Raw genomic sequence first — 56,846 nt, forward strand, 5'->3', positions numbered from 1 at the left:
TGCATGTGTTAAGCACGCCGCCAGCGTTCGTCCTGAGCCAGGATCAAACTCTCCATCAAAAAACCAACCACACGGCTCACACCGCATAGAAAGAGAAACCCCAACAAGACAACACTAACAAAACAACATCAGAATCATCAGTCAAAAAACCCATCAACCAACCCCCACAAACAAAGAGGCCAGCCAACAGAACAAAACAAACCAATTCATCGACTATTGACACACTGTTGAGTTCTCAAAAATCAGACGCGTTCCGTCCCGGTCCCATGCGGGCCCGGCGGCGGGGCAACCTGCAAAAACTTACCGGCTCGGTCCGGCGCCGTCAACTTCGCGTCGATCGGGGCCGATCCTGCTGGTGCCGGGCGTGCGAAGACTCCCTGGTTTCGGCCTTGCGGCCCGAGGAGGGAGTCGCTCACCGCGACGAGTCGAACGTTAGCAGCGCTCCGGTCAGGAGCCCAAATCGGGTCGGTCGCGGACCCTCGACGAGGCGGCCGGGCGGTACGCGGAGACGGTCTGCTCGCCCGTCGCCCAGAACCGCCAGGGCCGCTCGGCCGCGGCCCGGAGCCCGACGCGCGGACCCGTGGAGACGTGCGCCGGCGGCGTACCAGCGGTGAGCGTGACCGGACCGCGGGCGAGGTCGGTGCCGTCGTGGTCGAGGCGGATGCCGAGCGCGTTGCAGAGCCGGGCCGGGCCGCGGGCCAGGTCGCGGTCGGAGGCGCCGAGTCGCCGCTCGCGGGCGGTCTCGATCCCCTCGACCACCTCGCCGGCGCGGATCAGGACGGCGCTCGCGGTGCCCTCCTCGCCGCAGACGACGTTGCAGCAGACGTGCATGCCGTAGGTGAAGTAGCAGTACAGGTGGCCGGGCGGTCCGAACATCGTGGCGTTCCGCCTGGTCTGCCCCCGGAAGGCGTGGGAGCCCGGGTCGTTCGCGCCGTCGTACGCCTCGACCTCGGTGAGGCGGACGGCGACGTCGCCGTGCCGGAGGACCGCCCCGAGCAGGCGGGGCGCGACGTCCAGGACGGGACCTGCCAGGAGCCGGTGCAGGTCAGGCGAGCCGGGCACGGTGTCCGTCGACGGCTGCGGTGAGCTCGGCCAGCTGCTCCCGCACGCGTGCGGGAGCGGTGCCGCCGCGGCCGTCGCGGGAGGCGACCGAGCCCTCGACGGTGAGCACCGCACGGACGCCGGGCGTGAGCGCCGGGGAGATCTCCGCGAACTGCTCGTCGGTGAGCTGGTCGAGCTCGATGCCGAGCTCCTCGCAGCGGCGCACGCAGGCGCCGGCGACCTCGTGGGCGATGCGGAACGGGACGCCCTCGCGGACCAGCCACTCGGCGACGTCCGTGGCGAGCGAGAAGCCCTGCGGGGCGAGCTCGGCCATCCGGGCGGTGTCGAAGGTGAGGGTGGCGACCATGCCGGTGAAGGCCGGGAGCAGCACCTCGAGGGTCTCGACGGAGTCGAAGACCGGCTCCTTGTCCTCCTGGAGGTCGCGGTTGTAGGCGAGCGGGAGCGCCTTGAGCGTGGCGAGCAGGCCGGACAGGTTGCCGATCAGGCGGCCGGCCTTGCCGCGGGCGAGCTCGGCGATGTCGGGGTTCTTCTTCTGCGGCATGATGCTCGACCCGGTCGACCAGGAGTCGTGCAGCGCCACGAACCCGAACTCGCGCGTGGACCAGAGGATGACCTCCTCCGCGATCCGGCTGACGTCGACGCCGATCTGCGCGGCGACGTAGGCGAACTCGGCGACGAAGTCGCGCGAGGCCGTGCCGTCGATGGAGTTGGCGCTGGAGCCGGTGAAGCCGAGCTCCGCTGCCACGCCTTCGGGGTCGAGGCCGAGGCTGGAGCCGGCCAGCGCGCCGGAGCCGTACGGCGAGTCGGCGGCCACCCGGGCGTCCCAGTCCCGCAGCCGGTCGACGTCGCGCAGCAGCGCCCAGCAGTGCGCCTGGAGGTGGTGCGCGAGCAGCACCGGCTGGGCGTGCTGGAGGTGCGTGCGGCCCGGCATGACGGCATCGCCCGCCTCCCGTGCCTGGCCGGCGAGCGCGTCGACCAGGTCGAGGACCAGCTCGGCGACGATCGCGGCGTGGTCGCGGAGGAAGACCTTGAAGAGCGTGGCGATCTGGTCGTTGCGGCTGCGCCCGGCGCGGATCCGCCCGCCGACCTCGGCGCCGACCTCCTCGACCAGCAACCGCTCGAGCGCGCCGTGCACGTCCTCGTCGCCCGGGTCGGGGACCAGGTCGCCGGCGGCGTACCGCTCCCCCAGCGCGTCCAGGCCGCGCAGGAGCTCGGCGTGGTCGGCGTCGGTGAGGAGGCCGGCGCGGTGCAGGGCGTTGGCGTGCGCCCGGGAGCCGGCCAGGTCGTAGGGCGTGAGCCGCCAGTCGAAGTGGGTCGACCGCGAGAGCGCGTCGAGCTCGGGCGAGGGGCCGCCCGCGAAGCGGCCGCCCCAGAGCTTGCCGGCGTTCGTGGTGGGCTCAGGCGTGCTCATCAGTCGGTCCCGAACTCCATGGCGGCATTGTCCAGGGCGAGCTCGTCCGCGACCTGCGCGGCCGGGTTGGCGGCGATCCGGTCGGCGCCGCCCGCCTCCAGCTCGCCGTAGAGCGTGCCGTGCTCGACGAGCACCTGGCCCTGGTCGAGGGGCTGGGCGGCGTACTGCTCGAGCTTGGCGCGGGAGTCGGCGATGTCGAGGTTGCGCAGGGTGAGCTGGCCGATCCGGTCGAGCGGCCCGAAGGCGGCGTTCTCGGTGCGCTCCATCGAGAGCTTGTCGGGGTGGTAGGAGAACGCCGGTCCGTCCGTGCGCAGGATCGTGTAGTCCTCGCCGCGGCGCAGCCGCAGGGTGACCTCGCCGGTGACCAGCGAGGCGATCCAGCGCTGGATGGACTCGCGCAGCATCAGCGCCTGCGGGTCCAGCCAGCGGCCCTCGTAGAGCAGCCGGCCGAGGCGGCGGCCCTCGCCGTGGTAGCCGGCGACGGTGTCCTCGTTGTGGATCGCGTTGAGCAGCCGCTCGTAGGCGATCCAGAGCAGCGCCATGCCCGGTGCCTCGTAGATGCCGCGGGACTTCGCCTCGATGATCCGGTTCTCGATCTGGTCGGACATGCCCAGGCCGTGGCGGCCGCCGACGGCGTTGGCCTGGTGGACGAGCGCGACCGGGTCGTCGTACGTCGTGCCGTCGATCGCCACGGGGCGGCCCTCGCGGAAGGCGACGGTGACGTCCTCGGCCGCGATCTCCACCGACGGGTCCCAGAACCTCACGCCCATGATCGGCTCGACGGTCTCCAGCGAGACGTCGAGGTGCTCGAGGGTCTTGGCCTCGTGGGTGGCGCCCCAGATGTTGGCGTCGGTGGAGTACGCCTTCTCCTGGGAGTCGCGGTAGGGCAGGTCGTGCTCGGTGAGCCACTGGCTCATCTCGGCGCGGCCGCCGAGCTCGGTGACGAAGTCGTGGTCGAGCCACGGCTTGTAGATGCGCAGGTCGGGGTTGGCGAGCAGCCCGTAGCGGTAGAACCGCTCGATGTCGTTGCCCTTGAACGTCGAACCGTCGCCCCAGATGTCGACGCCGTCCTCGTGCATCGCGCGGACCAGCATGGTGCCGGTGACCGCGCGGCCCAGCGGCGTGGTGTTGAAGTAGGCGCGGCCGCCGGAGCGGATGTGGAAGGCGCCGCACGCCATCGCGGCCAGGCCCTCCTCGACCAGCTGGCGGCGGCAGTCGACGGCGCGGGCGATCTCGGCGCCGTACTGCCGGGCACGGTCGGGTACGCCGGTGATGTCGGGCTCGTCGTACTGGCCGATGTCGGCGGTGTAGGTGCACGGGATCGCGCCCCTGGCGCGCATCCAGGCGACGGCCACCGAGGTGTCCAGCCCTCCCGAGAACGCGATGCCGACGCGCTCGCCGGCGGGGAGGGACGTCAGGACCTTGCTCACTGCTGGTCTTCCTTCTGGTCGGGCTGGGTCGGCTGAGTGGAGTGGTTCGAGTCGGCGAGGGCGAGGAACCGCCGGGCGAGGTCGTCGCCGCCCGCGGGCTCGCGGCCGATCACGAGGACGGTGTCGTCCCCGGCGATGGTGCCGAGGATCTCGGGGAACTCGGCCTTGTCGAAGGCCGAGGCGAGGAACTGGGCGGCGCCCGGCGGGGTGCGCAGCACGACCAGGTTGGCGCTGGCGTCGGCGCTCACGAGGAGCTCGCCGCACAGCCGGGCCAGCCGGGACCGGGCCGCGGCCGTCTCGACGGGCGCCGCGGGTCGTCGGTCGCCACCCTCGGCGGGGACCGCGTAGACGAGGGCGCCCGACGGCGCGCGCACCTTGATCGCGTCGAGCTCGACCAGGTCGCGCGAGAGCGTGGCCTGGGTGACCCGCAGGCCGTTCTCGGCGAGCAGCATGGCGAGCTCGGACTGGGACCGCACCTCGCGGTGCGTGACCAGCTCGACGATCCGCTGGTGGCGCGCGCTCTTGGTGCCGGGGCGCAGGACCGTGTTCACGTCGCCTCCTCCTTCTCGTGCTCGAGCAGGAACGTCAGGATCGCCTTCTGGGCGTGCCGGCGGTTCTCGGCCTCGTCCCACACCACGCTCTGCGGGCCGTCGATCACCTCGGCGTCGATCTCCTTGCCGCGGTAGGCCGGCAGGCAGTGCATCGCGATCGCGTCGGGCGACGCCCGCTCGAACAGCGCGGTGGTGAGGGAGTACGGCGCGAACACCTCCGCGCGGGCGGCCGCCTCGTCCTCCTTGCCCATCGAGATCCAGGTGTCGGTGACGACGACGTCGGCGCCGGTCACGGCCGCGACCGGGTCGGGCTCGAGGGCGGCGGAGCCGCCGGTGGTGGCGGCGATCGCGGCAGCCCGGTCGACCATGGCCTGCTGCGGTGCGTAGCCCTCGGGCGAGCTGATCCGGACGTGCAGGCCGGCGGTGGCGCCGGCGAGCAGCCAGGAGTTGCCCATGTTGCAGGCGCCGTCGCCGACGAACGCGACGGTCAGGCCGGCGAGCCGCTGCTTGTGCTCGCGCACGGTGAGCAGGTCGGCGAGCAGCTGGCAGGGGTGGAAGTCGTCGGTGAGGGCGTTCACGACGGGTACGCCGGCGTGCTCGGCCATCTCCTCCAGGTTGGCCTGCGCGTAGGTGCGCCACACGATCATCGACGCCTGCCGGCCGAGGACCCGGGCCACGTCGTGCACGGACTCGCGGACGCCGATCCCGGCGAGCGCGCCGTCGACCAGCATCGGGAAGCCGCCGAGCTCGGCGATGCCGGCGGCGAACGACGCCTGCGTGCGCAGGGTCTGCTTGTCGAAGACCATCGCGACCGTGCGCGGCCCGGCGAGGGGCTTGGCGTCGTACGGCCCCTGCTTGAGCCGGAACGCGAGGTCGAGCACCCGCGCCTGCTCGTCGGGCGTGAGGTCGTCGTCAGCGAGGAAGTGCCTCATCGGAGCCCTGCCTCGTCCAGGATGCCCGGCCAAGCGGCGAGGAACGCGTTGGCGTCGTCCGCCGTGAGGACGAGCGGCGGCGCGAGCCGGATCCGCCTCGGGGTCGCGCTGTTGACGATGAAGCCGGCCCGCTGCGCGGCGGCGACCACCTCGGCGGCCCTCTCCTCGGAGAGGTCGAGGCCGATCAGCAGACCCTCTCCCCTGACTTCGGTGACCCGCGGGTCGGCGGCGAGGCCGTCGCGGAGCTTCTGGCCCAGGACGGTGACGTGCTCGAGCAGGTCCTCGGCCTCGATGGTGCGGATGACCGCGAGCGCGGCGGCGCAGGCGACCGGGTTGCCGCCGAACGTCGTGCCGTGGTTGCCGGGCTGGAGCAGCTCGCCCGCGGCGCCGATGCCGATGCAGGCGCCGATCGGGAAGCCGCCGCCGAGGCCCTTGGCGAGCGTGACGACGTCGGGGCGGATCTCGACGGGCTCGATCACCGGGGACTGGTGGGCGAACCAGCGGCCGGTGCGGCCCATGCCGCACTGCACCTCGTCGAGCCACAGCAGCGCGCCGTGCTCGTCGGCGATTGCCCGGGCGGCGGCGAGGTAGCCCTCGGGCGCGACGTTGACCCCCGCCTCGCCCTGGATCGGCTCGAGCAGGATCGCCGCGGTCTCGTCGGTCACCGCGGCGGCGAGCGCGCCGGCGTCGCCGAACGGGACGAACGCGACGTCGCCGGGCAGCGGCTCGAACGGCGCCCGGTAGGCCTCCTTCGAGGTGAGCGCGAGGGCGCCCATGGTGCGGCCGTGGAAGGAGCCCTCGGCGACGACGATCTGCGTGCGGCCGGTACGCCGGGTGAGCTTGAACGCCGCCTCGTTGGCCTCGGTCCCGGAGTTGGTGAGGAACACCCTGCCGCCGCCCGGGCCGACCCCCAGGAGGTCGAGCAGCCTCTCGGCGAGCTCGACCTGGGGCGCGGTGGTGAAGAAGTTCGAGACGTGGCCGAGGGTCTGCAGCTGCGTGGTCACGGCCTCGACGAGCGCGGGGTGGCCGTGGCCGAGCGCGTTGACCGCGATGCCGCCGAGCAGGTCGACGTACTCCCTGCCGCCGGCGTCCCAGACGTGCGCGCCCTCGCCGCGGGTCAGCACGAGCTGGGGCGGCCCGAAGGTGTTCATCAGGCTGGCGGCGTACCGCTCCTGGTAGGTGCTCACTGCGTCGGTCACTGGGTGTCCCTCGCCTTCCGGGTCTTGGTCTCGACGCCGGGCAGCACCTGGGTGCCGACGCCCTCGCTGGTGAACAGCTCGAGCAGCACGGCGTGCGGCTCGCGGCCGTCGACGACGGTGGCGCGCGGGACGCCGTTCTGCACCGCCTGGAGGCAGGCGCCCATCTTCGGGATCATCCCGGCGGCGAGCGTCGGGAGGATCTGCTCGAGCGCCTCGGGGCTGATCTCGCCGATGACGTCGTCGGAGTCCGGCCAGTCGAGGTAGAGGCCCTCGACGTCGGTGAGCACGAGCAGCTTCTCGGCGCCGAGCGCCACCGCGAGGGCGGCGGCGGCGGAGTCGGCGTTGACGTTGTGCACGCGGCCGTGGACGTCGGGCGCGACGCTGGAGACGACCGGGATCCGGCCGGCCTCGATCAGGTCGAGCACGGACTCCGGGCGGACGGCGGTGACCTCGCCGACCAGGCCGAGGTCCACCTCCTCGCCGTCGACGACCGTGCCGGTCGTGGTCGCGGTGAACAGGCCGGCGTCCTCGCCGGAGCAGCCGACCGCGAGCGGGCCGTGCTCGTTGATCAGGCCGACCAGCTCGCGCTGGACCTGGCCGACGAGCACCATCCGGACCACGTCCATCGCCTCGGGGGTGGTGACGCGCAGGCCGCCGCGGAACTCGGACTCGATGCCGAGCCGGTCGAGCATCGTGGAGATCTGCGGGCCGCCGCCGTGCACGACGACCGGCTTGAAGCCCGCGAACCGCAGGAACGCGACGTCCTCGGCGAAGGCGCGCTTCAGGGTGTCGTCGGTCATCGCGTTGCCGCCGTACTTCACCACGACGATCTTGCCGTGGTAGCGCTTCAGCCAGGGCAGCGCGGCCGCGAGCGTGCGGGCCTTGGCCGGGTCCGGCTTGCCGGGGTCGTGGGAGATGTGGTCGATGCTCACGAGCTGTACGCGCTGTTCTCGTGGACGTAGGCGTGGGTGAGGTCGTTGGTCCAGACGGTCGCCCGCTCGGAGCCGGCCTTGAGGTCGATGGTGACGCTCACCTCGCGCGGCCTCAGGTCGACGGTGGCCGGGTCGGCGTGCGGGGTGGACTGCCGGCAGACCCACACGCCGTTCATCGCGACGTCGAGGTCGGCGGGGTCGAACCGCGCGCTGGTGGTGCCGATGCTGGCCAGGACGCGGCCCCAGTTGGCGTCGTTGCCGAAGACCGCGGCCTTGAACAGGTTCGACCGAGCGACGCTGCGGCCGACCTCGACCGCCTCGTCCTCGGACGCGGCGTTGACGACGGTGATCGCGATCTCGTGGTCGGCGCCCTCGGCGTCCTTCAGGAGCTGCATGGCGAGGTCGGTGCACGCGTGGGTGAGCGCGACGGTGAAGTCGTCGGGCGTCGGGGTGATGCCGCTGGCGCCGCTGGCCATCACGGTGACGGTGTCGTTGGTCGACATGCAGCCGTCGGAGTCGAGCCGGTCGAAGCTGACCCGGGTCGCGGCGCGGAGCGCCGTGTCCAGGTCGGCGGCCGGTACGACGGCGTCCGTGGTCAGCACGACCAGCATGGTCGCGAGCTGCGGCGCGAGCATGCCGGCGCCCTTGGCCATGCCGCCGATGCTCCAGCCGGCGCCCTCGACGACCACCTGCTTGCTGACCGAGTCCGTGGTCATGATCGCGTGCGCCGCGTCGTCTCCCCCCTCGGCGTTGAGGGCGTCGTACGCCGCCCGGGCGCCGGCGAGGAGCCGGTCGCGGTCGTTGGCGAGGCCGATCAGGCCGGTGGAGCAGACGACGACGTCGATCGCGCCGATGCCGAGCTGGTCGGCGACGGACTCGGCGACGGCGTGGGTGGTCTGGAAGCCCTCGGGGCCGGTGTAGCAGTTGGCGCCGCCGGAGTTGAGGAAGACCGCCTTGACGGTGCCGTCCTTGACGGCCTCCTGGCTCCAGACGACGGGGTTGGCCTTGCAGCGGTTGGCGGTGAAGACGCTGGCGGAGTCGAAGGTGGGCCCGTCGTTGACGACGAGCGCGACGTCCAAGGCCTCGGTGGACTTCAGGCCGGCGGCGACGCCGGCGGCCCGGAAGCCCTGCGGGGAGGTAGTGGTCATTACGGAGCTACTCCTACGGTCGAGAGGCCCAGCCCTTCGTCGAGGCCGAGCGCGAGGTTCATGCACTGGACGGCAGCGCCGGCGGTGCCCTTGGACAGGTTGTCCACCGCACCGACGGCGACCAGTCGTCGGGCGTCCTCGTCGACCGTCACCTGGAGGTGGACCGCGTTGGAGCCGGTGACCGACTTCGTCTGCGGCCACTGGCCCTGCGGGAGCAGGTGGACGAACGGCTCGTCGGCGTACGCCTTCGCGTAGACCTCGTAGGCGTCGGCGGCGCTCGCGTCGCCGGTGAGCCTGGCGCTGCAGGTGGCCAGGATGCCGCGGGGCATCGGGACCAGGAGCGGGGTGAAGCTGACCCTCACGGTGCCGTCCGTCAGCTTCGAGAGGTTCTGGGTGATCTCGGGCGTGTGCCGGTGCACGCCGCCCACCCCGTACGCGCCGGCGTTGCCCATCACCTCGCTGCCGAGCAGGTGCGGCCTGGCGGCCCTGCCGGCGCCGGAGGTGCCGGACGCGGCCACGACGGTGACGTCGGGCTCGACGATGCCGGCGGCGACCGCCGGGGCGAGCGAGAGCGTGGCGACCGTCGGGTAGCAGCCGGGTACGGCGATGCGGGTGGCCGTGCGGAGCAGGTCGCGCTGGCCGGGCAGCTCGGGGAGGCCGTAGGGCCAGGTGCCGGCGTGGTCGCCGCCGTAGAACCTCTCCCACGCGGCGCTGTCGGCGAGCCGGAAGTCGGCGCCGCAGTCGACGACGACCGTGTCGTCGCCGAGCTGGGCCGCGATCGCGCCGGACTCGCCGTGCGGCAGCGCGAGGAAGACCACGTCGTGCCCGCGGAGGGTCTCCAGGGAGGTCTCGTCGAGCACCCGGTCGGCGAGGGGCACGAGGTGCGGCTGCAGCGCCCCGAGCGGCTGGCCGGCGTTCGAGGCCGCGGTGAGCGCCCCGATCTCCGCCTCGGGGTGGCCGAGGAGCAGGCGCAGCAGTTCGCCTCCGGCGTACCCGCTGGCTCCGGCGACGGCGATCCTGGTCGACATGTGCATGACTATACTGCTTCTTGCATGTCTATATAAGTCCGGGTGCGCTCTCGGTCCGGGACCTGAAACCGGGGTGAAGGCGGGGTGAAACCGCGCACCCGCACCGTGGCTCGCATGACACGAGTTCCTGACACCGACCTGGCCGTCGCGGCCGCCGGGCTCGTCAAGACCTTCGGTGCACAGCGCGCGGTCGACCGGGTCGATCTCGAGGTGCGCCGCGGCGAGGTCTTCGGCGTGCTCGGCCCGAACGGCGCGGGCAAGACCACCACCCTCAAGATGCTCGCCACCCTGCTGCCGATGGACGGCGGCGAGGCCAGCATCTTCGGCGTCGACGTCCGTCGAGAGCCGCACATGATCCGCCAGCTCGTCGGCGTGACCGGCCAGTACGCCTCCGTCGACGAGAACCTCACCGGCTACGAGAACCTCTGGCTCTTCGGCCGGCTCCAGGGCCTGACCTCCGCGACGGCGAGGTCCACCGCGACCGACCTGCTCGAGCGGTTCGGCCTCACCGAGGCCCGGGACAAGCAGATCAAGGCGTTCTCCGGCGGCATGCGCCGCCGCCTCGACCTGGCCGCCAGCCTGATCTCGCAGCCGCCGCTGATCTTCCTCGACGAGCCGACCACCGGCCTCGACCCGCGCACCCGCGGGCAGATGTGGGAGACAATCCGCGACCTGGTCCGCGAGGGCAGCACCGTGCTGCTCACCACGCAGTACCTCGACGAGGCCGACCAGCTCGCCGACCGGATAGCGGTCATCGACCGCGGCGTCAAGGTCGCCGAGGGCACCCCGGACGAGCTCAAGACCTCCGTCGGCAGCTCCACGCTGCAATTGCGGATGTCCGAGCCGGCCGAGACGGACGACGCCGTCGCCGTCGTACGCCGCGTGCTCGGCGAGGAGCCGCTGCTCACCCCGGAGGCGGGCGGCATGAACGCCGCGCTCCTCGACGCGAACCAGGCCGCCGACGTACTCATCGCGCTGCGCCAGTCCGGCCTGTCGATCGCGTCCGCGACCGTGCAGAAGCCCACCCTCGACGAGGTGTTCCTGGCCATCACCGGCCATGGCGCCGAGGAAGCGACCGACTCCCCGGTCCCGACCGAGCCCACCCTGGAGGTGGCCCGATGACGACCCTGGGCCTCGACCGCGACCTCGCGGCACGCCCGACCGTCCGCGACACGATCGACCAGACCCGGTCGATGGCGTGGCGGGCGCTGAAGAAGATGCGCCGCAACCCCGAGCAGTTCATCGACGTGACGGTGCAGCCGCTGCTGTTCACGGCGATGTTCGCCTACATCTTCGGGGGCGCGATCTCCGGCAGCGTGCGGGACTACCTGCCGATCGTGATCACCGGCATCCTCGCCCAGACCGCGCTGACCGCCTGCATGGCCACCGGCATCCAGCTGCGCGAGGACATGGACAAGGGGGTCTTCGACCGGTTCAAGTCGCTCCCGATCGCCCGGATCGCGCCGCTCGCCGGGCCGGCCGTGGCCGACCTGGTGCGGTACTCGACCGCCGCGACGCTGACCATCCTCACCGGCCTGGCGATGGGCTACCGGCCCGGCGGCGGCGTGCCCGGCGTCCTCGCCGGCTGGCTGATGACGGTCGTCGCGGGCTGGGCGCTGGCGTGGATCTTCACCTATCTCGGCACGGTCGCCCGCAGCGCGCAGGCGGTGCAGGGCATCTCGATGATGGTGATGTTCCCGCTGACGTTCCTCTCGAACGCGTTCGTGCCCGAGAGCACGCTCCCCGACTGGCTCGCCGCGTTCGTGCGGGTCAACCCGGTCTCGCTGGTCGTGGACGCGGTGCGCGACCTGATGAACGACGGCGCGCTCACGGCCAACGTGGGCTGGGCGCTGGTCGGCTGCCTGGTCGTCGTGGCGGTCTTCCTGCCGCTGTCGGTGCGGTCCTACGCGCGCAAGATGTGAGTGCCCGTCGTACCTGACGGAGATGTCGTGTTCTCGGCGGAAACACGACATCTCCGTCAGGTGCGTGGTCAAACAGGCAGCTCCGTGACGAGGCGCAGCGCCTCCTCGCGGAGCTCGGGCGCGGGGTGGACGCCGATGGTGGCGCGGATCCGGTCGAGGCCGCCGGGGAGCACCGACTCGGCCAGCGCGGCGGCGGGCGCCCAGCCGAGGCTGGGCAGCTGGCGGTTGTAGCCGAAGAGGTCGGCCACGACGAGCAGGCGTACGGCGCGCTCGGCGGTCGCCGGGGCCGGGGAGCCGGCGAGCTCCCACTCGGCGAGCGCGACCAGCACCGAGCCCACGGCCGGGTAGTCGAGGAACAGCCCGCTGTCGCCGGCGAGCATCGCGGGCAGCTTCGCCCGGAGGTCGTCGCGCATCCCCCGCACGGGCTCGCGCCGGTCGTGGTGGACGTGGGCGCAGACGGCCGCCGACTGCGGGTAGAAGACCCACGGCTCGAAGTCCGCGCTCTCGGCGAGCCCGGGGACGGGCCGGGACCGGAGGATGCGCACCGCGTCGCGATAGGAGCGCAGCCCCTCCTCGATCCGGCCGGCGACCAGGTCGAGCTCGGGGCGGCCGCAGAGCAGGATGATCGCAGCGCCGAAGACGCCGGAGCCGGCGTCGTCGCGCTCGATGTCGTCGAAGATGCGGGCGGCGTCGTCGTACCGGCCCTCCTCCATCGCCGCGAGGGCGAGGACCGCCTTCAGCTGGGCGACGTCCTCGGAGGCGCCGAGCGACTCCATGACCGGCAGCGCCTCGGCCGCGTGGCGCAGCGCCTGGTCCATCTCGCCCAGCTGGATCGTGATGCCGGCGAGCTGGGCGCTGACCAGCGTGCGGGTCCACGGGCCGTCGCGGCCGTCGGCGATCTCCCAGGAGAGCTCCGCGAGGCGCCGCGCCTCGACCAGGTCGCCGAGGTTCTCGCGCAGGTTGCTCGCCCACTGGAGCGCGAGCTGGCGCACCCGCGGCTCGGCGTCGTCGCAGAGCGCCTCGAGCGCGCTCGGGTCGGCGCGCTCCAAGCCCTTCCGGGCGGCGAGCAGCACCAGCGCCTGGGCCTCCGACCGATCGCGGCCGGTGCCGGCGTCGATCGACTCGAGCCGACTCATCGCGCGGGAGGCGAAGGTGTCGGAGAAGATCAGCGTGTTGAACGCGATCGCGACCAGCGTGCTGCGCAGGGCGGGCACCCGGTGCTCCGGGACGGGCGCGTCGGCCACCACGTCCTCGACGTCGCGGGCGAGGCCGACCACCTTGAGGTGGCTGCCCTCGACGGTCCAGAAGTCCGAGAGGCAGGCCATCAGCACGGTCGTGCCCTCGACGTCGCGGTCGCGCAGGCAGCGGCGCAGCAGGTCGACGAGGTTGCCCTCCTCGCTGCGGATCTCCGTCATCGTCTCGACCTGGCCGGGCCCGAAGAGGCGCGCGGAGGCCCGGTCGGCGAACGCGACGCCCCAGTCCCGCACCCGGCCGGCGGTCTCGATGTCGTCGCCGGCGTCGACGAGCTGCATCTGCCCGAACTCGCGGACCGTCTCCAGCAGCCGGTAGCGCAGTCCTCCGGCGCCCTCGACGACCGTCACGAGCGACTGGTCGACCAGGCTGGACAGCGGGGCGAGCGCGTCGCCGCCGATCACCGCCTCCGCACCGGTCAGCGAGAACCCGTCGCGGAAGACCGCGAGCCGGCGCAGCGCGGTGCGCTCGGCCTCGCCGAGGAGGTTCCAGCTCCAGTCGATGACGGCGAGCAGGGTCTGATGGCGCTCGGGTACGTCGCGCGAGCCGCCGGACAGCAGCGCGAACCGGTTCTCCAGCCGGCGGCCGATCTCGGCGACCGACATCACCCGGATCTTCGCGGCGGCGAGCTCGACCGCGAGCGGGAGGCCGTCGAGGCGGGCGACCACCGCCTCGACCTCGGCGCGGTCGAGGCGGGCGCCCGGACGCGCGGCCGAGGCACGCTCGACGAACAGCTCGACGGCGTCGTCGAGGCCGAGCTGCGGGAGCTGGTAGACCCGCTCGGCGGCGATCCCGAGCGGCGCGCGGGTGGTGGTGAGCACCCGGAGCGCCGGGGTGCGGGCGACGAGCGCCGAGACCAGGTCGGCGGCCGCGTCGACCAGGTGCTCGCAGTTGTCGAGGATCAGCAGCGCGGGCGCGGTGCCGACCTGGTCGACGATCCGCCCGATCAGGTCGGTACGGCGGGCAGCGGCGGTCGTGAGCCGCCCGGCGACGGACTCGCGGACCCCCAGCACGTCGCCGACCTCGACGGCCACGCCCTCGGGCGAGGTGACGCCGGCGAGCTCGACGAAGTGCACGACCGGCTGCTCGGCGAGCCGGCCCATCAGGTGCGCGAGCCGGGTCTTGCCCAGGCCGCCGGCGCCGACGATCGAGGTGACCCGCGAGCCGCGGATCATCCCCTCCAGTGCGGCGACGTCGCCCTCGCGGCCGATCAGCCGGGACGCCTCGTAGAGCAGCCCCTCGCGGACCGGCCGGTCGCGCGCGAGCAGCTCGGCGTGCAGCGCCCGGAGCGCCGGGCTCGGGTCGACGCCGAGCCGGTCGGCGAGGTCCTCGCGGTAGGCCGCGTAGCGCTCCAGCGCGGCCGGCACGCCGTGCACGCCGGCGATCGCGCGCAGCAGCGCGGCGGTCACCTCGTCGTCGGGCGAGGCCCTCTCCAGGAGGGGCAGCGCGGCGGCGTACTCCCCCGCCGCGGCGAGCCGCAGGCCCTCGGGCCGCAGCGCCCAGGCGTCGACGTCGGCGGCGGCCAGCGCGAGCCGATAGCCGCGGGCGGTGCGCTCGATGACGTCGGCGGCGGTCGCGGAGCGGGCGCGGGAGACGACGACCTGGAGCGCCTTGGTCGGGTTCGCCGGGACGTCGTCGCCCCAGACCTCCACGACCAGGCTCTGCTCGGAGAGCCCGCGCGGTCCCGCGTCGGCGAGGGCCCGCAGCAGCGCGTGCGTGCGCTCGCCCGGGACCGCGACGCCGTCCCAGGCGACGTCGTCGAGGACCGCGAGCCGGGGCCTCGACCCGTCAGCTGCGCTGGACGGCACCGGTCCGCTCGGCGGCGAGCGCCACGGCCGCGTCGCGCGCGGCCGCGGTCTCCTCCTCGGTCAGGGTCCGGTCGGTCGCCCGGAACCGCAGCGCGAACGCCAGCGACTTGTGGCCGGCGGGCACCTGGTCGCCGGTGTAGACGTCGAAGAGCCGGATCGACTCCAGCAGCGGCCCGGCGCCCTCGCGGAGCGCGGCCTCGACCTCGGCGGCGGTCACGGTGTCGGCGACGACGAGCGCGACGTCCTCCTTGGCGAGGGGGTAGGTCGAGAGGGCCAGTCCGGGCGCGACGTCGCGGGCGTGCCGCAGCAGCAGGTCGAGGTCGATCTCGACGGCCGCGCTGCGGGCCGGGAGCCCGAACGCCTGGCAGACCTTCGGGTGCAGCTCGCCGGCGTGGCCCAGCTCTCGACTCGGCTCGGCGCCGCCGACCAGCAGCCGCGCGCAGCGGCCCGGGTGCCAGGGCGCGTACGCCGCCGCGGCCACCTCGACCTCGACGCCGAGCTCGGCGGCGAGGCGGCGGACCAGCCCGATCGCGTCGGACCAGCCGGCCTCGCGGCCGCCGCCCCACCAGCCGGCGCGCTCGCGCTCGCCCGCGAGGACGATCGCCAGGTGCAGCGGCTGCTCGGGGATCGCGGCGAGCAGCTTGGCGAGCTCGTCGTCGCTCGGACGCCAGTCGACGCCGTAGACCGGCGCCGGGCCGCGGTCGGCCGGGAACGCCACGGTGCCGGTCTCGAACAGCGACACCGCGGTCGCGCCGCGGGCCACGTTGCGGGCGCCGGCCCTGAGCAGGCCGGGGAGCAGCGTGGTGGTGTACGACGGCTCCTCGCTCGAGAGCGGGTTCGCGAGGCGGACCGTGGTGCGGCGGGAGTCGCCGGCCGGCAGGCCGAGCGCGTCGAACGCGGCGTCGCCGACGAACGGGAAGCTCACGACCTCCACGCAGCCGGCGCCGGCGAGGGTGCGGCCGACCCGGCGGCGCAGCCGCTGCTCGCGGGTCAGGCCGCGGCCGGCAGCCTCGCGCGGGAGGACGGAGGGCACCCGGTCGTAGCCGACGATCCGCGCGACCTCCTCGACCAGGTCGAACGGGTCGATGAGGTCGGGCCGCCAGGTCGGGGGCACGAAGCCCGCGTCGGTGACCGTGCAGCCCACCGCGCGCAGGTGGGCCTCGGCGGTCTCCGCGGGGATGTCGATGCCGGTGATCCGAGCGGGCAGGTCCAGCGGCATCGCGATCGCCGCCGGCACCGGCGCCGTGCCGACCACGGTGACGCCGGGGTCGGCCGTGCCGCCGCCGTACGTCGTCAGCAGCTCGACCACGCGGTCGGCCGCGGCCGGGGTGATGGCCGGGTCGACGCCGCGCTCGTTGCGCTTGCCGGCCTCGGAGCCGATCCGGTGGCGCTTGCCGGTGCGGAACATCGAGGTGGCGTCCCAGTGGGCCGCCTCGACCAGGATGTTCGTCGTGGTCTCCGACATCTCGGTGGTCGCGCCGCCCATGACGCCGCCGAGGCCGATGATCCCGGAGTCGTCGGTGACGACCAGGTCCTCGGTGGAGAGGGTGCGCTCGGCGCCGTCGAGCGTGGTGAGCCGCTCGCCCTCGCGGGCCCGGCGGATCCGGATGGTGCCCCGGAGCCGGTCGGCGTCGTAGCCGTGGATCGGGCGGCCGGTCTCGAGCATCACGTAGTTGGTGACGTCGACGGCCAGCGAGATCGGCCGCATGCCGGCCTGGGTCAGCCGCCGGGCCATCCAGTCCGGGGTCGGCGCGGCCGGGTCGAAGCCGGTGACCCGGCGGGCCACGAAGACCGGGCAGCCGGCCGGGTCGTCGATCTCGACCGGGTAGCCGGCGTCGTTCGGCTCCGGCACGGTGCGCTCGGCGGGGTCGCGGTACGGCGCGTCGTACGCGAGCGCCGCCTCCCGGGCGATGCCGCGCAGCGAGAGCGCATAGGCGCGGTCGGGGTTGATCTCGAACTCGATGACCTCCTCGCGCAGGCCGAGCACGTCGAAGGCGTCGTCGCCGGGCTGCCCCGCGTCGGCCGGGAGCACGATGATCCCCTCGTGGTCCTCGCCGAGGCCGAGCTCACGGGCCGAGCAGATCATGCCCGCGGAGACGTGGCCGTAGGTCTTGCGCGCCTCGATGCGGAAGTCGCCGGGCAGGACGCCGCCCGGGAGGATCACCACGACCAGGTCGCCGGGCGCGAAGTTGTGGGCGCCGCAGACGATGCCCTGCGGCTCACCGATGCCGTTGGCGGCACCCACATCGACGGTGCACCAGTTGATGGTCTTGCCGTTCCTCTGCGGCTCGGACTCCATCGTGAGCACCCGGCCGACGACGAGCGGGCCGGTGATGTCGGCGCCGGCGCTCTCGATCGCCTCGAGCTTGAGCCCGAGCGCGGTCAGCCGGCGGGTGAGCTCGCCGGTGGTGACGCCGGCCGGCAGGTCGACGTACTCGCGGATCCAGGAGACGGGTGCTTTCACAACTCACTTCCGAAGGCCGTGGTGAAGCGGACGTCGCCCTCGAAGAGGTCGCGCAGGTCCTCGATGCCCTGGCGGAACATCAGGGTGCGGTCGATGCCCATGCCGAACGCGAAGCCGGTGTGGCGCTCGGCGTCGACGCCGCACGCGGTGAGCACGCGCGGGTTCACGACGCCGCAGCCGCCCCACTCGATCCAGCCCTCGCCGCGGCAGGTGCGGCAGGCCGAGCCGTCGAGGGCGCCGGCGCCCCGGCAGACGAAGCAGACCAGGTCGACCTCGGCACTGGGCTCGGTGAAGGGGAAGTACGACGGGCGGAAGCGGGTGCCGATGCCCTCGCCGAACATCTGCGCGGCGAAGTGGTCGAGGGTGCCCTTGAGGTGCGCCATCGTGATGCCCTCATCGATCGCCAGGCCCTCGACCTGGTGGAACATCGGGCTGTGCGTGGCGTCGTACTCGTCGGTGCGGAAGACCCGACCCGGACAGACGACGTAGATCGGTGGCGTCCGAGTCAGCATGGTGCGCGCCTGGACGGGCGACGTGTGGGTCCGGAGCACGAGGTGGTCCTCGGCCGGGTGGGTCCAGAAGGTGTCCTGCATGGTGCGGGCCGGGTGGTCGGGGCCGAGGTTGAGCGCGTCGAAGTTGAGCCACTCGGCCTCGATGACCGGGCCCTCGGCGACCTCCCAGCCCATCGCCACGAAGATGTCGGCGATCAGCTCCGACCCGGTGGTGAGCGGGTGGCGGGCGCCGGTCGGCACCCGGTCGGTCGGGAGCGTCACGTCGACGGTCTCCTCGACCAGCATCCGCTCCTCGTGCTCGGCCTCCAGCACCTCCTGCCGGGCCGCGAGCGCCTGGTTGACCGCGCCGCGGGCCTGGCCGATGCGCTGGCCGGCCTCCTTGCGCGCCTGCGGCGGCAGCGCGCCGATCTCGCGGTTGGCGAGCGCGAGCGGCGAGCGGTCGCCGGCGTGCTCGATGCGGACCTGCTTCAGCTCGTCGAGGTCGGCGGCGCCGGCGATCGCGGCGAGCGCGGCGTCGCGGGCGGCGTCGACCTGCGCGGCATCGAGCGGGGTGACCTGCACGGGGTCGTAGTCGGTGTTGGGGCCTGACACGGGGACGAGTCTAGGAAGGACGGCCGATCCCGCGCGAACCGGTTCCGTCCGCGGCCGGCAGCGTGACGGTGATCCGCGCGCCGCCGGACGCTGCGTCGCCGATCGCGATCGTGCCGCCGTGGGCCTCGACCAGGCCGTGCACGAGGTAGAGCCCGAGGCCGGAGCCGCCGCTGCTGCCGGACGTCCAGAACTTGGTGAACACCCGCCGCCGCAGCTCGGGGGCGATGCCCTCGCCCTCGTCCTCGACCACCAGCCGGAGGCCGGGCGAGACCGGCGCGAGGGCGACCGTGACCGTGCCGGAGCCGTGGCGGACCGCGTTCTCGACCAGGTTGGTGACCACCTGGACGAGCTTGTCGGGGTCGACCGTGACCCGGGGCAGTACGCCGGTCGCCTCGACCACGATCGGACGGCTGGTGCTCGCGCCGACCGAGTCGACCACCCGGCGTACCAAGACCTCGGCGTCGACCGGGCGCGGGTGCAGCTGGAGGCGGCCGGTGTCGATCCGCGCGACGTCGAGCAGTTCGGCGATCAGCCGGCTGAGCCGGTCGGCGTCGGCGCTGACCGTGGCGAGCATGAGCCTCTTCTGCTCGTCGTTGAGCCGGTCCCACCGGTTGAGCAGCGCCTGCACGAAGCCCTTCACGCCGGTCAGCGGCGAGCGCAGCTCGTGGGCGACGGTCGCGACCAGGTCGGAGCGCTCGCGGTCCAGGCGCGCCCGGCCGCGGCCGGAGCGGATGCTGACCGCGACCCGCTGGACCGGCCGGTCGAGCGCGGGCCGGTGCAGCCGGGCGACGACCAGCACCTCGGTGCCGTCGGGCAGCAGCCAGGACTGCTCGGGCACGGCCGTGCGGGTGGCCAGGCCGTCGTAGGGGCGGTTGGTCGAGCACCAGTCCCGGCCGTCGGTGTCCTGGAGCGCGAGCACGTCCGCGAGCGGCCTCCCGACGGCGTCCTCGGCGCCGAGCAGCCGGGCGGCGACGGCGTTGATCGCGGTCACGGTCCCGTCGGGGCCGGCGAGGACGGCGCCGTCCGCGAGCGCGTCGAGGCCGTCCACGCTCGGCAGCCTAGCGGCGGTGGACCCGCGCGGAGGCGTAGAGGCAGAGGGCGGCGGCGGTGGCGAGGTTGAGGCTCTCGGCGCGGCCGTGGATCGGGATGCGCACCCGGTGGTCGGCGAGGTCGGCCAGCTCGGCGGGCAGGCCCCACGCCTCGTTGCCGAGCAGCCACGCGGTCGGCGCGGCGAGCAGGTCGTCGGCCTCGTCCAGGTCGACCTCGCCGGCACCGTCGGCGGCCAGCACCTGCAGCCCCGCGGCCTGCAGGGAGCGTACGGCGGCCGCCGGGTCGGGCTCGACGGCGATCGGGAGGTGGAACAGGCTGCCGACGCTCGCCCGGACGGCCTTGGGGTGGTAGGCGTCGACCGAGTGGCCGGCCAGCACGACCGCGTCGGCGCCGGCGGCGTCCGCACAGCGGATCACGGTGCCGGCGTTGCCGGGGTCGCGGACGTCGGCGCAGAGGGCGACCAGGCGCGGACGGGTCTCGACGAGCTCGACCAACGGGCGGTCCAGGAAGCGGCAGACGGCGACCACGCCGGCGGGGGTGACGCTGTCGCTGAGGGCGGCCAGCGCACGGTCGTCGACGAGCGTCCAGCGCGGGGCGGCATCCGCCAGGGCGGCGTACTGCTCGGTCGCGGCGCGGGTCGCGAGGACCTCGACCACGCACCCAGGCACCTCGAGGGCGCCCTCGACGGCCTTCGGGCCGTCGGCGAGGAAGAGCCGCCGCTCGGTGCGGACCGAGCGGCGGCTGAGCTTCCGGATGTCCTTGAGCCGGGCGTTGCCCGGGCTCAGCGGGGTGCCCGGGCTCAGCGGGTTGCGAGACAGGCGCGGCGCGCCTTCCTCGACCACCGGCTACGCGGAGACCTTGGGGGCGTTGACGTCCGCGGGCAGGGCGGCCTTGGCGGTCTCGACCAGCGCGTTGAACGCCGCGACGTCGTTGACGGCCAGGTCGGCGAGGATCTTGCGGTCGACCTCGACGCCGGCGAGGCTCAGGCCCTGGATGAACCGGTTGTAGGTCAGGCCCTGCGCCCGCGCGGCGGCGTTGATGCGCTGGATCCACAGGCGACGGAAGTTGCCCTTGTTCTTGCGGCGGTCGTTGTAGCTGTAGACCAGCGAGTGGGTGACCTGCTCCTTGGCCTTGCGGTAGAGCCGCGAGCGCTGGCCGCGGTAGCCGCTGGCGCGCTCCAGGACGACCCGGCGCTTCTTCTGGGCGTTCACTGCCCGCTTGACGCGTGCCACTGTCTTACTCCTTGCTGCTTGGTACAGATCGGGGGCGGGGCGAGGGTCAGCGACCCAGCATCTTCTTCGCGCGCGGGACGTCGGCCTTGGCGACCTCGGTGGTGCCGCTCATGCGCCGGGTGACCTTGGAGGGCTTCTTCTCCAGGTTGTGGCGCTTGCCGGCCTTCTCGCGCAGGATCTTGCCCGAGCCGGTCACCCGGAAGCGCTTGCTCGCACCGGAGTGCGTCTTGTTCTTCGGCATCTGTCGTTTCTCTCTGTCTCGTCCTGCGTCTCGTCCTGCTGTGGCCGCCGGCCTCGACGGGCTCGGCCACCGCGGTGGCCGGCCGGTCCCCCGGGTCGGTGTGGTCTCAGGCCTCGATCTCGGGATCGAGGTTCTCGGAGCGTCCCCGCTCCTTCTTCTGGGCGACGGGCCCGGCGGCGTGGGCGGCGTCGCGCTCGGCGCGCTCCTCGGCCTGCTGCGCGGCCCGCTCGGCGGCCCGCGACTCCTTCTCCGCCAGCATGTCGACCTTGGCGTCGGCCTTCTTCTTGTGGGGGCCGAGCACCATGATCATGTTGCGCCCGTCCTGCTTGGGAGCGGACTCGACGAAGCCGAGCTCGGTCACGTCCTCGGCGAGGCGCTGGAGCAGCCGGAAGCCCAGCTCGGGGCGGTGCTGCTCGCGGCCGCGGAACATGATCGTGATCTTCACCTTGTCGCCGGCGCGCAGGAACCGGACCACGTGGCCCTTCTTGGTCTCGTAGTCGTGCGCGTCGATCTTCGGACGAAGCTTCATCTCCTTGATGACGACGTTCGTCTGGTTGCGGCGCGCCTCCCGGGCCTTCTGCGCGTTCTCGTACTTGAACTTGCCGTAGTCCATGAGCTTGCAGACCGGGGGCTTGCCCTGCGGCGCGATCTCGACCAGGTCGAGGTCGGCCTCCTGGGCGAGCTTGAGGGCCTGCTCCGTGGGGACGATGCCCACGGTCTCCCCGTTGGGTCCAACCAGCCGGACCTCGGGAACCCGGATCCGCTCGTTGATACGCAGCTCGGTGCTGATGTGTCCTCCTGGTGGCAATGTGGCCGGAGGCCCGTGCCCTCCTGGCGCCCCGAGGGCCCCTGGAACGGCGAAAGGCTTCCGCTAGCTGCAAGCGGAAGCCAGTCCGACGTCTCCCCGCACGGGGCACGCCACCTATCGAGGCTCCACGTGTGTGAGCCTCTCAGGACCGGACCCGACGACCTGTGGAGCAGACCCATTGCTGGGGCGGTCGATGCGGGTGGGAGGCGATCGAGCCTTGCCTCCGCTTGCGGATCTGCCCCGGCACGGGTGCCGGAACGGATCGGTCAACGTCAGAGACTAGCCGACGACTCCCCGTCGGGCCGAATCCAGGCGGCCCGCTCCCCCACCCGGACCAGCGTCCAGCCGGCCGCCAGCCGCTCGAGGTCCTCGCCCTCGACGACGAACCGCACCGGACCGGCCACGTCGATCACCAGGGCGGCCGCGCCGTCCTGGAGCGCCGATCGGGCCGCGGCCGCGGCCGCGACCGGTACCGGCCGGCCCTCGGGGCTCCACGCCGCCAGGGTCGCGGTGCCGGTGAACGCCAGCAGCGCGAGGCGGCCGTCGGCCCCTTGGAGGAGGACGGTCGCCATCTCGCTGGTCTTGTCGCGGGCGAGCCCCTGCTCGTCGTACTCCACCTCGCCGAGGAGGGCCACGACCGGGACCAGCAGGCGGCTCCGCGCGAGCACGGCCAGGGCCTCGGGGTACGTCGCCCGCCCGGCCACCCAGCCGGCCAGCACGTCCGCCAGCGCGGCAGGCGCGGCGCCGTCGTCGCCGGCGAACCCCGGGTCGGGGATGACGCGGGGCTCGCCGGGCCGGATCACCCGGCCATTCTCGCGAGGCGGTGCCGTGGGGGCCAATCGGCCATGTGGGACAGTTGAATCGTGGACGACGCATCATGGGCGGCGCTGACGCTGAGCCTCACCGTGCTCGGCGGGATCTGGACCTGGTTCTCGTTCCGCCGGCGGGGGCTCGCCTCGGGCCTGCGGGCGCTCGGGTTCACGCTGCTGCCGCCGGCGGCGTACCTGACCAGGACGCTGAGGCTGTTCACCGAGGTCGTGGACGCCGTCGCAGACTGGGCGGCCCGCCTGGTGTTCAGCCCGGTCGTGTGGCTCGGGTTCCTGGTCGGCGGGGTCGGGGTCGCGCTGATCGTCGGGTCCGGCATGGTGCGCTCGCGCCAGGCGGGGAGGGTGCGCTCGCGCCAGTCCGGGAGGGAGCTGCCCTCGCGCCGCCAGCCGGCCATCGACACCGACTCCGAGATGGCCGAGATCGAGGCCATCCTGCGCAACCGAGGCATCAGTTGAGCCCGAGCACCCCCGTGGACCGCAACCGGCTGTGGTCCCGCCTGAACGACGCGGTCGCCAAGCAGGGCGTGCCGCTCCCGACCCCGGTGTTCGTGGTCGACCTGGACGCGTTCGACGCCAACGCCGCCGACCTGGAGCGCCGCGCCGCCGGCAAGCCGATCCGGGTCGCGTCGAAGTCGCTGCGGGTGCCGGCGCTGATCGAGCGCGCGCTCGCCCGGGAGGGCATGCGGGGCGTGCTCGGCTACTCGCTGCGCGAGGCGCTGTGGCTGCACGAACGGCGCATTTGCGACGACATCGTGGTCGCCTACCCGACCGTCGACCGGGGCGCGCTGGCCGACCTGGTGGTCTCGCCCGGGGCCGCCGCGGCCATCACGCTCATGGTCGACTCGATCGCCCACCTCGACGTGGTCGACTCGGTGCGCTTCGCGCCGGGCGTCGAGGTCCGGATCGCGATCGACGTCGACGCCGGCCTCCAGATCGGCGGCAGGCACGTCGGGCCCAAGCGCTCTCCCCTGCTCGACACCGCCGACGTGCTCGCGCTCGCGCGGGAGATCGACCGGCGACCCGGCTTCCGGCTGGTCGGCGCGATGACCTACGAGGGCCAGGTCGCCGGCCTGCAGGACGTCGTCCCGACGGCGCGCGCGAGGTCCACGGTGCTGCGCGGGATCAAGGCGCTGTCGGTGACCCAGCTGGCGGTACGCCGCCGGCAGATCGCCGCCGCGCTCGCGACCGTGGCCGACCTGGAGTTCTGGAACGGCGGCGGCTCCGGCTCGGTCGAGTCGACCGCCTCCGACCCGGTCGTCACCGAGGTCGCCGCCGGCTCGGGGCTGCTCGTGCCGGCGCTGTTCGACCACTATCGGTCCTTCGCGCCGCGACCGGCGTCGTACTTCGGCCTGCCGGTCACCCGCAGGCCGTCGCCGGAGCTGGCGACCGTGCACGGCGGCGGCCTGATCGCGTCCGGCCCGGCCGGGGCGGACCGGCTGCCGACGCCGTGGGCGCCCGCCGGGCTGCACCTGACCGGGCTCGAGGGCGCCGGCGAGGTGCAGACGCCGCTCACCGGGCCGGCCGCCGCGAAGCTCGAGATCGGCGACCTGGTGTGGTTCCGGCACGGCAAGTCCGGCGAGGTCTTCGAGCACGCGACGACCGTGCACCTGCTCGCGGGCGACGCGTTCGAGGCGTCGGTGCCGAGCTACCGCGGCTGTGGCCAGTCCTTCTGAGGCCGTCCTCGAGCTCGCGCGGTCGCGGCCGCCAACGCTCGGCGCCGGGCGGCTGATCTGCATCGACGGCCCGTCCGGGTCCGGCAAGACGACCCTGGCCGCCGCGATCGGCGCTCCCGTCGTCCACATGGACGAGCTGATCGAGGGCTGGTCCGGGCTGCGCGCCGTCGACGCCCAGCTCGACGGGCTGCTGCGGCCCCAGGTCGCCGGATCCGCCGGGAGCTACCGCCGCTACGACTGGATCGCCGGGCAGTACGCCGACACGGTGACCGTCCCGCCGAAGCCGCTGCTCGTGCTCGAGGGTGTGGGCGCCGGATCGCTCGTCGTCGCCGATCTCGTGACCGTGCTGGTCTGGATCGAGGCGCCGCACGACGTGCGGATGGAGCGGGGCATCGAGCGCGACGGCGAGTCGTTCGCGCCGTACTGGGACGCCTGGGCGGTCGAGGAGGCCGCCCACTTCGAGCGACACCGGACGCGGGAGCGGGCCGACCTCCGGCTGCGGACCTAGGGATGCGCTGGAAGCCGGGGCCCTGCGCGCGTCGTCAGCGCCTGCTCTCGCCAGGCGTAGCGTTGCCGGCGCCGCGGGCAGCTTCATCACGGTATGTAGGTGAACATCCACTTCCCACGGCGAGCTCGCCCAGGGAAGTGACGGCTCGCCTGCATACCGTGGTGAACCAGCGGCCAGGCGCCTAGCCCGACCGAGACTCGACCACGGCCCGCAGCTCCCGCACGGCCCGTCTGGCGCGACTGCCGTCGGAGCCCTGGATGCCCATGGCGGAGGCGGTCGAGCCGTCGGCCAGGTCGAGGGTGACCCAGGGGGCGCCCGGGGGGAGGTGGATGCCGACCACCTCGGCGTAGTCGTACTCGCGGCGGCGGTAGCCGTTCACGACGACCAGCCGGGACGCCTCGGCGACCACCCGGGAGCGGACCAGCGCGAACCAGCACGAGAAGCCGAGCAGCAGCAGGAAGATCACCGTCCCCCGCTGGAACCAGGTGAACTTCGCCCTGGTCTCGGGGTCGAAGCCGAACCAGGTGAGCACGACGATCAGCAGGAGGCCGCCGCCGAGGACGGCTCCGGCCATCCGCACGCCGAACGGGCGCCACGTGTGCGGCAGCGGCACGGGCCCGGACCCGGGCTCAGAGGCGGCAGGCATGGATGTCCGTCAGCAGGATGCCGCGCGCGCCGATGTCGAAGAGCTCGTCCATCAGCCGCTGGGCGCCCTCGCGCGGCACCATGGCGCGTACGGCGACCCAGCCCTCGCGATGCAACGGCGAGACGGTCGGGCTCTCGATGCCCGGAGTCAGCGCGACGGCGGCCGATACGTGGTCGGCCTCGATGTCGTAGTCCATCATCACGTAGCTGCGCGCGACCAGGACGCCCTCGAGCCGGCGCTTGAACACCTCGAAGCCCTCGGGCACCGCGCCGCTGCGGGTGACCAGCACCGCCTCGGAGTCGAGGACGGTCTCGCCGAACGTCTCCAGCCCGGCCTGGCGCAGCGTGCTGCCGGTCTCGACGACGTCGGCGATCACGTCGGCGACGCCGAGCTGGATGCTGGTCTCGACCGCACCGTCGAGGCGCGTGACGGTCGCGTCGATGCCGCGCTCCTCGAGGAAGGCACGGACCACGCCGACGTACGACGTCGCGATCCGCAGGCCGGCGAGCTCGGCGAGGTCGGTGTGGCGGCCGGCGGGCCCGGCGAACCGGAACCGGCTGCGGCCGAAGCCCAAGCCCAGCACCTCCTCGGCCTTGGCGCCGGAGTCGCGGAGCAGGTCGCGGCCGGTGATGCCGACGTCGAGGGTGCCCTCGCCGACGTACAGCGCGATGTCGCGGGGGCGGAGGTAGAAGAACTCGACGCCGTTCTCGGCGTCGGTGAGCGTGAGCTGCTTGGCGTCGTCGCGCTGCCGGTAGCCGGACTCGCGCAGGATGTCCTGCGCCGACAGCGAGAGCGACCCCTTGTTGGGGACCGCGATGCGGAGGAGTGCCATGAGGGTGCTTCCTAGAGGTGTGCGTAGACGTCGTCGAGCTCGATGCCGGTCGCCAGCATCAGGACCTGGGCGTGGTAGAGCAGCTGGCTGATCTCCTCGGCGGCCCGGCCGCTGCCCTCGTGCTCGGCGGCCATCCAGGACTCGGCGGCCTCCTCGACCAGCTTCTTCCCGCAGGCATGGACGCCGGCGTCGAGCTGGCGCACGGTGCCGGACCCCTCGGGACGGGACCGCGCCTTCTCGCTCAGCTCGGCCCAGAGCTCGTCGAACGTCTTCACGGTCGCCCAGCCTACGGCGTACGCCGTGTCAGCTCCCTCAGGGTCCGGGCGGTGAGCAGCGCGGCGGACGTCGCCTCGTAGCCCTTGTCCTCCGTCGAGCCCGCGAGCCCGGCCCGGTCGAGGGCCTGCTCGTCGTCGTCGCACGTCAGTACGCCGAAGCCGACCGCGACGCGGTGGTCGAGCGCGACCCGGGTGAGGCCGTCGGTGGCGGCGCGGCAGACGTACTCGAAGTGCGGGGTGCCGCCGCGGACCACGACGCCGAGGGCGACCACGGCGTCGTACCCCTGCGCCGCGAGGGCGCCGGCCACCACCGGCAGCTCGAAGGTGCCGGGCACGCGGACGGTCTCGGCGGTGGCGCCGAAGTCGGCGAGCGCGCGCCGGGCGCCGGCGAGGAGGCCGTCCATGACCTGGGTGTGCCAGCTCGCGGCGACGACGACGACCTTGAGGCCGCTGGCGTCGAAGGTCTCGGCGTCGTGGGCTCCGTGGCCGGCCATCTCAGGCTCCGTTCTCGGTCATGTCCAGGTGGGGCAGGTCGTGGCCCATCCGGTCCCGCTTGGTCAGCAGGTAGGCGATGTTGTGGTCGTTGGGATGCGGGGTGAGCGGCACCCGGGCGGCGACGTGCACGCCGAAGTCCTCGAGGTTCTCCACCTTGTCGGGGTTGTTGGTCATCAGCCGCACGTTGTAGACGCCGAGGTCGCGCAGCACCTGGGTGGCGGTGCCGTAGTGGCGGGCGTCGGCCGGCAGGCCGAGGTCGAGGTTGGCGTCCACGGTGTCGCGGCCGCCGTCTTGGAGCTGGTAGGCCTGCAGCTTCGCGACCAGGCCAATGCCGCGGCCCTCGTGCCCGCGCAGGTAGACGATCACGCCGCGGCCCTCCTCGACCACGCGCTGGAGCGCCTCGTCGAGCTGGGGGCCGCAGTCGCAGCGGTGGCTGCCGAACACGTCGCCGGTCAGGCACTCGGAGTGCACCCGGGTCAGCACCGGCTCGGGCCCGGAGATGTCGCCGTGCACGAGCGCGATGTGCTCGGAGCCGTCGACGGTGATGCGGTAGCCGTAGGCGGTGAAGTCGCCGTGCCTGGTGGGCAGCCGGGTCTCGGCGACCCGCTCGACCAGGTTCTCGTGGCGGCGGCGGTAGCGGACCAGGTCGTCGATCGAGATCATCGCCAGCCCGTGCTCGTCGGCGAACGCGCGCAGCTCGGGGCCGCGCTTCATGGTGCCGTCGTCGTTGACGACCTCGACCAGCACGCCTGCCGGCGTCAGCCCCGCGAGCGTCGCGAGGTCGACCGCGGCCTCGGTGTGGCCGCGGCGCACCAGCACGCCGCCCTCGCGGTAGCGCAGCGGGAAGACGTGCCCGGGCCGGGTGATCTCCCACGGCTCGGTCGCCGAGTCGGCGAGCACCCGGGCGGTGTGCGCGCGGTCGGCCGCCGAGATGCCGGTGCTGACGCCGTCGCGGGCGTCGACCGAGACCGTGTACGCCGTCCGCAGCTTGTCCTTGTTGTGCGGCGTCATCAGCGGGATCTCGAGCCGGTCCAGCATGGCCGCGGGCATCGGCACGCAGATCACGCCGCTGCTGTGCCGGATCGTGAACGCCATCAGCTCCGGCGTCGCCCTGCTGGCGGCGAAGATGATGTCGCCCTCGTTCTCGCGGTCCTCGTCGTCGACCACCACGACCGCCCTGCCGGCGGCGATGTCGGCGATCGCGCGCTCGATGCTGTCGAGACCGATCGTCTCGTGCTCGCTCATCGGCTCTCTCCTGTGCCGCCGCCGGCGTTGCCGTCCCGGAAGGCCAGCAGCCTCTCGACGTGCTTGGCGATGACGTCGACCTCGAGGTTGACCCGCTCGCCGGGCTGCCGGGCGCCGAGCGTGGTGCGGGCGAGGGTCTCGGGGATCAGGCTGACGGTGAAGGAGTCGTCGCGGGCCTCGACCACGGTCAGGCTGACGCCGTCGACGGTGATCGAGCCCTTGTCGACGAGGTAGCGGGACAGCGCGGGCGGCATGGAGATCTCCACCATCTCCCAGTGCTCGCTCGGCGTCCGGGATGCCACGGTGCCGACGCCGTCGACGTGGCCCTGGACGAGGTGGCCGCCCAGCCGGGTGTGGGCCGTCACCGCGCGCTCCAGGTTCACCCGGTCGCCGGGCCGGACGCCGGACAGGCCGGTCCGGTCGAGCGTCTCCTGCATCACGTCGGCGGTCCAGGTGTCCTCGGTGCGCTCCGCCACCGTCAGGCAGCAGCCGTTGACGGCGATCGAGTCGCCGAGCGCGGCGTCCTCGAGCACGGTGCCGGCGCGGACGGTGAGTCGGAGGGCGTCGCCCTGGTCCTCGACCGCGGCGACGGTGCCGAGCTCCTCGACGATTCCGGTGAACATCTCAGTCCTCTCCTGGCTGGAGCGTCAGCCGCACGTTCGGCGGCTCGCCGTCCAGCACGGCGATGTCGGCGACGCGGGGACGCAACGCCTCCGCGATCGTGGTGATTCCGAGGTCGGCGACCGCGCCGCGGCCGGAGCCGAGCAGCATCGGCGCGACGTAGGCGACGATCTCGTCGACGTACCCGGCGCGGAGGAACGCCGCGGCCAGGGTCGGGCCGCCCTCGAGGAACACGTGCCGGCGACCGAGAGCGAACAGCTCGGCGAGCGCCTGCTCCGGGTCTCGCGTGCGCAGGTGGAGCGACTCGGCGTCGCCGTTGAAGACCCGGCGGCCCGGATCGAGGTCGCGCTCCCCCATCACCGCGCGGAGCGGCTGGTGCGCGAGCGGCCGGTCCTGCTCGTCGCGGACGGTGAGCAGCGGGTCGTCGACCGCGACGGTGTTGGTGCCGACCAGCATCGCGTCGCAGGTCGCGCGGAGCCGATGCGTGTCGAGACGGGCGGCCGGCGAGCTCACCCAGCGGCTGGTGCCGTCGACGGCGGCGCTGCGGCCGTCGAGGGTGGTCGCGAACTTCCAGGTGACGAACGGGCGGCCGTGCTCGACCCCGAACGTCCAGAACCTGTTCAGCAGCCCCGACTCGACACTCAGGAGTCCCGACTCGACGTCGAGGCCGGCGGCGCGGAGGGTGCCGGCGCCGCCGGCGGCCTCGGGGTTCGGGTCGGGGCGGGCGAACACCACGCGCCGTACGCCGGCGGCGACCAGTGCCTCGGCGCAGGGGCCGGTGCGGCCGTGGTGGTTGCAGGGCTCGAGCGTGACGACGGCGGTGCTGCCCCGGGCCCGGTCGCCGGCCCGGGCGAGGGCGTCGGCCTCGGCGTGCGGGGTGCCGGCGCCGCGGTGGAAGCCCTCGGCCACGGTCGCGCCGGTCTCGTCGAGGAGCACGCAGCCGACGCGCGGGTTCGGGCCGAGGGGCACGCCGGGGGCCGCGGCGAGCGCGAGGGCGCGCCGCATCGCCGCCTGCTCGGCTGCGGTCGTGGTCCCGCTCGGCATCTGGTCTGGCCCCTCGTGTCCGGTCGCGGACTCCGGGGCCTGGACGGGTCGTCGCGCACGGAGTGCGTGACGACGCCTGCGTGCGCTTCCCATCCGGACTGTGACCGTCGGTCCAGGAGTTGCACCTGGTCAACCGGCCGCTGGCTGCGACCGGGTCGCGGACTTCTGAGCGAAGCCAGGAGGCTTCGAGCAGTCACCGCCGGCTCGGAATTTCACCGACCCCAGAGCACGCGAGCTCTCGCTCGTCGGGGCGAGTCTGCCACAGAGCGGGTCGGGCGGGCTCCGTGGGGCACGTCACAGTGTCACCTCACAGGCGGTCACCTCACAGCCGCGGGTCGGCCGGCTCCGACTCGAGGGCGAGCACGCCGAACACCGACTGGTGGATCCGCCACAGCGGGTCGCCCGCGACGAGCCCGCGCAGCGCCTCGACGCCCAGAGCGTGCTCGCGCTCGGCGAGGCTGCGCTTGCGGCCGAGCCTCCGCTCCCGGAGCCGCTCGACCGAGTCGAGGTAGTCGGGGCCGTAGACGATCCGCAGGTAGTCCCGGCCCCGCACCTTCAGCCCCGGCTGGACGCCGCGTCCGACGCGGTGCGCCGGCTTCACGACCATGCCCTCGCCACCGGCGGCGGTGAGCTCGGTCCACCAGCGGGTGGCCGCGTCTCGCTCGGCGGCCGACGACAGGTCGACGAGCAGGTGCCGGGTGGGCGCGAGCAGCGGCGAGCGCAGCGCGGCGAGCCGCTCGAGGTGCCACGGGTGCGGCTCCTCGACGGCCAACAGCCGGCCCTCGGCGGCGAGGATCTGGAACGGCGCGAACGTCACGCCGTCGAGCCCCTCGGTCGGGTGCACGTAGCCGACGTAGGCGTCGCGGAAGGCCCGGGCGTCGGCCAGCCGCCGGGCGGTACGGCGGGCGAGCGCGTCGACGTCCAGGCCGCGGCCGGACGCGGTGGCGAGCACACCGGCCAGGGCGGGCAGCGCGTGCAGGGCCGCGGTCCCGACTGCGGCGTACTGCTCCTCGATGAGGCCGCGGGCCTTGGCCGACCACGGCAGCAGCTCGCCGTCGAGCACCAGCCAGTCGGTGCCGAGCCCGTCGAACAGCGGCAGCACCGCCTCGCGGAGCCGGTCGACCAGGGTCGCCTGCACGGCACGGTCGGCGAAGAACGCCCGGCCGGTGCGGGTGTGGACGGTGCCGGTCGAACCGTCGCCGACCCCGAAGCGGCGCTCGGCGGCCTCGGCGTCGCGCGCGAGCACCGCGATCGCCCGCGAGCCCATGTGCTTCTCCTCGCACACGACCGCGGTGACGCCGGTCCTCGCGTAGTCGGCGAACGCCCGCTCGGGATGCTCGAGCAGGTCGCCCTCGGTCGCGGTCGGCGCGGGCGCCATCGTCGGGGGCAGGTAGACCAGCCAGCGCGGGTCCACCGCGAACCGGCTCATCACCTCCAGCGCGGCGCCGGAGCTCTCGGCCGGCACCTTCACCCGGCCGCCGAGCTCGGTGTCGTGCCAGTGGTCGCCGGCGACGTCCTCGATGTCCAGGGCCGTGGGCTCGCGCCCGGTGGTCGGCGCGACCAGCGGGCGGACCGGCTCGAACCAGGTCCGCTCGGCGGGCACCCGGACGAGCTCGCGCGACGGGTACCGCAGCGCGGTCAGGTGGCCGCCGAAGACGACGCCGGTGTCGAGGCAGATCGTGTTGTTGACCCACTCCGCCTCGGGGACCGGGGTGTGGCCGTAGGCGACCATCGCCGTGCCGCGGTACTCCTGCGCCCAGGGGTAGCGCACCGGCAGGCCGAACTCGTCGGTCTCGCCGGTGGTGTCGCCGTAGAGCGCGAACGAGCGGACCCGGCCCGACGACCGGCCGTGGTAGGGCTCCTTCAGGCCGGCGTGCGCGACCACGAGCCGGCCCTCGTCGAGCACGTAGTGGCTGATCAGGCCGTCCATGAAGCCCAGCGCGGCCTGGCGGAACTCCTCCGGCTCGCCGGCCAATTGCGCCAGCGACTCGGCGAGGCCGTGGGTCGTCTGCACGTTCGCGCCGCGCAGCGCACGCACCAGCTTGGCCTCGTGGTTGCCCGAGACGCAGAGCGCGGTGCCGGCCGCGACCATGCCCATGACCAGGCGGAGCACTCCGGGGGTGTCCGGGCCGCGGTCGACCAGGTCGCCGACGAAGACCGCCGTCCGGCCCTCGGGGTGGTGGGCGCCCTCGTCCCCGACCACCCAGCCGAGCTCGCCGAGCAGGGTGCGCAGCTCGCTCGCGCAGCCGTGGACGTCGCCGATGACGTCGAACGGGCCGGTCAGGTCGCGGCGGTCGTTCCAGGAGCGCTCGCGGCCGACCGCGACGTCGTCGATCTCCTCGGGCGCGAGGACGTGCACCTTGCGGAACCCCTCCTTGCGCAGGCCCTTGAGCGAGCGGCGCAGGTCGCGGTGCTGGCGCGCGACGACGTGGCCGCCGAAGTCGCGGTCCGGGCGCTCGCGGTTGCGCGCGACGGCGACGGACTCGGGTACGTCGAGCACGATCGCGTCGGCGAGCACGTCGTGCTCCTTCGCCAGCCGGACCAGCGCGGCCCGCGCGTTGCGCTGGACGTTGGTGGCGTCGACGACGGTGAGCAGGCCGCGGCGCAGCCGGGTGCCGACGATGTAGTCCAGGACGTCGAAGGCGTCGGGGGTGGCGTCCTGGTCGTTCTCGTCGTCGGCGACCAGCCCGCGGCAGAAGTCGCTGGAGATCACCTGCGTGGGCAGGAAGTGGCGGGCGGCGAAGGTCGACTTGCCGCTGCCCGAGACCCCGACCAGCACGACCAGCCCGAGTGCGGGCACGTTGATCTCACGCACGGCGGAACACCGCCAGCTGGGTCGGCGCCCCGCGGTCCGGGTCGGCGTCGCCGATCCCCCGGATCTCGACGGTGTAGCCGTGCTCGGAGCAGACCCGATCGCACCACGCGGCGAGCTCGTCTCGGGTCCACTCGAACCGGTGGTCGGGGTGGCGGCGGCCGACCAGGCCCTCGTAGAGCTCGTTGTACTCGCGGTTCGGCGTCGTGAGCACGACCGCGCCCGGCCTGGCCTGGCCGAAGACGACCCGCTCGAGGGCCGGCAGCCGCTCCGGGTCGACGTGCTCGACGACCTCCATGAGCACCGCGGCGTCGTACCCCGCGAACCGCTCGTCGGTGTAGGTGAGCGCGCCCTGGAACAGCGAGACGCGCGCCGCCTGCCGCTCCCCCATCCGGTCGAGCCGCAGCCGGCGGGTGGCGGCCCGGAGCGACGCCGTCGAGACGTCGACGCCGGCGACCGGGTCGAGTCCGGGACGCTCGACCAGCCGCTGGAGCAGCCGGCCGCCGCCGCAGCCGAGGTCGATGACCGAGCGGGCGCCGAGCTCGTCGAGCACCGCGATGACGGCGTCGTGGCGCTGGACGCTCAGCGCGACCCGGCGCTCGGCCGGCTCGGGGTCGAAGGCCGCCTCGACCTCGTCGCCGAGCTCGGCCAGCCGGGCCAGCGCGTCGTCCGCGAGCCGGCGGCTGTGGCCGAGGTAGCGCCGGGCGATGAGCTCGCGCTCCGGGTGCCCGACCAGCCACGACCCGCCGGAGCGGAGCAGCTTGTCGACCTCGTCGGCGGCCTGCCAGTAGTGCTTGGACTCGTCGAGGACCGGGAGCAGCAGGTGCAGCTGGTTGAGCGCGTCCGCGAGCCGGACCGTGCCGGCGAGCGTGAGCCGGACGTAGCGGGAGTCGCCCCAGTCGAGGTCGGGGTCGAGCGGGATCGGTACGGCGTCGACGGTCCAGCCGAGCGGCTCGAAGAGCCGGTGGGCGATCGCGGGCCCGCCGCGGCAGGGCAGCACGGGGACGTGCAGCTCCAGCGGGATCGGGCCCTCGGCGAGCTCCTGCCGGCTCCTGCAGACGCCGGACCGGGCGGTGCTGAAGACGTCGGCCAGCGCGACCCCGAGCAGCGAGGAGGCGGCGTACGACCGGTCGTTGACGTACTGGGCGAGGCTGAAGTCGGGCGACCTCGTCCGCGAGCGGGCCAGCCGGACGGGGTCGACGTCGAGGATCAGCGCCGCGGTGCAGCGCGTCTCGTGCGCCTCCGGGTAGAGCACGGTCGCCGTCCCGAAGGACTGGCGGAACTCCTGGACGCGGTCGGGGTGCTTGTGCAGGAGGTGGCCGAGGTCCGTCGCCGGGACGTGGGTCGTCGTGATGGTCAGGAGCACCTGCTCAGTCTGCCTGCTCCGGGCGCGGGTACGGCGTCGCCAGCGTCACGTGTGGCTCCGCGCCCGGGTCCCGCAGGTCGTCGAGCTCGCGGAGGGTGCGCGGCAGCAGGGTCAGGAACGCGACGGCCAGGACGGCGGCGGCGAAGACGAGGGCGGCGGTGCTGACGCCCCAGGCGTCGATGGCCGGGCCCGCGAGAAGCAGGCCGACCGGGCCGGCGGCGTAGATCGCGGAGGTGATCACGCCGATCACCCGGCCGCGCATCTGCTCCGGCGTCCGCACCTGCATGGCGAGGTCGAAGATCGGGTTCACCGGTCCCCAGAACAGCCCGGTCAGCAGCGAGAACGCCACCAGCGCGGGGAGGTCGGGCAGGAACGCGAGCCCCAGCAGCGCCAGGCAGGCGAGGATCACGCTGGCGACGAGGGTGCGGTAGCGGCCGAACACGCGCACCAGCCGCGCGGCGCAGAGCGAGCCGACGACGCCGCCGGCGCTCATCGCGGTCACGACGATGCCGAGCTGGCGCGGCTCGTCGATCTGGGTGAAGTGGACGGGCAGCACCACCGACTCGAACGGGAGGTACGCCGCGATCAGCAGGCACACCAGGAGGGTGATCGTCCGCAGGAGCGGCTGCCGCCAGACGAAGACCAGGCCCTCGACCGTGCCGCGCCAGAGGCTCTCCGGCCGCTCGTGGGCCCCGGGACGGCCCGCGCCCGGCACCCGGAGGAACCCGGTCGCGAGCACGGACAGCGCAAATGCGCCGGCCGTGACCCACAGCGCCGACTCGGCGCCGACGAAGCCGATCAGCAGGCCGCCGACGCCCGGGCCGACGATGTAGGCGCTGCCGTAGACGGCCTCGTGCCACCCGTTGGCCCGCTCCCACGACCAGCCGGCTCGGGTGGCGGCGCCGGGCAGCATCGCCTTGCGGGCGGTGTAGCCGGCCGGGTCGAGGACCGCGCCGACGGCGGCGAGCGCGAACAGCCAGCCGACGTCGAGCGCCCCGAGGACGGCCAGCAGCGGGATGCCGGCGGTGCTGAGGCCCGAGAGCAGGTCGGCCAGCAGCGCGATCCGCCGGCGACCGAGCATGTCGATGAGCGTGCCGACGACCAGGCTGCTGAGCAGCGCCGGCACCAGGGTCGCCGCCGCGATCCCGCCGGCGGCGGTGGCGCTGCCGGTGAGCTCGAGCACCAGCCACGGCAGCACGACCATCGCGACGCCGTTGCCGACGCCGGAGAGCAGGTTGCCGGCCTGGAGCAGGACGAACGGCGTACGGCGCACTGCGGGTGCGGCTTCAGGCGGAGGCGGACTGCGCGCGAGCGCGCAGCTCGGCGACCATCCGGTCCGGGTCGTCGGCGGAGTAGACCGCCGAGCCGGCCACGAACACGTCCGCGCCGGCCTCGGCGCAGCGCTCGATCGTCTCCAGGCTGACCCCGCCGTCGACCTGGAGCCAGGTCTCCACGCCGTGCCTGTCCATCAGCTCGCGGGCGCGGCGGATCTTCGGCAGGCACAGGTCGAGGAACCGCTGGCCGCCGAAGCCGGGCTCGACGGTCATCACGAGCAGCATGTCGAGCTCGGGGAGCAGGTCCTCGTAGGGGTCGACCGGCGTCGCCGGCTTGAGCGCCATCGCGGCCCGGGCGCCGTGGGCGCGGATCTCGCGGGCCAGCCGGACCGGCGCGTTGGCCGCCTCGACGTGGAAGGTCACCGAGCCGCAGCCGGCCTCGACGTACGCGAGCGCGTTGCGGTCGGCGTCCTCGATCATCAGGTGCGCGTCGAGCGGGACCTCGGTGCCGCGGGCCAGCGCCTCGACCATGGCCGGGCCGAAGGTGAGGTTGGGGACGAAGTGGTTGTCCATGACGTCGACGTGGATCCAGTCCGCGCTGCCGATCCGGGCGATCTCGTCCCCGAGGCGGGCGAAGTCGGCGTTGAGGATGCTCGGCGTGATCTGGATGTGGCCCACGGGTGGTCAGTCTAGGGAAGTGCTGATCAATGCGGGTGGATGCCAGCGTCGTCCAGGTCGTGCGATGGCGAGGCGCCGGAGCGTGGGCAGACCGGGCGTCTTTCGAGCGACGGCAACGAAGCCAGCGTGCGTGCCTGGGCGGCGTCTGGCGCCGCCCTTGAATTGATCAGTGCTTCCCTAGGGCTGGGGCGCGGGGTGGTTCGTCGTCGTCGGTCGCCCGCTCGTCGCGCTCGGCCCACTCCAGCAGCGGGGCGAGGTCGAACACCCGGTCGTCGATGTCGGCATGCAGGTCGCCGAGCGCGGCGAACCGGTCGGGGACGGTGAAGATCGTGAGATCGCGCGGGTCGACGTCGACGACCTCGTCCCAGCGGATCGGGGCGGAGACGCGGGCGTCGGGCAGGCCGCGGACCGAGTACGCCGCCGCGATGGTGTGGTCGCGGGCGTTCTGGTTGTAGTCGACGAAGAGCTGGTGCGGGTCGCGGTCCTTCGTCCACCAGGTGGTGGTCACATCGTCGGGGGCGCGCCGCTCGACCTCGCGGGCGAAGGCCAGCGCGGCTCGGCGTACGTCCGTGAAGCCGTGGTCGGGCCGGATCCGGACGTAGACGTGGAGGCCCCTGCTGCCACTGGTCTTCGGGAAGCCGACCGCGCCGAGCTCGTCGAGGACCTCGCGCGCGACGTGGGCGACCCGGCGGACGGTGTCGAAGTCGCAGAGCGGCCCGGGGTCGAGGTCGATGCGCCACTCGTCGGGCCGCTCGGTGTCCTCGCGGCGGCTGTTCCAGGGGTGGAACTCGACCGTCGACATCTGCACCGCCCAGATCACCGAGCCGAGCTCGGTCACGCAGAGCTCGTCGGCGGTGCGGTTCCAGCGCGGGAAGTGCAGCCGGACGGTCTCCACCCACGGCGGCGCGCCGGCGGGCAGCCGCTTCTGGTGCACCTTGTCGCCCGCGAGGCCCTTCGGGAACCGGTGCAGCATGCACGGCCGCTCGAAGAGCGCGTTGACGATGCCGGGGCCGACGGCCAGGTAGTACTCGACCAGGTCGAGCTTGGTCGCGCCGCTCTCCGGGAAGTAGACCCGGTCCGGGTTCGAGACCCGGACCACCCGGTCGTCGACCTCGATCTCCACCGCGGGCGGCTTGGACGCCATGTCGCCAACCCTAGTCACCGATCTGCCTCCGGGACGCGACTGCAACGGAACCGTGCGGTCGCGGCGTCAGAGGGGTGTGAGGGACGACGAGGCCGAGGAGTTCGCCGAGCTCGTGCGGGCGACCGGCACCCAGATGTACCGGGCCGCTCTCCTGCTCACCGGGGACCACCACCTCGCCGAGGACCTCACCCAGACGACGTACGCCAAGGTGTACGCCTCGTGGCGACGGGTGTCGCGCGCGGACAACCCGGTGGCCTACACCCGGACCACGCTGCTCAACGCGTTCCTGTCGCACCGGCGGCTCCGGCGTACCTCGGAGCTGCCGTCGGACCCGGCGATCGGCGACTCGCCGGTCGCCGAGGACGACCCGACGACCCGCGTCGACCTGCTGGCGGCGATCGCGACGCTGTCGCCGCCGGACCGGGCCGTGCTGATGCTCCGCTACTGGGAGGACCGCAGCGTCGCCGACACCGCCCGCGACCTCGGCCTGACCGAGACGGCCGTGCGCACCCGATCCCGACGCGCCCTGGAGCGGCTCCGCCCGCTCGTCGGCGCCGAGCTCACCGAGAGGACCCCATCATGACCGACGAGACGCCCTTCGGCACCGCCCTGCACGACCGCGTGCGCAGTGAGCACCCCGACCTCGACGAGCTGGTCCGCTCCGCGACCGTCGCGGGCCGACGCCTGCGGCGCCGGCGGCAGGTGGGCGCGGCGGCAGCCGGTGTCGCCGGAGTGGCCGTGGTCGCGCTCGGCGTCGGGCTGCTCTCCGGACCGGACGGTACGACGAGCGACGGGGCTCTGATCGCGACCCAGCCGACCTCCGCTCCCGGCCAGACGGCGGGCCCGGACGAGCAGGCCGATCTGAGGAGCGACCTCGAACGCCTCTCTATGGCGGCCGGCCGGCAGCCCGGTGCGCAGGACTCGCCGATCGTCGTCACGGCCCCAGGCTGGGAGTGCGACGCGCCGGCCGACCAGAAGTTCACCTGCTCGAGGCGCGGCGCCTCGGTGGTCGTGACCTGGCGGCCCGCCGAGGGGCGTGACTCCTACCTCGACCCGGGCAAGGCGGAGGTGGCGGCCGACGCGAGCACGTTCGTGAGCGAGGCGAACGGCTCCTGGTTCGCGACCGTGGCACCCGTGCAGGGCGCCACCCAGGCCGAGGTCGACGAGGTCGGGCGGAGCCTCGTCTGGGTCCGGCGCTGACCTGGCTTCACGAGGCCGTCTTCCGCAGCAGCGCCAGGAACATCGCGTCGGTGCCGTGCCGGTGCGGCCAGAGCTGGATCGTGCCGGCCACCGGCCCGGCGCAGTCGGGGACGTCGGGCAGCAGCGGCCCGGCGTCGTCGAGCGCCACGTCGCGGCGGTTGTCGAGCACCGAGCCGACCACGCCGCGCGTCTCCGACAGCACCGGCGAGCAGGTCGCGTAGAGGACCACGCCGCCCGGCCGCACCAGGTCGAGCGCCGCGGACACCAGCCGGCGCTGCAGCAGGACGAGCCCGAGCAGGTCGTCGGCGCGACGGCGCCAGCGCGCCTCGGGCCGGCGGCGCAGCGCGCCCAGGCCGGTGCACGGGGCGTCGACGAGGACCCGGTCGAACGCGTCGTGGCGGTACGGCGGCGCCGTACCGTCGGCGGCCACGACCCCGGCCACGCCGTCGGCGCCGCGCAGCACCCGGCGGACCAGCCCGGCCCGGTGCTCCTGGCGCTCGTTGGCGACCAGCCGGGCCCCCCGCTGCGCGGCCAGCGCGGCGAGCAGCGCCGCCTTGCCGCCGGGCCCGGCGCACAGGTCGAGCCACCACTCGTCGCGGCCCTCCACCGGCGCGGCGGCCAGCGCGAGCGCGACCAGTTGCGAGCCCTCGTCCTGGACCCCGGCGCGGCCCTCGGCCACGGCCGGGACCTCACCGGGGTCCCCGCCCGGCAGCACGGCGCCGTACGGCGAGAAGCGGGTCGGCTCCCCGGGCAGCTCGTCGCGGGTCGACCGCCCCGGACGGGCGACCAGCGTGACCCGGGGCCGCTCGTTGTCGGCGGCGAGCAGGTCGAACAGCTCGTCGGGGCCGACGGCCGCGCGGAGCTCGTCGACGACCCAGATCGGGTGGCTGTAGGCGATCGAGGCGTAGCGCGTCGGGGCGGTCCGCGGGTCGGGGGTGACCCGGTCGACCCAGGCGTCGAGGTCCTGCTGGGCGACCTTGCGGAGCACGGCGTTGGCGAAGCCGCCCGCTCCGGAGCTGCTGCGCGCGCGCACCAGGTCGACGGTCGTGCTGATCGCGGCGTGCGTCGGCACGCGCATCGAGAGGAGCTGGTGGGTGCCGAGGCGGAGCGCGTCGAGGACCTTGGCCTCGACCTTGCTCAGCGGCCGGTCGATGCAGGCGGCCAGGATCGCGTCGTAGGTCCCCCGCCGGCGGAGGGTGCCGGAGGCGAGCTCGGTCGCGAACGCGGCGTCGCGGCCGGAGACCCGGTGCTGGCGTAGCACCGCCGGCAGCACCAGGTTGGCGTAGGCGCCGTCGACGCGCACGGCCTTGAGGACGTCGAGGGCGGCCAGGCGTACCGGGTCCACCGGCCGGGAGCCGGGCCGGCCCCGACGGACGGGGTGGCCGGACGGGACGTCACTCATCCCACGCGGGCTTCCTCGGCTCCCGAGAGGCGGACCGCGTATTCATGCATCTGACCGTATAGAACTGCGGGTCACGTCGCACGGGAACTCACCCCGAACACGCCGCCGGATTCGAGCCGGGCGCCGCGCGCCCAGTCGGCGGCGGGCATCTGCCGCTTCCCCGACGGCCTGACCTCGCCGAGTCGTACGGCGGTCGTGCCGGTGCCGACGAGCACCTCGGACTTGGCGACCGCGAGCTCGCCGACGGGCAGCGGTGTGTCGGTGAGCGCGACCGGCCCGAGCTTGAGCCGCTCCCCGCCGTACGTCGTCCAGGCGCCGGGTGCCGGGGTGCTGGCCCGGATCCGGCGGTCGATCGCGACCGCCGGGAGCGACCAGTCGACGTGTGCGTCCTCGACCTCGACCTTGGGCGCGAAGGAGACGCCCTCGGCCTGCTGCGGCCGGGCCTCGAGCGAGCCGTCGGCGATGCCGTCCATGGTGGCGACCAGCAGCCCGGCGCCGCCCTCGGCGAGCCGGGCGAGCAGGGTGCCGGCGGTGTCGTCGGGCCGGATCCGCTCGGTCATCACGCCGAAGACCGGGCCGGCGTCGAGCTCCTCGACGATCCGGAACGTGGTGGCCCCGGTGACCTCGTCGCCGGCCCGGATCGCGTGCTGGACCGGCGCGGCGCCGCGCCAGCTCGGCAGCGCGGAGAAGTGCAGGTTCACCCAGCCGTGCGGTGGGATGTCCAGCGCGGACCGGGGCAGCAGCGCGCCGTACGCGACCACGGGGCAGCAGTCCGGGGCCAGCGCACGCAATTGCGCCAGGAATGCAGGGTCGCGCGGGTGCCCGGGCTTGAGCACGGGCACGCCGAGCTCCTCGGCGCGCCGGGCGACCGGGCTCGCCACCAGCGCGCGACCGCGGCCGGCGGGGGCGTCGGGGCGGGTCACCACGCCGACCAGCTCGTGGGCGGACGCGGCGAGGGCGTCCAGCGACGGGACGGCCACCTCGGGGGTGCCGGCGAGGACGAGGCGCATCAGCGCGGGCCCTCCGTCCCCTGGCCGTCGCGAGCGTCGCATCTGCGGGATGCCTCGCCAGGCGGAGGAAGGAGGCGGGACGGAGTCCCGGCGACCGACGACAACGCAGCGAGGCGCCCGCGGGGCGGCGCGCAGCAGGCCGTGGGGGCGGTGGGTCCGCGCATCAGAGCGCGCGGCCCATCATGGGGTGCGGTGAGACCTTGACCGTCGGCTGCTCCAGGCCGAACCACTCCGACTCCCGGATCGCCTTCATGGCCGCCTTACGGGCCGCGGCGTCGAGCCGGTCGACGAACAGCACCCCGTCGAGGTGGTCGGTCTCGTGCTGGAGCGCCCGGGCGAGCAGGTCGCTGCCCTCGATCACGACCGGCTCGCCGTGCTGGTCGAGGCCGCGGGCGACGACCAGGCGGGCGCGCCTGCAGTCGAAGCTGAGGTCGGGGATGGACAGGCAGCCCTCGGGGCCGTCCTGGACCTCCTCGCCGAGGTCGAGGGAGGGGTTGACCAGGTGGCCGACCTCGCCGTCGACGTTCCAGGTGAAGACCCGCAGGCCCACGCCGATCTGGGGCGCGGCCAGGCCGGCGCCGGGCGCCTCCAGCATGGTGTCGGTGAGGTCCGCGACGAGCCGGCGCAGCTCCTTGTCGAAGTCGACGACCTCGACGGCTGACTGGCGCAGGATCGGGTCCCCGAACAGGCGGATCGGCTGGATGGCCACGGCGTCATCCTAGTGAGCGTCGCCCCGCCCTACTCAGAGGGTGGGCGGGTCGACCTGGATGCGGACCGCGTCGAGCTTGCGGCTGGACCGCACCCGCTGGAGCTCGCCGAGCGCGGCCGACAGCGCCGGCCCCAGCGCCCGGGGCACGCGGACGACGACCCGCGACTCCTCCCCTCCTCCCGTGTCGAGGTCCACCGGCCCCAGCACCTCCGCGCCCTCCGGCGCGGCCAGCAGCGTGACCGCGTCGTCCACCGCGCCGGGCTCGCCGGTGATCGTGGCCAGCCGGCTCGCGGGCGGCAGGTGGGCCGCCATCCGCTCGGCGGTCTCGCGGGCGGCGTACCCGGCGGCGTCCCACCGCACCAGCGCCTGCAGCGCCGGGTGGCCGGGGTCGCCGACCGCGATCACGCGGCCGCCGGCGCCGGCCAGGGCGGCGGCGTTGACCCACCGGCGCAGCGCCTCCTCCTCGGCGCGCAGGTCGATCCGGGAGAGCAGCAGCCAGGTGTCGAGGAGTACGACGGCGGCGTACCCGCCCTCGGCGACGGGCTCCGCACCGGGCGTGGCGACGACGACGTGCGGCTCGGCGCCGGTCGTCGCGAGGACCCGCTCGCCGGAGCTGGTGCGGACGGTCACGCCCGGGAACGCCCGGCCGAGCTCCTCGGCGGTGCGGGCGTCGCCGAGGACCGGCGCCCGGAGGCCGCGGTGGCCGCACTCGGCGCACGCCCAGTCCGCGGCGGCGGTGCCGCACCAGCGGCAGGCCGGCGGCGTGGTCGGGCCGGTCAGGGCGAGCGGCCCCTGACAGGCGGCGCAGCGCGCGGGCGTGCGGCAGCGCTCGCAGGCGAGCGAGGTGGCGTAGCCCAGCCGGGGCGTCTGCACGAGCACGGGGCCGACGGCCAGCGCGTCGCGGACGGCCTGGTGCACCTCGGTCGGGATGCGCCCGCCGTGCGAGCGGGCCCCCGCCTCCCCCACGATCGCCACGGTCACCCGGCGCCGGGTCGCGCGGTCGGCGGCCAGCTCGCGCGCCCAGCCGGTGCGCAGGAGGTACTCCCCCTCGACGGTCCGCGCGAAGCCCCCGACCAGCGCCGCCGCCCCCTCGTGCTCGGCCCGCAGCAGCAGCGTCTCGCGGGTGTGGGGGTACGGCGCCCGCGGCTCGGCGTGGAGGTCGTCGCCGTCGTCCCAGACCACCACGAGCCCGAGGTCGTGGACGGGAGCGAAGCTCGCGCCGCGCGTGCCCACCACGACCCGGCGGGCGCCGCGGCTGACGGCGAGGAAGTCGGCGTAGCGCCTGGCCGGACCGGCGTCGGCGGTCAGCGTCACGTGGCGGCCCTCGCCGAGGATCGCGGTGAGCGCGGCGTCGACGCGGGCGACGTCCTTGCCGTCGGGCACGCACACCAGCGCGCCGCGCCCGCTCGCGACGGTGGCGGCGACGGCGTGCGCGACCACCAGCGGCCAGTCGGTCGCGGGCGCGGCCGACCAGACCGCGCGCGGGCTGCCGCCGTCGGCGAGGTGGCGCAGGTAGGCCGCGCCCGGCTCGTGGCCGGCCCACGCGGCCTCGGCCGCGACGGCGTCGTACGGCGGCGGGCCGGGCGCCGGCGGGCTCGGCTCCTTCTCGGTGGTGGCGTGGCGGGCGGGGATCGCCAGTCGCAGCACGTCGGAGCGGGTGCCGGCGTACCGCTCGGCGAGCTCGCCGGCCAGCGCGGCCACCTGGGGCGCGAGCACGGGCTCGGGGCTGACCACCCGCCGCAGCGGCGCGAGCCTCCCGGCGTGGTCGGACGCGGCGGCCCGCTCGACGAGGAACCCGTCAACGTCCTGCCCGGCGAAGCGCACCTTCACCCGCACGCCCGGCCGCGCCGCGTCCGACATCGACGCCGGCACGGCGTAGTCGAAGGGGCGGTCGAGGTGGGCCAGCGGCACGTCGACGAGCACCCGCGCGACCGGGTCGACCGCGGCGGGCTCCGCCTGCGCGGCCGTGCGGGCGCGGGTCTCGCGCGCTCTGGCCTGCGAGGCCCTGACCTGCTGGCGCACCAGCCCGGGCAGCAGCTCGGACTGAGCCTGCTCCGAGGGGTCGGTCATGGGCGCTGTTCTATCAGCGCCCGCCGACGCCCGGTCAGGCGCCGGCGGCCGCCCTGAGCGCCTCGGCGCGGTCGGTGCGCTCCCAGGTGAACTCGGGGAGCTCGCGGCCGAAGTGGCCGTACGCCGCGGTCTTGGCGTAGATCGGGCGCAGCAGGTCGAGGTCGCGGATGATCGCGGCCGGGCGCAGGTCGAAGACCTCGAGCACGGCCTCCTGGATCCGCTCGTCCGGGACCGTGCCGGTGCCGAACGTCTCGACGAAGACGCCCACGGGCTGCGCCTTGCCGATCGCGTAGGCGACCTGGACCTCGCAGCGCCGGGCCAGGCCGGCCGCGACGACGTTCTTGGCGACCCAGCGCATGGCGTACGCCGCCGAGCGGTCCACCTTCGACGGGTCCTTGCCGGAGAAGGCGCCGCCGCCGTGACGGGCCATCCCGCCGTAGGTGTCGACGATGATCTTGCGGCCGGTGAGGCCGGCGTCGCCCATCGGGCCACCGACGACAAAGCGGCCGGTCGGGTTCACGAGCAGGCGGTAGCCCTCCGACGGCAGCTCGAACGTCGTGAGCACCGGGTCGACGACGTGCTTCTTGACGTCCTCCTCGAGGGTGCCGAGCTCGGTGTCCTCGTCGTGCTGGGAGGAGAGGACGACGGTGTCGATGCGGACGGGGCGGTTCTCCTCGTCGTACTCGATCGTGACCTGGGTCTTCCCGTCCGGGCGCAGGTAGGGCAGCGTGCCGTCCTTGCGTACGGCGGTCAGCTGCTCGGCCAGGCGCTGGGCAATCACGATCGGGAGCGGCATGAGCACGTCGGTGTCGTCGCAGGCGTAGCCGAACATCAGGCCCTGGTCGCCGGCGCCCTGCTTGTCCATCGCGTCCACGGAGCCGGTGCGGCTCTCGTGGCCGGTGTCGACGCCCTGCGCGATGTCGCCGGACTGGCCGCCGATCGCGACCATCACGCCGCAGGAGGCGCCGTCGAAGCCCTTGAGCGAGGAGTCGTAGCCGATCGCCAGGATCCGGTCGCGGACCTTCTGCTTGATGTCGACGTAGCCGGTCGTCGTCACCTCACCCGCGACCACCACGAGGCCGGTCGTCAGCAGCGTCTCGACGGCCACCCGGCTGTACGGGTCCTGCTCGAGCATCGCGTCGAGCACGGAGTCGCTGATCTGGTCCGCGATCTTGTCGGGGTGGCCCTCGGTCACAGACTCCGAGGTGAACAGGCGTCCGGTCATGGCCACACCCTAGACCGGCCCGACCGCGACGCTCGCATCGATCCAGTCGGCGCGTCTTGCCCACCCGAGCCCGCCGAGTCGGCGCGTCTTGCCCACCCGAGCCCGCCGACTCGGCGCGTCTTGCCCACCCGAGCCCGCCGACTCGGCGCGTCTTGCCCACGCTGTCCACAGCCCCTGAGCAAGTTGCGCCGACTCGCACCGATTCCGCGGGCAACTTGCGCCGACTCGCGGGCAAGATGCGCCGACTCGGCCCATCGAGGGACCTACGGGGCGGGAGGCAGCCGCCTGGCGACCTGGTCCCAGATGACTTGGGCGAGCGCGCCCTTCGAGCCTCGGGGCACCTCGACGGCGCCGCCGTCGGCGCCCAGGATCACGGCCTCGTTCTCGGGGCTGCCGAACACCGCTCCCCCGCTGACGTCGTTGACGACGAGCAGGTCGCAGCCCTTGCGGGCGAGCTTCGCGCGGGCCAGGTCGAGCACGGTGCCGGTGTCGTCGCCGGTCTCCGCGGCGAACCCCACGATCACCTGCCCGGCGCGGGCGCGCCGGGTGCTGATCTCGTGGAGGATGTCGGGGTTCTGGGCGAGGGCGATCGCCGGCGCGGAGCCGTCGGCGGCCTTCTTGATCTTGGTGCCGCTCGGGTCGACCGGGCGGAAGTCGGCCGGGGCCGCGGCCATCACGACCGCGTCGGCGGACGTGGCGGCGGTGAGGACCTGATCGCGCAATTGCGCGGTGGTCTCGACCCGGACGACCTTCACGCCCGCCGGGTCGGGCAGGGCGGCGTTCGCGGCGACGAGGGTGACCTCGGCGCCGCGGGCGGCCGCTGCCCGGGCCAGCGCATAGCCCTGGAGGCCCGAGGAGCGGTTGCCGAGGAAGCGGACCGGGTCGAGGTACTCGCGGGTGCCGCCGGCCGAGACGACCACGTGGCGCCCGGCCAGGTCCAAGTCCAGGCCCGAGTCGCCGGTCGAGCCCGTCGCGACCCGGGCCAGCACCTCGCGGCACAGGTCGAAGATCTCGGCCGGCTCGGGCAGCCGGCCCTTGCCGGTGTCCTCGCCGGTGAGTCGGCCCTCGGCCGGCTCGATGACCAGGCAGCCGCGCTCGCGCAGCGTGGCGACGTTCGCCTGCGTGGCCGGATGCTCCCACATCTCGGTGTGCATCGCCGGGGCGAACACCACCGGGCAGCGCGCGGTCAGCAGGGTGTTGGTGAGCAGGTCGTCGGCCAGGCCGTGCGCGGCCTTCGCCAGCACGTCGGCGGTCGCCGGGGCGACCACGACCAGGTCGGCCGACTGGCCGATCCGGACGTGCGGCACCTCGTGGACGTCGCTCCACACGTCGGTGGCCACCGGCCTGCCCGACAGCGCCGACCAGGTGGGGGCGCCGACGAACTCCAGCGCCGCGGCGGTCGGCACGACCATCACGTCGTAGTCGGCGCGGTGGCCAGACTCGGTGAACAGCCGGAGCAGCTCGCAGGCCTTGTACGCCGCGATGCCGCCCGAGACCCCGAGGACGACCCTGGTCAGGGGGTGATCCCGGTGCTCAGGCCCCGCCGGCGTCCGCGGCGGCGGCCTGCGCGGCGGCCTCCTCGGCGGCGAGCTCGGCGGGGTCGATGTCCTCGCAGGTCAACAGGTCGTCGTTGATCTCGCGGAGCGCGATCGAGAGCGGCTTCTCCTGGACGTGGGTGTCGACCAGCGGGCCGACGTACTCCAGCAGCCCCTCGCCGAGCTGGGAGTAGTAGGCGTTGATCTGCCGGGCGCGCTTGGCGCTGTAGAGGACCAGCTTGTACTTGCTGTCGGTCTTGGTCAGCAGGTCGTCGATCGAGGGGTTGGTGACGCCCTCAGCGGCGATGGTGGGTCCGGACACAGCTCAAGCCTCACAGATCTGTTGGGGAATGCGTCATCAAGGCTACCAACTCCTCGGCCGCGGCATGAACTTCGTGGTTGACGATGGTGACGTCGAACTCGGACTCGGCGGCCAGCTCCTCCCGCGCGGTCTCCAGCCGGCGCTCGCGCTCCTCCTCCGACTCGGTGCCGCGGCCGACCAGCCGACGCACGAGCTCCTCCCACGAGGGCGGCTTGAGGAAGACGAACAGCGCCTCGGGCATCGTCTCGCGGACCTGGCGGGCGCCCTGGAGGTCGATCTCGAGCATCGCGGGGCCGCCCGAGGCGAGGGCGAGGTCGACCGGCTGCCGCGGCGTACCGTAGCGGGCGGCCCGGTGCACGACCGCCCACTCGAGCAGGTCGCCCTCGGCCACCATCGTGTCGAACTCCTCGTCGGAGACGAACCAGTAGTGGACGCCGTTCTCCTCCCCTGGCCGCGGCGGGCGGGTGGTCGCGGAGACCGAGATCCACACCTCGGGGTGGGCACGGCGCACCTCGGCGGCGACGGTGCCCTTGCCGACCGCGGTGGGGCCGGCGAGGACGACGAGACGGGAACGCTTCCCTGCAGCGGGCTCGTGCCGCGCGTCAGTCACGCGCGGCGAACTCCCTCTCCAGCGCCGCGACCTGCTTGGCGCCCAGGCCGCGGACCCGGCGGCTCTCGGCGATGCCGAGCCGCTCCATCAGTTGGCGGGCGCGGACCTTGCCCAGGCCCGGCATCGACTGGAGCAGGTCGACGACCCGCATCTTGCCGATGACCTCGTTGTGCTGGCCCTGCTCGATGACCTCCGAGATCGACGCGCCCGCGTTCTTGAGCCGGTTCTTCACCTCGGCCCGCTCCCGCCGGGAGGCGGCGGCCTTCTCGAGCGCCGCCTGGCGCTGTTCGGGGGTGAGCGGGGGCAGAGCCACGTGGGGGGTCCTTCGGATGGTGCGGACGGTGAGAGGTCAATCTAGTCAGAACTCTTGCGGGCCGCGCAAGCGCGGGTCGTCCGCCTCACCCGGGTGCATGCGCCGCCCTCAGGCGGACGACCCGGGTCGCCGCCAGGTCGCTACAGCGTGAGCGGCGTCTGGCACACGTCGCGGGCCTGCTGGTCGAGGTCCTGGAGGGCGCGCAGCGTGGTGCCGCTGCCCAGCTCCTTGGCCGCGGCGTCGATCGCGGCCCGGTCCGCGGCCGACAGGCCCGCCGGGGGGTTCGAGCGGTCGTACGTCGCCGGGTCGAGCCCGGCGTCCTCGAGCGCGTCGCGCAGGGCGCGGATCCGGCTCACGACCTGCTGCCACTCGTCGGCGATGTCGCCCGGGGCCTGGCCCTGGAGGCGCTCGAAGATCGCCAGCGCCCGGATCAGCGCGTCTGGCTCGCCGCTGCCGACGATGTCGGACAGCTCCTGCTGGCTGTCCTGCACCGTCTGGCAGTAGGCGTCCTGCTCCGATCCGCCGCAGGCCACGAGCAGCGGCAGCAGCAGAACCGGCGCGAGACGCCTCACCCGCGCAGCTCCTCGTTGGTCCGCAGCACGATGTCGCGCATCGCCTCGACCGACGGGCCGAGCCGGAGCACGTCGCGCGACGAGCTGGGCAGCACCGCCGCGGCCGAGCCGAACAGGCGGCGTACGTCGGCGAGCGTGCCGCCCTGCGCGCCGAACCCAGGCGCCAGGATGGGCCCGTTGAACGCGAGGTCCTCGTCAGTCGCGCCGATCGTCGCGCCGACCACCGCGCCGAACGAGCCCAGCGGCGACGCGTCGGCGTTGAGCCGGCGCAGGTGGCCGAGCATCGCGCCCGCGACCGTCCCGCCGGAGGGAACGACGGCGTGCTGGACCTCCGGGCCCTCCTTGTTGGAGGTCAGCGCGAGCACGAACAGTCCCGCGTCGTGGCGGCGCGCGGTGTCGACGATCGGGTCGAGCGAGCCGAAGCCGAGGAACGGGCTGACCGTGATCGCGTCGCAGGCGAGCGGCGCGGCGGGGTCGAGGTACGCGTCGGCGTACGCCTGGCTGGTGGAGCCGATGTCGCCGCGCTTCACGTCGAGCAGCACCAGCGCCCCGGCGGCGCGGGACTCCGCGATCACCCGCTCCAGGACCGCGACGCCGCGGCTGCCGAACCGCTCGTAGAACGCCGACTGCGGCTTCACGACCGAGGCGTACGGCGCCACCGCCTCGACCGCCGTGAGCGCGAACCGCTCCAGCCCCGCGACGTCGTCGGCCAGGCCCCACTCGTGCAGGAGACCGACGTGGGGGTCGATGCCGACGCAGAGCGGGCCGCGGTCGGCGATCGCGGCGTGCAGGCGGGCTCCGAACGTCATGACACCCCTCGCACGATGCGTCGCGGCCACAGCGGGCCCTCGTAGACGAACGCGGTGTAGCCCTGCAGCAGCGTCGCGCCCGCGTCGAGGCGGGCCCGCGCGTCGGCGACGGTGGTGATCCCGCCGACGCCGACCAGGGTGAGGTCGGGGCCGACCCGCTGCCGCAGGAGCCGGAGTACGTCGAGCGAGCGGTCCGTGAGCGGGCGGCCGGACAGCCCGCCGGCGCCGACCTCCTCGACCCGGGCCACGGGCGTGCTGAGGCCGGCGCGGGAGATCGTGGTGTTGGTCGCGATGATGCCGTCGAGCCCGATCGCCAGCGCGAGGTCGGCCACGCCGAGCACGTCGTCGTCGGCCAGGTCGGGCGCGATCTTCACCAGGAGGGGTACGCCGTCGGCGATCTTCTGCACCGAGGTCAGGATCGGCTCGAGCTTCTCGACGGCCTGGAGGTTGCGCAGGCCGGGCGTGTTCGGCGAGCTGACGTTGACCACAAGGTAGTCGGCGTACGGCGCCAGCAGCCGCGCGGACCTCTCGTAGTCGCGGACCGCCTCGTCCTCGGGCACGACCTTGCTCTTGCCGATGTTGACGCCGAGGATCGGCTTCCGGTGGTCGAGCCTGTCGAGACCCCGCCCACGCGTCGCCAGCCGCGCGGCGACCACCTCGGCGCCGTCGTTGTCGAAGCCCATCCGGTTGACCACCGCACGGTCGTCGGGCAGCCGGAACAGCCGCGGCCGCGGGTTGCCCGGCTGGGCCTCCCCGGTCACCGTGCCGACCTCGACGTGCCCGAACCCCAGCGCGGCCAGCCCGTCGAAGCCGACGGCGTTCTTGTCGAACCCGGCGGCCAGGCCCAGCACGTTGGGGAAGGTCAGGCCGAGCGCGGACACCGGGCTGCCCGGCGTACCTCTCAGCCGCGTGAGCGGTCGCGCCGCCCGGATCGCCCGGAACGCCGTGCGGTGCGCCCGCTCCGGGTCGGTGCGGGTCAGGACCCGGTCGAAGAGGACTCGGTAGGGCTTCACGGCGCGGGGGTCTCGACAGGCTCGACCACCGGGCGTACCGCCCAGTCCTGCAGCGACCGCACCCCGACGTCGCCGCGCTCCAGCGCCTCGATCCCCTGCACGGCCGCGCCGAGGCCCTGCACCGTGGTGATGCACGGGATGTTCGCCATCACCGCGGCGGTGCGGATCTCGTAGCCGTCGACGCGCGCCGAGCCGCCGCTGCCCCCTCCACTTGCTCCCCCTGTTGCCGAGCCGTTGGGCGTGTTGATCACCAGGTCGATCTCGCCGTCGAGGATCAGCTGCACGGTGGTCTTCTCGCCGTCCGGGCCCGCGCCCTCCCAGTGCTTGCGCACCACCGCCGCCTCCACGCCGTTGCGGCGCAGCACCTCGGCGGTGCCCTGGGTGGCGAGGATCCGGAAGCCGTGGTCGGCGAGCACCTTGATCGGGAAGATCATCGTGCGCTTGTCGCGGTTGGCCATGCTCACGAAGACCCGCCCGCCGGTCGGGAGCGGGCCGAACGCGCCGGCCTGCGCCTTCGCGAACGCGCTGCCGAAGTCGCCGTCGAGGCCCATCACCTCGCCGGTCGACTTCATCTCCGGCCCGAGCACGGTGTCGACCTGGCGGCCGTCGGGAGTGCGGAACCGGTTGAACGGCATCACCGCCTCCTTGACCGCGATCGGCTGGTCCGGCGGCAGCGTGCCGCCGTCGCCCTCCGCGGGCAGCAGGCCCGCGGACCGCAGGGCCGCGATCGACTCCCCCATCATCACGCGGGCCGCGGCCTTGGCCAGCGGGGTCGCGGTCGCCTTGGAGACGAACGGGACGGTCCGGCTCGCACGCGGGTTGGCCTCCAGGACGTAGAGCACGTCGGAGCCGAGCGCGAACTGGATGTTGAGCAGCCCGCGCACGCCCACGCCGCGGGCGATCGCCTCGGTGGCCTCGCGGATCCGGCGGATCTCGGCGTCGCCGAGGGTGATCGGCGGCAGCGCGCACGAGGAGTCGCCGGAGTGGATGCCGGCCTCCTCGATGTGCTCCATCACGCCGCCGAGGAAGAGCTCCGCGCCGTCGTACAGCGCGTCCACGTCGATCTCGACGGCGTCGTCGATGAACCGGTCGACCAGCACCGGGTGCTCGGGGCTGATCTCGGTCGCGCGCTCGATGTAGCCCTCGAGCGCGGCGTCGTCGTAGACGATCTCCATGCCGCGGCCGCCGAGGACGTACGACGGGCGCACCATGACCGGGTAGCCGATCTCGGCCGCGATCCGGTGGGCGTCGGGGAAGCTGGTCGCCATGCCGTACTTCGGCGCCGGCAGTCCCGCGTCGGCGAGCACCGCGCCGAACGCGCCGCGCTCCTCGGCGAGGTGGATGGCCTCGGGCGAGGTGCCGACGATCGTGACGCCGTTGTCCTTGAGCGCCTGGGCGAGCCCGAGCGGGGTCTGCCCGCCGAGCTGGCAGATCACGCCCGCGACCGGGCCGGCCTGCTCCTCGGCGTGCACGACCTCGAGCACGTCCTCGAGGGTGAGCGGCTCGAAGTAGAGGCGGTCGGAGGTGTCGTAGTCGGTCGAGACCGTCTCCGGGTTGCAGTTGACCATCACGGTCTCGTAGCCCTGCCCTCCGTTCGACGCAGCCGACAGCGCCAGCGACGCGTGCACGCAGGAGTAGTCGAACTCGATGCCCTGGCCGATCCGGTTCGGGCCGGAGCCGAGGATGATCACCGCCTCCTTCTCTCGCGGGGCGACCTCGGTCTCCTCGTCGTAGGAGGAGTAGTGGTACGGCGTGGCCGCCGCGAACTCGGCCGCGCAGGTGTCCACGGTCTTGAACACCGGCCGGATGCCGAGCGCGTGGCGTACGCCGCGGACCACGTCGGGCGTCATGCCACGGATCTTGCCGATCTGCACGTCGGAGAAGCCGTGCCGCTTGGCCTTGCGCAGCAGCGCGGGCGTGAGCTCCGGCGCCGCGGTGACCTCGGCGGCGACCTCGTTGATCAGCATCAGCTGGTCGACGAACCACGGGTCGATGCCGGTGGCGTCGAAGATCTCCTCCGGCGTCGCGCCGGCCCGGATCGCGTCCATCACCTTCTTCAGGCGGCCGTCGTGCGGGGTCGCGATCTGCTCCAGCAGGGCGGCCTTGTCGAGCTCCACCCACTTCTTCTCCCAGTCGAAGAGCGCGTCCCTGCTCTCGAGCGAGCGCAGCGCCTTCTGGAGCGCCTCGGTGAAGTTGCGGCCGATCGCCATCGCCTCGCCGACCGACTTCATGTGGGTGGTCAGCGTCGGGTCGGCGCCCGGGAACTTCTCGAACGCGAACCGCGGCACCTTCACCACCACGTAGTCGAGCGTGGGCTCGAAGGACGCCGGCGTACTCTGCCCGTCTTCTCGGGCGGTGATGTCGTTGGGGATCTCGTCGAGCGTGTAGCCGATGGCCACCTTCGCCGCGATCTTGGCGATCGGGAAGCCGGTCGCCTTGCTGGCGAGGGCGGAGGACCGGGAGACCCGGGGGTTCATCTCGATCACGATGACCCGGCCGTCGACCGGGTTGACGGCGTACTGGATGTTGCAGCCGCCGGTGTCGACCCCCACCTCGCGGATGATGCCGATCGCCAGGTCGCGCAGGTGCTGGTACTCGCGGTCGGTGAGCGTCATCGCCGGCGCGACCGTGATCGAGTCGCCGGTGTGCACGCCCATCGGGTCGAGGTTCTCGATCGAGCAGACGATCACGACGTTGTCGGCCCGGTCGCGCATCACCTCCAGCTCGTACTCCTTCCACCCGATGATCGACTCCTCGATCAGCACCTCGGTGGTCGGGCTGGCGGCCAGGCCGGCACCGGCGATGCGGGCCAGGTCGCCCTCGTCGTAGGCGATGCCGGAGCCGGTGCCGCCCATCGTGAACGACGGCCGCACGACGACCGGGTAGCCGAGCTCGGCCACGGCCTTCTCGCAGTCCTCGAGCGAGTGGCACACGAAGCTGCGCGCCACCTCGCCGCCGACCTTCGCGACGATGCCGTTGAACAGCTCGCGGTTCTCGCCGCGGTGGATCGCGTCGAAGGAGGCGCCGATCATCTCCACGCCGTACCTCTCCAGCACGCCGCGCTCGTGCAGCGCGATGGCCGCGTTGAGCGCGGTCTGGCCGCCGAGCGTCGGCAGCAGCGCGTCCGGGCGCTCCCGGGCGATCACCTTCTCGACGAACTCGGGCGTGATCGGCTCGACGTACGTCGCGTCGGCGAACTCGGGGTCGGTCATGATCGTCGCCGGATTGGAGTTCACCAGGATCACCCGCAGACCCTCGGCCTTGAGCACCCGGCACGCCTGGGTGCCGGAGTAGTCGAACTCGCACGCCTGGCCGATGATGATCGGCCCCGACCCGATCACCATCACGCTCTCGATGTCGTCGCGCTTCGGCATCTCAGGCATCCTTCCCGGGTGCGTCGTCGTGTCGGCGCAATTGCGCCGTTTCGGCAGTCCCCGACCCCGGTCCACTGCCATCCCGGCGCAATTGCGCTGGTTGAGCAGTCGCCTCCATGAGGGCCACGAACCGGTCGAAGAGGTACGCCGCGTCGTGCGGACCGGCCGCGGCCTCGGGGTGGTACTGGACCGAGAAACCCTTCAGTCTCCCATCGGCGTCGCGCAGCTCGAGGCCCTCGACCACGTCGTCGTTGAGGCAGACGTGGCTGACCGAGGCGTCGCCGAAGGGCGTGGCGACTACGTCGCCCAGCCCTTCGCTGGGCCACAGCACCGCGAACCCGTGGTTGTGGGCTGTGACCTCGACCTTGCCGGTGGTGCGGTCCATGACCGGCTGGTTGATGCCGCGGTGGCCGTACCTGAGCTTGTACGTGCCGAAGCCGAGCGCCCGGCCGAAGAGCTGGTTGCCGAAGCAGATGCCGAAGTAGGGGATCCCCTCGGCGAGCGCGGCCCGGAGCACCTCGATCTGGTGGGTGGTCGCGGCCGGGTCGCCGGGGCCGTTGGAGTAGAACAGGCCGTCCGGGCTCGTCGCGCGGATGTCGTCGAGGCTGGCCGTGGCCGGCAGGACGTGCACCTCGATGCCGCGCTCGGCCATCCGGTACGGCGTCATCGACTTGATGCCGAGGTCCAGCGCGGCGACGGTGAGGCGGCGGCGGCCGATCGCCGGCACCACATAGGCCTCCTGCGTGGACACCTCCGAGGCCAGCTCGGCCCCGGCCATCTCACCCGACGCCTGCACCCGCGCCAGCAGCGCCGCCGGATCCGTCTCGGTCGAGGAGATGCCGACGCGCATGGCGCCGCGCTCGCGCAGGTGGCGGGTGAGCGCGCGGGTGTCGATGCCGGAGATGCCGACGACGCCCTGCTCGCGCAACTCGTCGTCCAGGCTGCGCCGCGAGCGCCAGTTCGAGGCCCGGCGGGCGGGGTCGCGGACGACGTAGCCGGCCACCCAGATCCGGCGGCTCTCGGGATCCTCGTCGTTGACGCCGGTGTTGCCGATGTGCGGCGCGGTCATCACGACCACCTGGCGGTGGTACGACGGGTCGGTCAGCGTCTCCTGGTAGCCGGTCATGCCGGTGTTGAAGACCGCCTCGCCGAAGGTCTCCCCCTCGGCGCCGTACGACTCCCCGTGGAAGGTGCGGCCGTCCTCGAGGACGAGGATCGCTGCGGTGGCATGCGGTGGCACGCCGTACCTCCTTCTCCGCCTCACGGGACGGCTCGTTAAAGGATGCTCGAGCGGGTCCGACCCTATCAGCGTCGGGCGCGGCGAAGCGCCGCGGCTCACGGCGCTTCGCCGCACCTCACCGTCGACGGGTCGGGCCGGCCCACGGATCGACCAGATCGAGCCCGAGGCCCTCGAAGTCGCCGACGTCGCGAGTGGCCACTGTGGCGTCAACTCGCACCGCGATCGCGGCGATGAGCCCGTCGAAGCCGACGAGCGGTCGACCCTGGGCGCGTCGGATCGCGGCCAGGCGCGCGTAGTCGTCGGCGCACTCTGCCGTGAACGGCAGACACCGTCCCCACTGCTCGAAGGCGGCGCGCGCCGCCGCGCCGAAGTCGTCACGGCGGGCTCCGGGCGGCAGCACCTCGATCCCGGCCAGGATCTCGGCTCTCGTGATGACGGTGGTCACGGGTTGCTCACCCAACGAGCGCAGCCACGTGCGGACTCGGGCGTCCGCGCTCTCGACTCGCATCAACTCGGACACGACGTTGGTGTCGAGGATGATCACGGCGTGTCGCCGGACGACCGCGAGAAGTCGGGAGGTTCGGCCACCTCGCGCGGTGCGATGTCCAGCTCGACGCCGTCCGGACCGCCGTAGGTCTCGGCCGCGCCCATCAGCATCTCGACCCAGGTGAGGTCCACCTGGCGCGGCTCGGCCAACGCACTCACCAAGATGTCCCGGGCCTCGGCCTCCATGGATCGGCCGTTGGCTGCCGCGCGCATCCGCAGGCGCTGCTTGAGCCCCTCGGGCAGCTTGCGGATCGTGATAGCCGACATGCAACAACGATATCACCGTTGCCTCATTCACCCACGCGTCCGGACCGCCCGATCACGCCGGCCCCGGCGCGCCGGACGAAGCGGTCGATCTCGGCGAGGGTCGCCTCGTCGGCCTCGAGGTGGGGCAGGTGGGCCACGCCGGGCAGCTCGACCAGGCGGGCGGACGGCAGCGTGGCCGCCAGGTGCCGGGCGACGCCCCGGACGTGACGCAGGTCGTGCTCGCCGACGAGCACCAGCGCCGGCACCGCGATCTCGGCGAGTCGCGGCCAGGCGTCCGGGAGGACGGCCTCCTCCCCCGGATCGGGTGCCGCGAGCGCCACCTCGTTCATGGCGAGGAAGAGCTCGCGGGCGGCGCCGCCGACCCGGCCCTCGGGCTGGTGCGGCCCGTCGAGCCACACCCGCGCCTCCAGCCGGTTGACCGTCGCCAGGTCCCCCGCCTCCGCGGCGGCGTCGAGCGCCCGGTCCAGCGTCTCGGTCGGCCCGTCCAGCTCGGGCTCCGGGGCGCCGCGGACCGCAGCCCCGACCAGCACCAGCGCCGCGACCCGATCGGGGTGCGCCAGGGCGAGGTCGATGGCGGTCCGGCCGCCCATCGACGCTCCGACCACGACCGCGCGCCCGATCCCCACCGCGTCCAGCACCGCCACCGCATCCTCGACCGCGGACCAGCCGGGCTGGGCGTCGTACTCCGTGCGGCCGTAGCCGCGTCGGTCGAAAGAGACGCAGCGCGCCGATGGCGCCAGCCGGCCGGCCAGGGCGGCCCACGAGCGCTGGTCGGTCACCCCGGCGTGCAGGAGGAGTACGTCGGGCGGCCCGGCCCCGCGGGTCTCGACCGCGAGTCGGGCCGCTCCCGTGCGCACCAGCATGCCGGCAGTCAAGCACCGGGCGCCGACGGCGGCCAGCGGATCCAGCCCGGCGGGCTCAGCAGGGCTTGCCGTCGAGCACCGTCGGTCGGCCGCGCAGGAACGTCGCCACCACGCGGCCGGGCAGCTCCATCCCCCGGTACGGCGTGTTGCGGCTCAGGCTCGCGGACTCGGCCGGGTCGATGGTGCGGCGGGCGGCGGGGTCGTAGAGCACGAGGTTCGCCGGCTCGCCGACCTCGAGCAGGCGGCCGTGGTGGTCGGCGATCCGCCCGATCCGGGCCGGTGCGTGGGACATCCGCTCGGCGACGCCGGCCCAGTCGAGCAGGCCGGTGTCGACCATGGTCTGCTGCACGATCGACAGCGCGGTCTCGAGTCCGAGCATGCCGAACGCGGCCGCCGCCCACTCGCAGTCCTTGTCCTCGTGCGGGTGCGGCGCGTGGTCGGTGGCGACGACGTCGATGGTGCCGTCGGCCAGGCCGGCCCGGAGCGCCTCGACGTCGGCGGCCGAGCGCAGCGGCGGGTTGACCTTGTAGATCGGGTCATACGTCGCCGCGAGCTCGTCGGTCAGCAGCAGGTGGTGCGGGCAGGCCTCGGCGGTCACCTCCCAGTGCCCATCCTCCTTGGCCTTACCTTTCGCCCACCGGATCAGCTCGACCGAGCCGGCGGTGCTCACGTGGCAGACGTGCAGGCGCGAGCCGACGTGCTCGGCGAGCAGCACGTCGCGGGCGATAATCGCCTCCTCGGCGACCGCCGGCCA

The 56,846-nt window shown here is 73.6% G+C and carries 55 protein-coding genes, 1 rRNA gene and 1 riboswitch (1 of these 57 running past the window's edge); of the genes, 7 read left to right on the forward strand and 49 right to left on the reverse strand.

Features of this window, described 5'->3' with window-relative positions:
- The 10 genes from ACYVKX_RS00005 to argC form a co-directional block, all read right to left on the reverse strand.
- Nucleotides 1-59: ribosomal RNA gene (locus ACYVKX_RS00005) — 16S ribosomal RNA — on the reverse strand; the annotation flags it as partial.
- Nucleotides 60-447: 388 nt separating this feature from the next.
- Entirely contained in the window at nt 448-1,062 is a 615-nt protein-coding gene (locus ACYVKX_RS00010; RefSeq protein ID WP_460828442.1) for a DNA-3-methyladenine glycosylase, read from the reverse strand.
- A complete protein-coding gene (argH, locus tag ACYVKX_RS00015; RefSeq protein WP_460828443.1) occupies nt 1,046-2,473 on the reverse strand; it encodes an argininosuccinate lyase in 1,428 nt (475 codons plus the stop codon). Before argH ends, ACYVKX_RS00010 begins: the two co-directional genes overlap by 17 nt.
- A complete protein-coding gene (gene argG, locus ACYVKX_RS00020) occupies nt 2,473-3,903 on the reverse strand; it encodes an argininosuccinate synthase (protein ID WP_460828444.1) in 1,431 nt (476 codons plus the stop codon). The genes argH and argG overlap by 1 nt, the downstream gene beginning before the upstream one ends.
- Nucleotides 3,900-4,454: an arginine repressor gene (locus tag ACYVKX_RS00025; RefSeq protein WP_460828445.1), complete on the reverse strand. Its 555-nt coding sequence runs from the start codon at nt 4,452-4,454 to the stop codon at nt 3,900-3,902. The genes argG and ACYVKX_RS00025 overlap by 4 nt, the downstream gene beginning before the upstream one ends.
- Nucleotides 4,451-5,386, reverse strand: coding sequence for an ornithine carbamoyltransferase (gene argF, locus ACYVKX_RS00030; protein ID WP_460828446.1), 936 nt, complete (start codon nt 5,384-5,386; stop codon nt 4,451-4,453). The genes ACYVKX_RS00025 and argF overlap by 4 nt, the downstream gene beginning before the upstream one ends.
- Nucleotides 5,383-6,585: an acetylornithine transaminase gene (locus tag ACYVKX_RS00035; RefSeq protein WP_460828447.1), complete on the reverse strand. Its 1,203-nt coding sequence runs from the start codon at nt 6,583-6,585 to the stop codon at nt 5,383-5,385. Before ACYVKX_RS00035 ends, argF begins: the two co-directional genes overlap by 4 nt.
- A complete protein-coding gene (argB, locus tag ACYVKX_RS00040) occupies nt 6,582-7,517 on the reverse strand; it encodes an acetylglutamate kinase (protein WP_460828448.1) in 936 nt (311 codons plus the stop codon). The genes ACYVKX_RS00035 and argB overlap by 4 nt, the downstream gene beginning before the upstream one ends.
- Nucleotides 7,514-8,665: a bifunctional glutamate N-acetyltransferase/amino-acid acetyltransferase ArgJ gene (gene argJ, locus ACYVKX_RS00045; protein ID WP_460828449.1), complete on the reverse strand. Its 1,152-nt coding sequence runs from the start codon at nt 8,663-8,665 to the stop codon at nt 7,514-7,516. The genes argB and argJ overlap by 4 nt, the downstream gene beginning before the upstream one ends.
- On the reverse strand, nt 8,665-9,699 hold the full coding sequence (gene argC, locus ACYVKX_RS00050; RefSeq protein ID WP_460828450.1) for an N-acetyl-gamma-glutamyl-phosphate reductase: 1,035 nt from the start codon (nt 9,697-9,699) through the stop codon (nt 8,665-8,667). The genes argJ and argC overlap by 1 nt, the downstream gene beginning before the upstream one ends.
- Before the next feature lie 108 nt (nt 9,700-9,807).
- Here argC and ACYVKX_RS00055 point away from each other — a divergent pair, with 108 nt between their 5' ends.
- Both ACYVKX_RS00055 and ACYVKX_RS00060 read left to right on the forward strand, forming a co-directional pair.
- Nucleotides 9,808-10,815, forward strand: coding sequence for an ATP-binding cassette domain-containing protein (locus ACYVKX_RS00055; RefSeq protein ID WP_460828451.1), 1,008 nt, complete (start codon nt 9,808-9,810; stop codon nt 10,813-10,815).
- A complete protein-coding gene (locus ACYVKX_RS00060) occupies nt 10,812-11,615 on the forward strand; it encodes an ABC transporter permease (RefSeq protein WP_460828452.1) in 804 nt (267 codons plus the stop codon). The genes ACYVKX_RS00055 and ACYVKX_RS00060 overlap by 4 nt, the downstream gene beginning before the upstream one ends.
- Before the next feature lie 68 nt (nt 11,616-11,683).
- Here ACYVKX_RS00060 and ACYVKX_RS00065 read toward each other — a convergent pair whose 3' ends face one another.
- The 9 genes from ACYVKX_RS00065 to ACYVKX_RS00105 all read right to left on the reverse strand — a co-directional run bounded on the left by ACYVKX_RS00065 (nt 11,684) and on the right by ACYVKX_RS00105 (nt 22,375).
- Nucleotides 11,684-14,674 carry a BTAD domain-containing putative transcriptional regulator gene (locus tag ACYVKX_RS00065; protein WP_460828453.1) on the reverse strand — a complete coding sequence of 997 codons (2,991 nt, stop codon included), beginning with the start codon at nt 14,672-14,674 and terminating at the stop codon, nt 11,684-11,686.
- On the reverse strand, nt 14,655-17,138 hold the full coding sequence (pheT, locus tag ACYVKX_RS00070) for a phenylalanine--tRNA ligase subunit beta (protein ID WP_460828454.1): 2,484 nt from the start codon (nt 17,136-17,138) through the stop codon (nt 14,655-14,657). Before pheT ends, ACYVKX_RS00065 begins: the two co-directional genes overlap by 20 nt.
- Entirely contained in the window at nt 17,135-18,241 is a 1,107-nt protein-coding gene (gene pheS / locus ACYVKX_RS00075; protein WP_460828455.1) for a phenylalanine--tRNA ligase subunit alpha, read from the reverse strand. The genes pheT and pheS overlap by 4 nt, the downstream gene beginning before the upstream one ends.
- Nucleotides 18,242-18,251: 10 nt before the next feature.
- Nucleotides 18,252-19,289, reverse strand: coding sequence for a sensor histidine kinase (locus ACYVKX_RS00080; protein WP_460828456.1), 1,038 nt, complete (start codon nt 19,287-19,289; stop codon nt 18,252-18,254).
- Between the two features lie 10 nt (nt 19,290-19,299).
- Complete coding sequence (locus tag ACYVKX_RS00085; protein WP_460828457.1) at nt 19,300-20,133, reverse strand: TrmH family RNA methyltransferase; 834 nt, start codon at nt 20,131-20,133, stop codon at nt 19,300-19,302.
- A 3-nt stretch (nt 20,134-20,136) separates the two neighbouring features.
- Nucleotides 20,137-20,523 carry a 50S ribosomal protein L20 gene (rplT, locus tag ACYVKX_RS00090; RefSeq protein ID WP_460828458.1) on the reverse strand — a complete coding sequence of 129 codons (387 nt, stop codon included), beginning with the start codon at nt 20,521-20,523 and terminating at the stop codon, nt 20,137-20,139.
- A gap of 46 nt (nt 20,524-20,569) precedes the next feature.
- Nucleotides 20,570-20,764 carry a 50S ribosomal protein L35 gene (gene rpmI / locus ACYVKX_RS00095; RefSeq protein ID WP_460828459.1) on the reverse strand — a complete coding sequence of 65 codons (195 nt, stop codon included), beginning with the start codon at nt 20,762-20,764 and terminating at the stop codon, nt 20,570-20,572.
- 106 nt (nt 20,765-20,870) lie between these two features.
- Entirely contained in the window at nt 20,871-21,572 is a 702-nt protein-coding gene (gene infC / locus ACYVKX_RS00100) for a translation initiation factor IF-3 (protein ID WP_460828460.1), read from the reverse strand.
- 272 nt (nt 21,573-21,844) lie between these two features.
- A complete protein-coding gene (locus ACYVKX_RS00105; protein WP_460828461.1) occupies nt 21,845-22,375 on the reverse strand; it encodes an SseB family protein in 531 nt (176 codons plus the stop codon).
- Between the two features lie 60 nt (nt 22,376-22,435).
- Between ACYVKX_RS00105 and ACYVKX_RS00110 the strand changes: the two genes are divergently transcribed.
- The 3 genes from ACYVKX_RS00110 to ACYVKX_RS00120 are packed head-to-tail and all read left to right on the forward strand — an operon-like array spanning nt 22,436 to nt 24,580.
- On the forward strand, nt 22,436-22,855 hold the full coding sequence (locus tag ACYVKX_RS00110) for a hypothetical protein (protein WP_460828462.1): 420 nt from the start codon (nt 22,436-22,438) through the stop codon (nt 22,853-22,855).
- Entirely contained in the window at nt 22,852-24,072 is a 1,221-nt protein-coding gene (locus ACYVKX_RS00115; RefSeq protein WP_460828463.1) for an amino acid deaminase/aldolase, read from the forward strand. The genes ACYVKX_RS00110 and ACYVKX_RS00115 overlap by 4 nt, the downstream gene beginning before the upstream one ends.
- Nucleotides 24,056-24,580: a uridine kinase family protein gene (locus ACYVKX_RS00120; RefSeq protein WP_460828464.1), complete on the forward strand. Its 525-nt coding sequence runs from the start codon at nt 24,056-24,058 to the stop codon at nt 24,578-24,580. Before ACYVKX_RS00115 ends, ACYVKX_RS00120 begins: the two co-directional genes overlap by 17 nt.
- Nucleotides 24,581-24,761: 181 nt before the next feature.
- On the opposite strand, the gene ACYVKX_RS00125 is transcribed toward ACYVKX_RS00120, so the two are convergent.
- The 12 genes from ACYVKX_RS00125 to ligD form a co-directional block, all read right to left on the reverse strand.
- Nucleotides 24,762-25,226, reverse strand: a complete 465-nt coding sequence (locus tag ACYVKX_RS00125) for a PH domain-containing protein (protein WP_460828465.1) — start codon at nt 25,224-25,226, stop codon at nt 24,762-24,764.
- A complete protein-coding gene (hisG, locus tag ACYVKX_RS00130; protein WP_460828466.1) occupies nt 25,210-26,058 on the reverse strand; it encodes an ATP phosphoribosyltransferase in 849 nt (282 codons plus the stop codon). The genes ACYVKX_RS00125 and hisG overlap by 17 nt, the downstream gene beginning before the upstream one ends.
- Nucleotides 26,059-26,069: 11 nt before the next feature.
- Complete coding sequence (locus ACYVKX_RS00135; protein WP_460828467.1) at nt 26,070-26,333, reverse strand: phosphoribosyl-ATP diphosphatase; 264 nt, start codon at nt 26,331-26,333, stop codon at nt 26,070-26,072.
- 11 nt (nt 26,334-26,344) lie between these two features.
- Entirely contained in the window at nt 26,345-26,827 is a 483-nt protein-coding gene (ribH, locus tag ACYVKX_RS00140) for a 6,7-dimethyl-8-ribityllumazine synthase (RefSeq protein ID WP_460828468.1), read from the reverse strand.
- Nucleotide 26,828: 1 nt separating this feature from the next.
- Nucleotides 26,829-28,073 carry a bifunctional 3,4-dihydroxy-2-butanone-4-phosphate synthase/GTP cyclohydrolase II gene (locus ACYVKX_RS00145; RefSeq protein WP_460828469.1) on the reverse strand — a complete coding sequence of 415 codons (1,245 nt, stop codon included), beginning with the start codon at nt 28,071-28,073 and terminating at the stop codon, nt 26,829-26,831.
- A complete protein-coding gene (locus tag ACYVKX_RS00150; protein WP_460828470.1) occupies nt 28,070-28,696 on the reverse strand; it encodes a riboflavin synthase in 627 nt (208 codons plus the stop codon). The genes ACYVKX_RS00145 and ACYVKX_RS00150 overlap by 4 nt, the downstream gene beginning before the upstream one ends.
- Nucleotide 28,697: 1 nt before the next feature.
- Nucleotides 28,698-29,738: a bifunctional diaminohydroxyphosphoribosylaminopyrimidine deaminase/5-amino-6-(5-phosphoribosylamino)uracil reductase RibD gene (gene ribD / locus ACYVKX_RS00155; RefSeq protein WP_460828471.1), complete on the reverse strand. Its 1,041-nt coding sequence runs from the start codon at nt 29,736-29,738 to the stop codon at nt 28,698-28,700.
- A 76-nt stretch (nt 29,739-29,814) separates the two neighbouring features.
- Nucleotides 29,815-29,972: riboswitch (FMN riboswitch) on the reverse strand.
- An 88-nt stretch (nt 29,973-30,060) separates the two neighbouring features.
- Nucleotides 30,061-32,553 carry a polynucleotide kinase-phosphatase gene (locus tag ACYVKX_RS00160; protein ID WP_460828472.1) on the reverse strand — a complete coding sequence of 831 codons (2,493 nt, stop codon included), beginning with the start codon at nt 32,551-32,553 and terminating at the stop codon, nt 30,061-30,063.
- Entirely contained in the window at nt 32,546-33,916 is a 1,371-nt protein-coding gene (locus tag ACYVKX_RS00165; protein WP_460828473.1) for a 3' terminal RNA ribose 2'-O-methyltransferase Hen1, read from the reverse strand. The genes ACYVKX_RS00160 and ACYVKX_RS00165 overlap by 8 nt, the downstream gene beginning before the upstream one ends.
- A gap of 4 nt (nt 33,917-33,920) precedes the next feature.
- Entirely contained in the window at nt 33,921-35,189 is a 1,269-nt protein-coding gene (locus ACYVKX_RS00170; RefSeq protein ID WP_460828474.1) for an MFS transporter, read from the reverse strand.
- Nucleotides 35,190-35,202: 13 nt separating this feature from the next.
- Nucleotides 35,203-35,868, reverse strand: coding sequence for a ribulose-phosphate 3-epimerase (rpe, locus tag ACYVKX_RS00175; RefSeq protein ID WP_460828475.1), 666 nt, complete (start codon nt 35,866-35,868; stop codon nt 35,203-35,205).
- Between the two features lie 166 nt (nt 35,869-36,034).
- A complete protein-coding gene (gene ligD / locus ACYVKX_RS00180; RefSeq protein ID WP_460828476.1) occupies nt 36,035-37,012 on the reverse strand; it encodes a non-homologous end-joining DNA ligase in 978 nt (325 codons plus the stop codon).
- A 76-nt stretch (nt 37,013-37,088) separates the two neighbouring features.
- Between ligD and ACYVKX_RS00185 the strand changes: the two genes are divergently transcribed.
- The gene (locus ACYVKX_RS00185) at nt 37,089-37,595 is read left to right on the forward strand and encodes a SigE family RNA polymerase sigma factor (protein WP_460828477.1); all 507 of its coding nucleotides are present in this window, start codon (nt 37,089-37,091) and stop codon (nt 37,593-37,595) included.
- Nucleotides 37,592-38,212 (forward strand): hypothetical protein, encoded by a 621-nt coding sequence (locus ACYVKX_RS00190; protein WP_460828478.1) that lies wholly within the window; start codon nt 37,592-37,594, stop codon nt 38,210-38,212. Before ACYVKX_RS00185 ends, ACYVKX_RS00190 begins: the two co-directional genes overlap by 4 nt.
- Nucleotides 38,213-38,219: 7 nt before the next feature.
- Here the strand turns inward: ACYVKX_RS00190 and ACYVKX_RS00195 are convergent, their stop codons facing one another.
- From ACYVKX_RS00195 to ACYVKX_RS00280, 18 genes are all read right to left on the reverse strand, one after another.
- On the reverse strand, nt 38,220-39,614 hold the full coding sequence (locus tag ACYVKX_RS00195) for an RsmB/NOP family class I SAM-dependent RNA methyltransferase (protein ID WP_460828479.1): 1,395 nt from the start codon (nt 39,612-39,614) through the stop codon (nt 38,220-38,222).
- A 71-nt stretch (nt 39,615-39,685) separates the two neighbouring features.
- Nucleotides 39,686-40,624: a methionyl-tRNA formyltransferase gene (fmt, locus tag ACYVKX_RS00200; protein WP_460828480.1), complete on the reverse strand. Its 939-nt coding sequence runs from the start codon at nt 40,622-40,624 to the stop codon at nt 39,686-39,688.
- Nucleotides 40,625-40,787: 163 nt separating this feature from the next.
- A complete protein-coding gene (gene def, locus ACYVKX_RS00205; protein ID WP_460828481.1) occupies nt 40,788-41,333 on the reverse strand; it encodes a peptide deformylase in 546 nt (181 codons plus the stop codon).
- Nucleotides 41,334-41,366: 33 nt separating this feature from the next.
- Complete coding sequence (locus ACYVKX_RS00210; RefSeq protein WP_460828482.1) at nt 41,367-43,403, reverse strand: primosomal protein N'; 2,037 nt, start codon at nt 43,401-43,403, stop codon at nt 41,367-41,369.
- A 34-nt stretch (nt 43,404-43,437) separates the two neighbouring features.
- On the reverse strand, nt 43,438-44,628 hold the full coding sequence (gene metK, locus ACYVKX_RS00215; RefSeq protein ID WP_460828483.1) for a methionine adenosyltransferase: 1,191 nt from the start codon (nt 44,626-44,628) through the stop codon (nt 43,438-43,440).
- Between the two features lie 263 nt (nt 44,629-44,891).
- Complete coding sequence (coaBC, locus tag ACYVKX_RS00220; protein WP_460828630.1) at nt 44,892-46,145, reverse strand: bifunctional phosphopantothenoylcysteine decarboxylase/phosphopantothenate--cysteine ligase CoaBC; 1,254 nt, start codon at nt 46,143-46,145, stop codon at nt 44,892-44,894.
- Nucleotides 46,146-46,161: 16 nt separating this feature from the next.
- Complete coding sequence (gene rpoZ / locus ACYVKX_RS00225) at nt 46,162-46,485, reverse strand: DNA-directed RNA polymerase subunit omega (protein ID WP_460828484.1); 324 nt, start codon at nt 46,483-46,485, stop codon at nt 46,162-46,164.
- A 10-nt stretch (nt 46,486-46,495) separates the two neighbouring features.
- A complete protein-coding gene (gene gmk, locus ACYVKX_RS00230; RefSeq protein ID WP_460828485.1) occupies nt 46,496-47,095 on the reverse strand; it encodes a guanylate kinase in 600 nt (199 codons plus the stop codon).
- Entirely contained in the window at nt 47,088-47,408 is a 321-nt protein-coding gene (mihF, locus tag ACYVKX_RS00235) for an integration host factor, actinobacterial type (RefSeq protein WP_460828486.1), read from the reverse strand. Before mihF ends, gmk begins: the two co-directional genes overlap by 8 nt.
- Before the next feature lie 140 nt (nt 47,409-47,548).
- Entirely contained in the window at nt 47,549-47,980 is a 432-nt protein-coding gene (locus tag ACYVKX_RS00240) for a hypothetical protein (protein ID WP_460828487.1), read from the reverse strand.
- The gene (gene pyrF / locus ACYVKX_RS00245; RefSeq protein ID WP_460828488.1) at nt 47,977-48,789 is read right to left on the reverse strand and encodes an orotidine-5'-phosphate decarboxylase; all 813 of its coding nucleotides are present in this window, start codon (nt 48,787-48,789) and stop codon (nt 47,977-47,979) included. Before pyrF ends, ACYVKX_RS00240 begins: the two co-directional genes overlap by 4 nt.
- Entirely contained in the window at nt 48,786-49,802 is a 1,017-nt protein-coding gene (locus ACYVKX_RS00250; RefSeq protein WP_460828489.1) for a quinone-dependent dihydroorotate dehydrogenase, read from the reverse strand. Before ACYVKX_RS00250 ends, pyrF begins: the two co-directional genes overlap by 4 nt.
- A complete protein-coding gene (gene carB / locus ACYVKX_RS00255) occupies nt 49,799-53,176 on the reverse strand; it encodes a carbamoyl-phosphate synthase large subunit (RefSeq protein WP_460828490.1) in 3,378 nt (1,125 codons plus the stop codon). Before carB ends, ACYVKX_RS00250 begins: the two co-directional genes overlap by 4 nt.
- Nucleotide 53,177: 1 nt before the next feature.
- Complete coding sequence (gene carA, locus ACYVKX_RS00260; protein WP_460828491.1) at nt 53,178-54,416, reverse strand: glutamine-hydrolyzing carbamoyl-phosphate synthase small subunit; 1,239 nt, start codon at nt 54,414-54,416, stop codon at nt 53,178-53,180.
- Between the two features lie 115 nt (nt 54,417-54,531).
- Nucleotides 54,532-54,960, reverse strand: coding sequence for a PIN domain-containing protein (locus tag ACYVKX_RS00265; RefSeq protein ID WP_460828492.1), 429 nt, complete (start codon nt 54,958-54,960; stop codon nt 54,532-54,534).
- Nucleotides 54,957-55,229, reverse strand: a complete 273-nt coding sequence (locus ACYVKX_RS00270) for a FitA-like ribbon-helix-helix domain-containing protein (RefSeq protein ID WP_460828493.1) — start codon at nt 55,227-55,229, stop codon at nt 54,957-54,959. The genes ACYVKX_RS00265 and ACYVKX_RS00270 overlap by 4 nt, the downstream gene beginning before the upstream one ends.
- A 23-nt stretch (nt 55,230-55,252) precedes the next feature.
- The gene (locus ACYVKX_RS00275) at nt 55,253-56,092 is read right to left on the reverse strand and encodes an alpha/beta fold hydrolase (protein WP_460828494.1); all 840 of its coding nucleotides are present in this window, start codon (nt 56,090-56,092) and stop codon (nt 55,253-55,255) included.
- A 55-nt stretch (nt 56,093-56,147) separates the two neighbouring features.
- Nucleotides 56,148-56,846: the 3' portion of a dihydroorotase gene (locus ACYVKX_RS00280; RefSeq protein ID WP_460828495.1), read on the reverse strand. The gene runs 591 nt beyond the window's last position; only the last 699 of its 1,290 coding nucleotides appear in the window; its start codon lies off the right edge, out of view; it ends in the stop codon at nt 56,148-56,150.

The sequence above is a fragment of the Nocardioides hungaricus genome, from assembly GCF_054782915.1.

Bases quoted from the DNA above. Each gene is read 5' to 3' on its own strand.
- argH (WP_460828443.1), bottom strand. From the start codon at position 2,473: ATGAGCACGCCTGAGCCCACCACGAACGCCGGCAAGCTCTGGGGCGGC.
- argF (WP_460828446.1), bottom strand. From the start codon at position 5,386: ATGAGGCACTTCCTCGCTGACGACGACCTCACGCCCGACGAGCAGGCG.
- argJ (WP_460828449.1), bottom strand. From the start codon at position 8,665: ATGACCACTACCTCCCCGCAGGGCTTCCGGGCCGCCGGCGTCGCCGCC.
- argC (WP_460828450.1), bottom strand. From the start codon at position 9,699: ATGCACATGTCGACCAGGATCGCCGTCGCCGGAGCCAGCGGGTACGCC.
- ACYVKX_RS00055 (WP_460828451.1), top strand. From the start codon at position 9,808: ATGACACGAGTTCCTGACACCGACCTGGCCGTCGCGGCCGCCGGGCTC.
- ACYVKX_RS00060 (WP_460828452.1), top strand. From the start codon at position 10,812: ATGACGACCCTGGGCCTCGACCGCGACCTCGCGGCACGCCCGACCGTC.
- rpmI (WP_460828459.1), bottom strand. From the start codon at position 20,764: ATGCCGAAGAACAAGACGCACTCCGGTGCGAGCAAGCGCTTCCGGGTG.
- ACYVKX_RS00125 (WP_460828465.1), bottom strand. From the start codon at position 25,226: ATGCCTGCCGCCTCTGAGCCCGGGTCCGGGCCCGTGCCGCTGCCGCAC.
- hisG (WP_460828466.1), bottom strand. From the start codon at position 26,058: ATGGCACTCCTCCGCATCGCGGTCCCCAACAAGGGGTCGCTCTCGCTG.
- ribH (WP_460828468.1), bottom strand. From the start codon at position 26,827: ATGGCCGGCCACGGAGCCCACGACGCCGAGACCTTCGACGCCAGCGGC.
- ACYVKX_RS00145 (WP_460828469.1), bottom strand. From the start codon at position 28,073: ATGAGCGAGCACGAGACGATCGGTCTCGACAGCATCGAGCGCGCGATC.
- ACYVKX_RS00150 (WP_460828470.1), bottom strand. From the start codon at position 28,696: ATGTTCACCGGAATCGTCGAGGAGCTCGGCACCGTCGCCGCGGTCGAG.
- ribD (WP_460828471.1), bottom strand. From the start codon at position 29,738: ATGCCGAGCGGGACCACGACCGCAGCCGAGCAGGCGGCGATGCGGCGC.
- ligD (WP_460828476.1), bottom strand. From the start codon at position 37,012: ATGGCGTCCAAGCCGCCCGCGGTGGAGATCGAGGTCGACGACCGGGTG.
- ACYVKX_RS00190 (WP_460828478.1), top strand. From the start codon at position 37,592: ATGACCGACGAGACGCCCTTCGGCACCGCCCTGCACGACCGCGTGCGC.
- ACYVKX_RS00195 (WP_460828479.1), bottom strand. From the start codon at position 39,614: ATGAGTGACGTCCCGTCCGGCCACCCCGTCCGTCGGGGCCGGCCCGGC.
- fmt (WP_460828480.1), bottom strand. From the start codon at position 40,624: ATGCGCCTCGTCCTCGCCGGCACCCCCGAGGTGGCCGTCCCGTCGCTG.
- ACYVKX_RS00210 (WP_460828482.1), bottom strand. From the start codon at position 43,403: ATGACCGACCCCTCGGAGCAGGCTCAGTCCGAGCTGCTGCCCGGGCTG.
- metK (WP_460828483.1), bottom strand. From the start codon at position 44,628: ATGACCGGACGCCTGTTCACCTCGGAGTCTGTGACCGAGGGCCACCCC.
- pyrF (WP_460828488.1), bottom strand. From the start codon at position 48,789: ATGACGTTCGGAGCCCGCCTGCACGCCGCGATCGCCGACCGCGGCCCG.
- carB (WP_460828490.1), bottom strand. From the start codon at position 53,176: ATGCCGAAGCGCGACGACATCGAGAGCGTGATGGTGATCGGGTCGGGG.
- ACYVKX_RS00270 (WP_460828493.1), bottom strand. From the start codon at position 55,229: ATGTCGGCTATCACGATCCGCAAGCTGCCCGAGGGGCTCAAGCAGCGC.
- ACYVKX_RS00275 (WP_460828494.1), bottom strand. From the start codon at position 56,092: ATGCTGGTGCGCACGGGAGCGGCCCGACTCGCGGTCGAGACCCGCGGG.